Origin of the sequence: Nocardioides sp. (assembly GCF_041600255.1) — a bacterium.
GTDB lineage: Bacteria > Actinomycetota > Actinomycetes > Propionibacteriales > Nocardioidaceae > Nocardioides.
Window position 1 is genome coordinate 1 of sequence record NZ_JBFIKK010000009.1, and the last position, 45,034, is coordinate 45,034.

A 45,034-nucleotide genomic window follows, 5' to 3' on the forward strand; every position below is an offset into this window, starting at 1 on the left:
CTGCCACTTGTGGTTGCCGCACGACCGCTGACCTGCCGGTTGTGGTTGCCGCACGACCGCTGACCTGCCGGTTGTGGTTGCCGGACGACCGCTGACCTGCCGGTTGTGGTTGCCGCACGAGCAACCACAAGTGGCAGGTCAGCGAGGTTCTGGGAACCAGAAGTGGCGGGTCAACGACCTCTGGTCGCCAGGTCGGGGGCGCGTGCTGCCTGGTCGGCGGACCACTTCGTCGTACGACGTGCCGAGCCGTCACTTGTGGTGGCGAACCTGGGCCCACCTGCCAGTTGTGGTTGCCGTGAAGCAACCACAACTGGCAGGTCAGCGGCTTGGGGGCAACCAGAAGTGGCAGGTCAGCAGCTGGAGATCGTGGCGTCCTTGCGAGCGTCGTTGCCGAGCCGGCGGGCCATCTCGACATACGGCAGGACCACGCTGGCGCCACCGACGTTGCCGATGCTGCCCTGGATCACGCACGAGGTGACCTTGGCCGGATCCACCTGGGCCATGGCCTGGGCGAGGCGGAACAACTCCGCCGGCGGCAGGTCGGTGCGGAGGTTCTCCATCACCGAGACCACGCCACGCTCAATGAAGCCGGGCTCGTCCGCCCGCTCACGCACCTTGCGCTGGATGCCACGCAGCACCCGGGCCTGGTTGGCCGACCGGTCGAAGTCACCCGAGGCCAGGCCGTACCGAACCCGCGCGAACGCCATCGCGCTGTAACCGTTGAGGTGGATCCGCCCCGCCCCGAAGCCGCGCGGCTTGAGGTAGCGGTCGCTGAAGAACCGAGGGTTGTCAACGTCGATGCCGCCGATGCCCTCGACGAGCGCCTGGAAGAACTTGAACCGGGTCACGAAGACGTAGTCCGGCTGGATGCCGACCAGGTTGCCGACCGCCCCGCCGAGAGCCTGCGGCCCACCGAAGTAGAGCGCCGAGTTGATCTTGTTGTTGCCGTGGCCGGGAATGCTGACCCACGAGTCGCGCGGGATGCCGATCGAGGTCGCCGCGCCGGTGCGGGTGTTCATCCCGACCAGCTGCAGGGCGTCGCCGCGGGCACGGGTCATCTCCTCGCCCTGCCGGGCATCGGAGCCGACGGCGAGGATCCACACCACCTCGGGGTGTACGTCGACCCCGGAGGCGCGCTGCACCTTGACCAGCTCGAGCTCGGTGGGCTTCACGGCCGAGGTCGGGACCACGACGGCAGCCACGGCCAGGACACAGCCCAGCGTGATGCCCTTCAGCGTGCGGGGGAAGCGGGTGCGCAGCGTCCTCATCGGGCTGCTCCCTTCGTGATGTCGTAGCCGAAGATGCGCCAGCCGTCGGGGCGGGAGAGAAAGAGCCGCCCGCGGACCTCGAACTTCTTGGCGACCTCACCGTCGGTCCGGAACTCCAGGATCACCCGGGCGGTCGAGCCGACGGCTCGGCCGTCGACCACGAGTGCGTCCACCCGCACCCGTCGACGGGTGGCCTGGACGACGTCGACACGCCGGCCGATGTCGTGATTGCTCATCAGGTCCTTGTCGCGTCGGGCGTCGGCGCGCGCTCCCCGGGTGAAGCCGGGGAACGCGTCCGCGAAGTCCTTGCGGGGGTAGTCACCCTCGAGGTACGCCGCGTCGAGCCAGCCGTCGACCTTCGTGCCGACGGCCCGCTTGAGCTTCCGCTTCTCGGCGGTGCTGAGCTTGCCGGTGGTCTTCCCCAGCGTGATCCGGGTGGTCACCGGCGGTGGTCCGGACTCCGCGGACGGGCTCGTCGAGGGCGTCGCCGACTTCTCCGCATCGCCGCTGCAGGCGCTGCCGGCGAGGACGAGGGCGAGCAGGATCGCCACCGTTCGGGGGGTGGATCGGGGGGGTCTGAAGCTCAAGAGGAATCTCCCTGTCGTGTGGCTCGCGTAACACCCTGCCTCAAACGCCCCCCTTCCCTCGGCATTTGGTGGTGTGGGGGTCTAGCCTTGACCACTGAACTCACCACCCCCGCGCGCTCACCGGAAGAGGCGAAGCAAGTCGTGCCGCAGTCCCCAGGCAGTCAGTCTCCAGACCAGCCCTCCGCCGACTTCGGCGCCAACGAGTGGCTCGTGGAGGAGATGTACGACCAGTACAAGTCCGACCCCTCGAGTGTCGACCCGACATGGGTGACGTACTTCAAGGCCAACAAGCCCGGGTCGGGCACCAGCAACGGCTCGACCGGCGAGGCCAAGCCGGCCGCGAAGGCCGCTGAGAAGGCTCCGGCGAAGACGGCCGACACGGCACCTTCGAAGCCGGCCGCGAAGGCCGCGCCGAAGTCCGAGCCCGCGAAGTCCGAGTCGACGCCGGCCGCGGTGGCCAAGCCGCGCCCGGACGCCAAGGCGGCAGAGCCGGCGAAGGGCACGACCAACCCGGTGCCCAAGGAGTCCAAGCCCACCGCTCCTGCTGCCGCGGACGACGAGCCGACGTACACCGTGCTGCGCGGCGCCCCGGCCCGCACCGCCAAGAACATGGACGAGTCGCTCAGCGTCCCGACCGCCACCTCGGTGCGTTCGGTGCCGGTGAAGCTGCTCTGGGACAACCGCACGGTCATCAACAACCACCTCGCCCGCGCACGCGGCGGCAAGGTCTCCTTCACCCACCTCATCGGCTACGCGCTGGTGCAGGCGGTGAAGTCGATCCCCGCGATGAACGTGGGCTACGAGGTCGTCGACGGCAAGCCGAACCAGATCACCCCGGCCCACATCAACCTGGGTCTGGCCATCGACGTCCCCAAGCCGGACGGCTCGCGCCAGCTGCTGGTGCCGAGCATCAAGGCCGCCGAGACGATGGACTTCGCGGGCTTCTGGACCTCCTACGAGGAGGTCGTGCGCAAGGCCCGTGACAACAAGCTCACGGTCGCCGACTTCCAGGGCACCAGCATCTCGCTGACCAACCCCGGCGGCATCGGCACCGTCCACTCGGTGCCGCGGCTGATGAGCGGTCAGGGCGCCATCATCGGCGTGGGCGCGATGGAGTACCCGGCCGAGTACCAGGGCGCCTCCGAGGAGACCCTGACCCGCAACGCGGTCAGCAAGGTCATGACGCTGACCTCGACGTACGACCACCGGGTCATCCAGGGCGCACTCTCGGGCGAGTTCCTGCGCCGGGTGCACCAGCTGCTCCTCGGCGAGGACGGCTTCTACGACGAGATCTTCCGCTCGCTGCGGATCCCCTACGAGCCGATCCGCTGGTCCAAGGACATCGCGACGTCGCACGACGACGAGATCAGCAAGCAGGCCCGGATCCTCGAGCTGATCCACGCCTACCGGGTGCGCGGTCACATGATGGCCGACACCGACCCGCTGGAGTACCGCCAGCGCAGCCACCCCGACCTCGAGATCGAGACCCACGCGCTCACGCTGTGGGACCTCGACCGCGAGTTCGCGACCGGCTCGTTCGGTGGCGAGGGTCGTCGCTTCATGAAGTTGCGCCAGATCCTCGGCATCCTGCGTGACTCCTACTGCCGCACCACCGGCATCGAGTACATGCACATCATGGATCCCGAGCAGCGCCGCTGGATCCAGGAGCGCGTCGAGCAGCCGCACACCAAGCCGCCCCGCGAGGAGCAGTTGCGCATCCTGCTGAAGCTCAACCAGGCCGAGGCGTTCGAGACCTTCCTGCAGACCAAGTTCGTCGGCCAGAAGCGGTTCAGTCTCGAGGGTGGCGAGACCACGGTCCCCGTCCTCGACGAGATCTGCGAGGCGGCCGCCGAGGCCAACCTCGACGAGGTCACGATCGGTATGGCGCACCGCGGCCGGCTGAACGTGCTGGCCAACATCGTCGGCAAGAAGTATTCGCAGATCTTCCGCGAGTTCGAGGGCAACATCGACCCGCGCACCGTCCAGGGCTCCGGGGACGTGAAGTACCACCTCGGCGCCGAGGGCGAGTTCGAGGCCGGCTCCGGGGACAAGATCAAGGTCTCCGTCGCCGCCAACCCCTCGCACCTCGAGGCCGTGGACCCGGTGCTCGAGGGCATCGCGCGCGCCAAGCAGGACGTGCTGGACCGGGGCTCGGAGTACCCGGTCCTCCCACTGCTGGTGCACGGTGACGCCGCGTTCGCGGGCCAGGGTGTCGTCGCCGAGACCCTGAACCTCTCGCAGCTGCGCGGGTACCGCACCGGCGGCACGATCCACCTGGTCGTGAACAACCAGGTCGGCTTCACCACCTCCCCCGGCTCGTCGCGCTCCTCGCTGTACTGCACGGACGTGGCCCGGATGGTCCAGGCGCCGATCTTCCACGTGAACGGCGACGACCCCGAGGCCTGCATCCGGGTGGCCCGACTGGCCTTCGAGTACCGCCAGGCGTTCAAGAAGGACGTCGTCATCGACCTCGTCTGCTACCGCCGTCGCGGCCACAACGAGGGCGACGACCCGTCCTACACCCAGCCGTTGATGTACGACCTGATCGAGCAGAAGCGCTCGGTGCGCAAGCTCTACACCGAGTCCCTGATCGGTCGTGGCGACATCACGATCGAGGAGGCCGAGCAGGTCCTGCGTGACTACCAGCAGCAGCTGGAGCGCGTCTTCACCGAGGTCCGCGAGGCCAGCACGCAGCCCTCGGAGTGGACCACCGTCCCGGACTACCCGGACAAGCCCGTGGGCGAGACCCGGACGGCCGTGTCGAAGGAGGTCCTCAAGCGGATCTCCGACGCCTACGTCACCCCGCCCGAGGGCTTCACGGTCCACCCCAAGGTGATGCCGCAGCTGCAGCGCCGGGCCGCCGCCATCACCGCGGGCCCGATCGACTGGGGCACCGGCGAGATCCTCGCCTTCGGTTCGCTGCTGATGGAGGGCCGCCCGGTCCGCCTGGCCGGCCAGGACTCGCGTCGTGGCACGTTCGTCTCGCGGTTCGCCACGATCATCGACCGGGTGAACGCGGACGAGTGGACCCCGCTGACCTCGCTCACCGAGGACCAGGCGAAGTTCCACGTCTACGACTCGCTGCTCTCCGAGTACGCCGCTCTCGGCTTCGAGTACGGCTACTCGGTGGCCCGCCCCGAGGCGCTCGTCCTCTGGGAGGCCCAGTTCGGCGACTTCGTGAACGGCGCCCAGACGGTCATCGACGAGTTCATCTCCTCCGGCGAGACCAAGTGGCGTCAGCAGTCGGGCGTCGTCCTGCTGCTGCCGCACGGCTACGAGGGCCAGGGCCCGGACCACTCCTCGGCCCGGATCGAGCGGTTCATGACGATGTGCGCGGACGACGCGTTCGTGGTCGCCCAGCCGTCGACGCCGGCGTCGTACTTCCACCTGCTGCGTCAGCACTCGCTGGCCGAGCAGCACCGCCCGCTGATCGTCTTCACCCCGAAGTCGATGCTCAAGCGCAAGGAGGCCGCCTCGCAGCCGGCCGACTTCACCGACGGCACCTTCCGCCCCTTCATCGGGGACGCGGAGGCCGACCAGAGCAAGGTGGACACGCTGCTCATCTGCTCGGGTCGGATCACCTGGGACCTGATGGTCGAGCGGGCCGCGCGGGAGAACTCGGAGCGGTTCGCGATCGCGCGGATCGAGCAGCTCTACCCGCGTCCGATCGACGACATCAAGGCCGAGATCGCGAAGTACCCGCACCTCAGGACGGTGCGCTTCGTGCAGGACGAGCCGGAGAACATGGGCCCGTGGCCGCACTACCAGCTCAACGTGTGGCCGCACGTGGACGCCACCGTCGAGGGCATCACGCGCGAGGCCTCCTCGTCGCCGTCCGTGGGCACCGTCAAGCGTCACCAGGCCGAGCAGCGCGACCTGCTCGACCGGGCGTTCGCCTGAGGGGACGCGATGTACTTCACCGATCGCGGGATCGAGGAGCTCGAGCGGCGCCGGGGTGACGAGGAGGTCACCCTGGCGTGGGTGGGCGAGCGGTTGCAGGAGTTCACCGACACCCACCCGGAGTTCGAGACGGCGGTCGAGCGGTTCGCCACCTGGCTGGCCCGACTCGACGATCCCGAGGACTGAGAAGCGCTCGACGCACGTGCCCGCAGCCGCAAGGCTGCGGGCATGTCGCATTTCCAGGACCCCGAGCCGGCCGACCCTCGTTCGTCCGGGGAGCCGCCGGTCTACCCCGACGCACCGTGGGCGATGGTCGGCCAGCTCTGGCTCTCCCTGTTCCGGGTGCGTGGTGCCGCGGACCGCGAGGACGGCCTGTACGGCGCCGCGTTCGTCAACTACGAGCCCGGGAGCCCACTGACCTACTCCGAACTGCTGGTGGCCCGTCCCGTGCGCTCCCAGGAGTACGGACGCCGGGTCAACATCACCGACATCTGGGTGGACTCCGCGGCCTCCATGCTCGGCGGTCGCGAGCTGTGGGCGATCCCCAAGGACCTGTGCGACTTCGCGCTGGACACCAGCCACACCGGCCCACTGTCCAGGACCGAGTGGTCGGCATCGCTGGAGCGACGTCCGATCGCCCGCGCCACCTTCTCCGACGTCTCGCGGGCGGCACTTCGCCTGCCGTTCCGGGGCGGCACCTGGCAGCCCTCGCTTACGCCGGGGGGTGAGGACCGCACCGCCTCGATCACGGGATCCACCAAGACGCTGCCGTGTCGCGGGTCGTGGGAGTTCGACGCAGCCGGACCGCTCGCCTGGCTTCGCGGCCAGCGGCAGGTGGCGTCGTTCCGGATGGCCGACTTCCGGATGTCGTTCGGCTGAGGCTCAGCCCGCGCGTCGCTGGGCGGCAGCCCGGACGATCGTGCCGGGGTAGTTGCAGCTGCACAGGTGGACGAGTCGGCCCACCTGGTCCACCGGTACGCCGTCAGCGCGGGTCAGGTCGACAGTGAGCTGGCACGCGGTACGCCGGAACGCGCGGTCGAGCTCCTCCGGAACGTGAGCCCAGGCATCCTGGTCGAAGGTGCCACGCAGTTCGAGCGTGCTCGTGCCGGGGTCGTAGTAGGAGGCGAACTGCTCGTGCATGGTCCCTCGCTTCGGTCGACACCTGGACGGTTGGCCCTGAGAGACCTCCGAATACCCGGGTGTCCGTGACCCGAAGCACTGGTCTGGACCAGTGCGGACTCCGCTACTCCTCCTGGTCGCCCGCGGCCTTCCGCGCGGCGTCGCGGATCTCGAACACCTCGGTGGCCAGACCGCCGACGGCACCGGCGATCTGCTTGACCGCCGAGGTCACGATCGTGGTCACCTCTCCGACGGTGGTGGCGGCCGCCTCGACAGCGCCCTGCAGCGCGTCCTTGCGGATCTCGGCTCGGCTCAGGTGGTCCTTCATGACAGTGATTGTCGCCCCTTCGACTCAGGCCGCCAACACGGTCTCGGAGACGGACCCTCGCGATGACGTACGACGCCAGCGGTCCGGCAGGGCGAGTCGGCAGATCTTCCGGGCCACGCTGCCGAGCTGGCGGCCCAACGGGCCGGAGTTGTAGGCGAGGCCGTAGCGCTCGCAGATCTCCTGGACCTCCGCGGCGATCTGCGGGTAGCGGCGCGCCGGCAGGTCGGGGAAGAGGTGGTGCTCGATCTGGTGCGAGAGGTTGCCGGTCATCACGTGGAAGAGCCGCCCGCCGGTGATGTTGGCCGAGCCGAGGAGCTGTCGGCGGTACCAGTGGCCGCGCGACTCGTTCTCGCACTCCGCCTCGCTGAAGGTCGCCACCCCGGCCGGGAAGTGCCCACAGAAGATGATGTTGAACGCCCAGACGTTGCGGACCAGGTTCGCTGTCGCGTTGCCGACCAGGGTGAGCGGGAACAGCGGGCCGGTGAGCGCCGGGAAGAGCAGGTAGTCCTTGAGGGTCTGGTTGCGGACCTTGCGCAGCATGCCGCGGTGCAGGTGCGTGGTCTCCGCCCAGGTCCGCTCGCCGGCCACGATCCGCTCGATCTCGAGGTCGTGGAGCAGCACGCCCCACTCGAAACCGAGCATCAGCAGCGTGGCGTAGACCGGGTTGCCCAAGTAGTACGGACGCCACGGCTGGTCCTCGTCCATCCGCAGGATCCCGTAGCCGATGTCGCGGTCCTTGCCGAGGATGTTCGTGAAGGTGTGGTGCAGGTAGTTGTGCGAGTACTTCCACTGCGAGCTGGGGCAGACGTTGTCCCACTCGTACATCCGCGAGTTCAGGCCGGGGTCCCCCATCCAGTCGTACTGGCCGTGCATCACGTTGTGGCCGATCTCCATGTTGTCGAGGATCTTGGAGACGCTCAGGGCCGCCACAGCCAGCGGCCAGGCCGGGGGCAGGTAGAACAGCGCGCGGCCGGCGATCTCGAAGCCGCGCTGGGCCTTCACGACGCTGCGGATGTAGGCGGCGTCCTCGTCCCCGAGCTGGGCGATCACGCGCTGGCGGATGGCGTCCATCTCGTTGCCGAAGGCCTCGAGCTGTTCGGAACCGAGGTGCGTGGCGGTCTGGTCGTGTGTGGTCATGGGGTTCCTCTCGTCGGTGGTCACAGGTCGACCGCGCAGCTGCCGAGCGGGGCGGAGACGCAGAGGCGGATCTCCTCGTCCGGCAGCGAGGACTCCTCGCCGGTCAGGACGTTGCGCACGGTGCCGTGGGTCTTGGTCGAGGTGCAGGAGAAGCAGATGCCCATTCGGCACCCGTGGGCCGGGGTGAGGCCGGCTGCCTCGGCCTGCTCGAGCAGGGAGGCTCCGGTGTTGGGCCGGGTCAGCCCGGAGCGGGAGAAGGCGACGTTGCCCTCGGCACTCGTCGACCGCGCGACGGGAGCCTGGAAGAGCTCCAGTCGCAGGCGCGGACTGCCGTCGTACGCCGCCCGGACCCCGTCGACGAGCCCGGCAGGACCGCAGACCCAGGTGTCGACACCGGCGAACCCGGGCTGCAGCCTCGCCAGCGCCTCGGCGGAGAACCGAGTCCCTCCAGCACCGGTGTGCACGAGGTGCACCTCCACGTCGTTGTCGGCCGCGGCGATCCGCTCCAGCTCCGCGGCGAAGATCTGGTCCTCGGGCCGCCGGGCGTAGTGCAGGAACGTGACCGGACGGTTCGCCCGACCGTCGTACCCGTCGCGGAGCAGGGTGCGCAGCATCGACATCACCGGGGTGATCCCCGAGCCCCCGCTGATCATCAGCAGCGGCTCGTTGCTCGGGGTCGCCGGGCTCCCGGCGAGGGTGAACTCCCCCTGCGCCTGGGCGAGGTGCAGCACCTGGCCGGGGCGCGCCTCGAGCGCCAGGAAGCGGGAGACGCTGCGCCGGGTCCGGGCGTCGTCGTGGGCCCGCACCGTGATCGTGAACGGCTCCCCCGGCGCGGAGGCGGCCGAGGAGATCGAGAAGCAGCGCGTGGTGCGCCGGGCGCCGTCGATCTCCACGCCCACCTGGACGTACTGCCCGGCCCGGTGGCCACGCCAGGTCGACGTCGGCTGCAGGGACAGCGTGGCAACCGGGTGAGTGCCGTCGGTCTCGCGGTGGACGGTGACCAGACGGGCGCGCACCTCGTGGGCGGCCCACATCGGGTTCACCTGCTCGAGGTAGCGGTCGACACCGTGCGGCGAGGTCAGGGCGGCCAGTGCGCGCGAGCGCAGGATCCGATGCCCGATGGAGGTGGGGGCGATCGTCATGGCTGCCTCCCTTCAGTTTCGGTGAACACGCGTTCACTGAAACTATGCAGGCATACCCCGGGTACGGTCAAGGGAGCCCCACGTGACCCCGCCCACGCAGACGCACGGAGTGGACGCATGTTCACCCGTCGCTACGATGACGGTCATGCCCGACCCCAGCACCGCACCCCCGGAGAGCCGCGGGGAGCGCAAGGAGCGCACCCGGCGCGCGATCCTCGACGCCGCACTCGCGCTCTGCGAGGAGAGCAGCATGGCGGCGCTGTCCCTGCGTCAGGTCGCCAAGGAGGTCGGCATCGTGCCGACCGCGTTCTACCGTCACTTCGAGTCGCTGGAGTCCCTCGGTCTGGCCCTCGTGGACGAGTCGTTCGTGTCACTGCGAGCGATGCTGCGCGACGTACGACGCAGCGACCCCAGCCACGAGGACATCATCGACGGCTCGATCCAGACCCTGGTCGACCACGTGCACGCCCAGCGATCGCACTTCGCCTTCATCGCCCGCGAGCGCGCAGCCGGTCCCCCACTGGTCCGTCGGGCGATCCGGCACGAGATCGAGCTCTGCGAGCGGGAGCTCGCCACCGACCTGGCCCGCCTGCCCGGCAACGAGTCGTGGTCCAGCGAGGACCTGCAGGTGCTCGCCAACCTGATGGTGATGGCGATGGTGGCCACGGCCGAGGCGATCCTCGCCGCCTCGCCGCGCCCCGAGATCGAGCAGCAGATCATCGAGACCGCTCGGACCCAGCTGAGGATGGTGCTGGTGGGCGCCGTGAACTGGCGCTCGAGCTAGCGGGACCCGGTCAGCCCCGAGGGCCGGGCCGGACGGTCACGTCGGGGATCGTCGCGTCCCGCGGCAGGTCCAGCACGTGCAAAACGGTCGAGGCGACCGACTCCGGAGTGATCCACTGCGAGGGGTCGTACTCCTTCCCCTCCTGCGCGTGCACCTTCTCCTGCATCGGGGTCGCGGTCCGACCGGGGTAGACGGTGGTGACCCGCACCCCCGCGTCGCCCTCCTCACCGCGCAGGGCATCGGCCAGCGCGCGCAGCCCGAACTTGGACGCGGCGTAGCCCGACCATGTGGGGTGCGCGGTCAGACCGGCGCCCGAGTTCACGAAGACCACCAGACCGCGGGCGGCGCGCAGGGCCGGCAGCAGCGTCCGGGTGAGCAGCGCCGGCGAGGTCAGGTTCACGTCGAGCTGGCGCTGCCAGTCGGTCAGGTCGAGCTCCGCCACGGGGGCGAGATCGACGACCCCGGCGACGTGCAGCAGGCTGTCCAGCCGCTGCGGCAGGGCGGCGCCGGCCAGCGCGCGTTCGACGCCGACGGGGTCGGCCAGGTTCGCCACCAGCGTCGTGGCGCCGGCGTACTGCGCCCGCAGCTCCTCGGCGCGAGCCGCACTCCGCGCGAGCAGCACCACGGCGTCGCCGCGCCCGAGCAGCTCGCGGGCCAGCACGGCCCCCATCCCGGAGCCGGCGCCGGTCACCAGGTGCGTCCTCATCGGGTGAAGACCACCTTGCCGAAGACGTCCCCGGCCGCCATCGCGGCGAAGCCCTCGCGGGCGTCCGTCATCGGGATCGCCCGATCGATCAGCGGCCGGGTGCCGGTGGCGTCGAGCATCGTGACGAGCGAGGCGAGCTCGCCGCGGGTGCCCATCGTCGAGCCGATCACCCGCAGCTGGAGGAAGAAGATCCGGGTCAGCTCGGCATCGTCGAGCTTCGGCCCCGAGGTGGTGCCCGAGATGACGATGGCACCACCGGGGCGCAGCGAACGGATCGAGTGCGACCAGGTGGCGCGGCCGACGGTCTCCATCACCGCGTCGACCTTGACCGGCAGCCGGGCGCCGGACTCGTAGACCTCGTGGGCGCCGATCTCCAGCGCCCGGGCGCGCTTGGCCTCGTCCCGGCTGGTGGCGAGGACCCGCAGGCCCCCGGCCCGCGCCAGCACGATCAGGGCCGTGGCCACACCGCCACCGGCCCCCTGCACCAGCACCGTGTCGCCGGCCTTGAGGTCCCCCTGCGTGAACAGCATCCGGTAGGCGGTCAGCCAGGCGGTCGGCAGGCAGGCGGCCTCCTCGAACGACATCGAGGCGGGTTTGGGCACCACGTTGCGACGCGGTACGACGACCCGGTCGGCGAAGGTGCCCTGGTGCTTCTCCGAGAGCAGCGACCGGCGAGGGTCGAACGTCTCGTCACCGGTCCAGTCGGGGTCCGAGACGACGGCGTGCACCACGACCTCGTTGCCGTCCTCGTCGAGACCCGCGGCGTCGCACCCGAGGATCATCGGCAGGGACTCCTCGCGGAGCCCGACACCGCGCAGCGACCACAGGTCGTGGTGGTTCAGCGAAGCGGCCTTGACGGTGACCGTGGTCCACCCGTCGGGGGCGACCGGATCGGGGCGCTCCCCGATCACGAGTCCCGAGAACGGGTCGTCGGCGTCAGCAGGGGCGAAGGAGTCGGCATAGACGGCAAACATGCCCAGAACCTATCCGCCCGGACCAGCAGCGCGAGCTAGCGTCTCGCCACGCCGTCGCGACGGGCCGCCTCGGCCACGGCGGCGCTGACCGCCGGCCCCACCCGCGGATCGAACGGCGACGGGATCACCATGTCCTCGGCGAGGTCGTCGCCGACCAGGTCGGCCAGGGCGTTGGCGGCCGCCAGCTTCATGCCCTCGGTGATCGCGGTCGCGTGCACGTCGAAGGCGCCGCGGAAGATGCCGGGGAACGCGAGCACGTTGTTGATCTGGTTCGGGAAGTCCGAGCGGCCGGTGGCCACCACGCGGGCGTGCCGGTGCGCCACGTCCGGGTGCACCTCGGGGGTCGGGTTCGCCAGACCGAAGATGATCGCGTCCGGGGCCATCGTGGCGACGTACTCCTCGGGCACGGTTCCGCCGGAGACCCCGATGTAGACGTCGGCGCCGTCCAGCACGTCGGCCAGGGAGCCCGAACGGCCGTAGTGGTCGGCGGTGTCCTCCGCGAGGGAGCGCTTCACCGGGGTCAGGTCACCGCGCTCGGAGTTGAGCACACCTTTGCGGTCGACCACGGCGAGGTCCTTGATCCCGGCCTCGAGCAGGATCCGGGCAACGGCCACGCCGGCGGCTCCGGCGCCGGAGATGACGACCCGGGTCGACTCCGGGTTGCGACCGGTGAGCCGCAGGGCGTTCTGCAGGGCGGCCAGCGCCACCACGGCGGTGCCGTGCTGGTCGTCGTGGAAGACCGGAATGTCGAGGAGCTCCTTGAGCCGCGCCTCGATCTCGAAGCAGCGCGGGGCCGAGATGTCCTCGAGGTTGATCCCGCCGAAGCTCGGCGCGAGCCGGACCACGGTCTCGATGATCTCCTCCACGTCGGTGGTGGCCAGGCAGATCGGGATGGCGTCGACGTTGCCGAACTGCTTGAACAGCACGGCCTTGCCCTCCATCACCGGCATCGCGGCCGCGGGGCCGATGTCACCGAGCCCGAGCACCGCCGTGCCGTCGCTGACCACGGCCACGGTGTTGGGCACCCACGTGTAGTGCTGGGTCATCGCGGGGTCGGCGGCGATCGCCTCGCAGACGAGGGCAACGCCGGGCGTGTAGGCCAAGGAGAGGTCGTCGCGACCCGACAGCGAGACGGTGGACCGGATCTCCATCTTGCCGCCGACGTGCAGATCGAAGACGGGGTCCCCGGCGTGCGGGTGATCTGGTGCAACCATGACCTTGTGTGAACTTTCCGGTCTCGGGGCTGTGGACGAGCGTGCATCGAGGTCCAGCTCGACGCGAGAAAGGGTGGTTCGCGGAACTCGTGGACCAGGGGATTGCCCTGGGCTCAGTCTGTCACAGCGGGCCGAACCCTCCGGCGCAGAGGTCCACCGAGCAGGCGAGGCCAGGGCCACACCCGCCCCAGCACCACACCGTGCACCCGCTCGTCGGGCACCGGGCCACGATGGCGCGAGTCCACTCCTCGGCTCGGCTCGTCGCTGACCAGCCACCAGCCGGGCGCTCCCGAGGCCGTCGTACGCCGCTCGACGGCCCGCTTCACCGCGACCGTCCCGTCGGCGAAGGTCGCGACCACGACGCGTCCCGGGGCCACCGGACGACGGTGGGAGAGCAGCAGTCGGTCACCGGGTCGCAGCAGCGGAAGCATCGACTCCCCACGCACCACGGCGACGCGCCAGCGGGGTACCCCGTCACGCGAAAAAGGAACGCCTCGAAGTTGCAGCGGCACGCGGAGTAGTCTCGCAGGCGACAACGACCCCCAACACGTGAGGACTCGCATGTTTGCGCGACTGTTCGCTCCCACCATCGCCGTCTCCGCCCACTGCGATCTGCCGTGTGGCGTCTACGACCCCGCCCAGGCCCGGATCGAGGCCGAGTCGATCAAGGGGATCATCGCCAAGGTCGCCGACAACGACGACCCGGACTTCCGTACCCGCGCGATCGTGATCAAGGAGCAGCGCTCCGAGCTCGTCAAGCACCACCTGTGGGTGCTGTGGACCGACTACTTCAAGCCCCCGCACTTCGAGAAGTACCCGCAGCTGCACCAGCTGTTCAACGAGGCGACCAAGCTGGCCGGCGCCTCGGGCACCAAGGGCGAGCTCGACGCCGATGTGGTGGACAACCTGCTGGCGAAGATCGACGAGATCGCCGAGATCTTCTGGGAGACCAAGAAGGCCTGACGGCGTTCGTGTGGTGGTCGGGCCCGATTCTGGGTACGGGACCGGCCACCACGCTCCACCCCCACTAGCTCTGACAAAGGAATTCGCCTCATGTCCATCACCGGGCCCGCGCCCACCCAGCAGGACCGTGCCGATGTCGAACTGCGCCTTCCCGTCGACAGCGCCTACGTCTCGGTGCTGCGTACGACGACCGCCGGTCTGGCGGCGAGGCTGGACTTCCCGATCGACGACATCGAGGACCTGCGGATCGCGGTCGGCGAGGCGAGCGCCATGGTGATCCCGGAGGCGGACGAGGCCGGCGACCTGGTGTGCCGCTACTACATGCGGCCGGGCGAGCTGACGGTGCGCGTCAGTGTCACCTCCTCGCGAGCCACCGCGCAGCCGGACGTCGACAGCTTCGGGTGGCAGGTGCTCACCACGCTCGCCTCCAGCGCCCGCGCCGACTCCCGGGACGGCTACTTCACGATCGAGTTGACGTTGGTCCCCGGTCAGCCGGGAACCGGCCTCTGACATGGCGTCCGCCACGATCGACGACGACGAACCCGCCGACAGCCTCACCCGGGTCGAGATCACCCGGCTCCGCAGCGCTGAGTTCTTCACGGTCCTGCACCGCACCGACTCCAGCGAGGCGGAGCGCGCCACCGCTCGGGAGAGCCTCGTCCACCTGCACCTGCCGCTGGTCGAGCACTGCGCGCGCCGCTTCCGCAACCGGGGCGAGCCCTTCGAGGATCTCGTGCAGGTCGGCACCATCGGGCTGATCAAGGCCGTCGACCGCTTCGACACCGACCGCGGCGTCGAGTTCTCGACCTACGCGACGCCGACGATCATCGGCGAGATCAAGCGCTACTTCCGCGACAAGGGCTGGGCGATCCGGGTGCCCCGCCGGCTGCAGGAGTTGCGGATGCAGATCGGCGCGGTCAGCGCCGAGCTCACCCAGAGCCTCGGCCGCTCCCCCACGCCGAGCGAGCTCGCCGAACGCCTCTCCTGCACGGTCGAGGAGATCGTCGAGGGCATCGAGTCCGGCAACGCCTACTCCACCCTGAGCCTCGACGCCGGCAGCGAGAACGACGAGGGCTCGACGACGATGCTCGACGCCATCGGCATCGAGGACGTCAACCTCGAGCACGTCGAGATCCGCGAGTCGATCAAACCCCTGCTCGACAGGCTCGAACCCCGGGAGAAGAAGATCCTGCTGCTGAGGTTCTTCAAGAACATGACGCAGTCGCAGATCGCCGAGGAGATCGGCGTCTCGCAGATGCACGTCTCACGGCTGCTGAACCGCACCCTCGAGGGGCTGCGGGCCTCGATGGAGGAGTCCCAGCGCTGAGGGCGGCCCGGGGGACCGGTCAGGCGTCGCCGGGGTCCAGGGCGTCGGCATCGTCGAGGCGCGGGTCGTCGCTGAGCGCCAGGACGCTCGCGGGGTGCAGGATGCCGGCCACCACGACGACCGCGACCAGGGCGAGGGTGATGCCGATCAGCGTCGTCTCGCCGCCCCGGAAGCTCCAGGCGAGCCCCAGCTGGATCAGCTGGGCGAGGATCACCGGGCTCCGACCCCAGGAGTGACGGCGCTGGAGACCGGCGGCACAGACCAGCAGCCCGAGCCCGTAGGCGGCGAAGAAGGCGGTGGTGGTCAGCCCCATCGCGAGGCGCTCGGAGGAGAGGTTGACGACCTCCAGCACGGCCAGGAGCAGGATGACCAGACCCTCCACCGCGGCCAGCGAAGCGGCCACGACCAGGGGCGCTGGAGTCGTTCGGGAGCGAGGAGTCACGATGAAACCCTAGGATGGTGTGACGCTCCTGACGAAAACGACCTGCCCGCAGGGGTTGTTTAACGCTCCAAACGTTGTCACGCTTGGCGTTGCGCTTCGTGAGCACGTTCTTCTGCTCATGCGCGCCCGCAGGACTTGCCGCCCTTGGCCTGCACCCACGTTGAAGGAAAGAGGGATCCCCCAGCCATGGATTGGCGCCACCGTTCCGCATGCCTCGACGAGGACCCGGAACTGTTCTTCCCGATCGGCAACACCGGTCCGGCCATTCTCCAGATAGAAGAGGCCAAGCAGGTGTGCCGACGCTGCGAGGTGCGCGAACAGTGCCTCGCTTGGGCGCTCGAGGCTGGTCAGGACCACGGAGTCTGGGGCGGTCTCAGCGAGGACGAGCGACGCGCACTCAAGCGCCGCAACGCCCGCGCCCGGGTCCGCACCGCCTGACCCCCACCCACCGCGCCGCTCCCGGGCGGCCCCTTCTCAGTCGATCGGTACGTCGATCGACGCCCGCGTCCCTCGTCCGCTCGGCGGTCGGCTCAGTTCGAGCTGGCCGCCGAGTTCGGACTCCACGAGCGTGCGCACGATCGAGAGCCCCAGGTTCATCGACCTGTCGAGGTCGAAACCCTCGGGCAGTCCTCGTCCCCCGTCGTCGATCGTGACGTGCAGTCGCCCCACCAGGCGTCGTACCGTCACCAGGATCTCGGCACCCTCCTCGGGCACCTGACCGCCTGACTCGCCGACGCCGTACCCGTGCTCGACGGCGTTCTGCAGCACCTCGGTCAGCACCATGGCCAGGGCTGTCGCCTGCTCCGAGGCCAGCACCCCGAAGCGACCGTCCCGGGTGACGTGGACCGGGATCTCCACCGAGCTCACGTCGGTGACCATCCTGCTCAGCCGGTCGGCGATCTCGTCGAAGTCGACGTGCTCCTCCACGGCGTGACTGAGCGTCTCGTGCACGATCGCGATCGAGCCGACCCGGCGCACCGCCTCTTCCAGGGCCGAGCGCGCCGACTCGTTGTCCATCCGTCGCGCCTGCAGCCGCAGCAGGGCCGCCACGGTCTGCAGGTTGTTCTTCACCCGGTGATGGATCTCCCGGATCGTGGCGTCCTTGGTGACCAGCTCGCGATCCCGGCGGCGCAGGTCGGTCACGTCGCGGACCAGGATCAGCGCGCCGATCCGGGTGCCCTCGGGCAGCAACGGAATCGAGCGGACGATCAACGACACCTCGTCGGTCCCGATCTCGGTGTCGCGGTGGGCCCGCCCGCCGAGCACCGCACTCAGGGTCTCCTCGTCCGGGCGTCGCCGCGGCGGCACCAGGTCGCGGGTCAACCCGGTGAGCAGGAGCCCGGCCAGGTCGCCGGAGAGACCGAGGCGTCGGTAGACCGAGAGCGCGTTCGGACTGGCATAGACCACCCGTCCCTCCACGTCGACCCGCAGGAAGCCGTCCCCCACCCGGGGCGAGTCGGCGTGGTCGCTGCGCTGGCCGGAGTTCGGGAAGTGACCGTGGGCGATCATCTGGGTCAGGTCCGCCGCGGTCTGCAGGTAGGAGAGCTCCAGCCTGCTCGGGGTCCGCACGCCCAGCAGGTTGGTGTTGCGCGCCACCACCGCGATCACCCGGCCCGCCCGACGTACCGGGATGGACTCCACCCGGACCGGGACGTCGTCGCGCCACTCGGGATCGCCCTCGCGCACCAGCCGGCCCTGGGTCCAGGCCTCGTCGAGCAGCGGCTTGCGACCGAGCGGCACGAAGGTGCCCACGACGTCGTCGACCAGGGCGGTCGGCCCGGTGGTGGGCCGCATCTGGGCGCCCGCCCAGAAGCCCTTCCCGTCCCGGTCCGGCAGCCACAGCACCAAATCGGCGAAGGAGAGGTCCGCGATGATCTGCCAGTCGGCCTGCAGGAGCTGCACCCAGGCCACGTCGGCGGCGTCGAGGTCCGTGTGGTGGCGGACGAGCTCGCTGAGGGACGGCACGCGATCAGCCTAGTCAGGCCGCGTGCGGGGAAACCCGGCACGCACGGAACCGGACGGGTTTGGCAGGATGGACCCATGGCGGCGTCGTACTGGAAGCAGGTGCAGGAGCACGGTCTCGCCGTGCCCGAGGACCGCCCGCTCGACGACCTGACCGCAGAGCTGACCCGGATGCTCGGCTCGCCGGATCCCGACGACCGCGACGGCATCGCCTACCCGCTGTTGTCCACCTGGGTCGCCCGCGGCGTGTACGACGACCTGCTGATCGGCCTGGGCGACGGCATGGCTGCCGGGCTGCGGGTCGGGATCGGCGAACGCGACACCGACACGGTCTTCCGGCGCAGCTTCTCCGCGCTCGTGCTGGCCGAGTGCATCGCCCGCGACAACCAGTGCGCCCTGGTCCCCGGCGACAAGATCCTGCAGTGGGGCGACCGGCTGGCCACCTGGCTGCTCGCCGAGCGTGACCTGCGCGGGTTCGTGCCGGGCAAGGGCTGGGCGCACGCGATCGCGCACGGTGCCGACGCGATCTCGATGCTGGCCGAGTCGCCCTACGTCGCCGGACCCGAGTTGACCACGGTCCTGCTCGACGTCATCGCCGACCGCCTGCTGCTGCCCGTCGACGAGCTACTGGTCGCCGGCGAGACCGACCGACTCGCCCTGGCGACGATGAACATCCTGCGACGCGACCTGGTGCCGCTCACGGTGCTCGAGCCGTGGATCGCGCGGCTCACCGCCCACGCCGGCGCCGCGACGTACGACGACCGCACGCCCAACCTGGCCGGGCAGAACACCGAGACCTTCCTGCGCGCCCTCTACCTCCAGCTCTCGCTGGCGGGTCGGCCCCCGGCCGTCCGCGCCGACCTGCTGCTGGTGCTCGTCGACGCCCTTCGGACCGTGAACCCGCACTACCTGCGTCTGGAGTGACGCCCGCACTCACCTGCCGGGTGAGTACCCTGCGCACATGAGTGCAGCCGAGAGTTCCAGCGTCCCCGAGCCGGACACCGCCACCACCGATGCCGCCGAGGTCAGCGGGCACGCCGGGCAGCTCGCCGTGGCCGCCGCCCGAGCGCACGGAGTGGAGACCCTCTTCACGCTCTCCGGCGCCCACGTCTTCCCGATGTACGACGGCGCGGTCACCGCCGATCCGCCGATGCGCCTGCTCGACGTGCGGCACGAACAGACCGCTGCCTTCGCCGCCGAGGCGACCGGCAAGCTGACCCGGGTGCCCGGCCTGGCCGTGCTGACCGCAGGACCGGGGGTCACCAACGGGGTGAGCGCGATCGCCCAGGCCCAGTTCGCCGGCTCGCCGATGGTCGTGGTCGGCGGCCGGGCGCCCGCGAACCGCTGGGGCAGCGGCAGCCTCCAGGAGCTCGACCAGCCGCCGATCCTGGAATCCGTCTCCAAGATGGCGCGCACTCTGCACACCGCCGGCGACGTCCTCGGCGGCATGCACGACGCCTTCACCGCGGCGCGCTCCAGCCACCGCGGCCCGGTCTTCGTCGACGTCCCGATGGACGAGTTCTTCAACTCCTCCTCCGGCCCCGCCCCCGCGGTGGGCGCCACCCGCGGCGCCGAGCCGGACTCGGACAGGATCGACGAGATCGCCGGGCTGCTCGGCCGGGCCCGCCGTCCGGTGCTGATCCTCGGCACCGATGTCTGGGCCGACCACGCCGACGAGGCCGCCCTGCGCTTCGTCGAGGCCGCCGGCGTCCCGACCATCACCAACGGCATGGGCCGGGGCGTGGTCCCCGGCGGCCACCGCCTGCTGGCCACCAAGGCCCGTGGGCAGGCCCTCAACGGCGCCGACCTCGTCGTCGTGGTCGGCACCCCGCTCGACTTCCGCCTCGGCTACGGCGTCTTCGGCGGCAAGGACGGCGCCGAGCCGGCGCAGGTCGTGCATGTCGCCGACTCCCCCGGCCAGCTCTCCACCCACGCCACCCTGGCCTCGGCCGTCTCCGGCGACCTGACCTCGGTCTTCGAGGGCCTGCAGCAGGCGTTTGACCGCCAGCCGCAGCGACCGGACTGGGACACCTGGGTGGCCGAGCTCGCCGACACCGTCCGGGTCGCCACCCAGCGGGACCTGGGCCTGCTGAGCGCGGAGGCCGACCCGATCCACCCGGCCCGGATCTACGGCGAGCTGGTCCCCCGGCTGGCCGACGACGCCGTCGTGATCGGCGACGGTGGCGACTTCGTCAGTTTCGCCGGCAAGTTCGTGGAACCGAAGCGACCTGGCGGGTGGCTCGACCCCGGCCCGTACGGCTGCCTGGGCGCCGGCCTCGGCGGCGCCATCGCGGCCCGGATCGCCCGGCCCTCGGCGCAGGTCGTGCTCCTGCTCGGCGACGGTGCCGCCGGCTTCTCGCTGATGGACGTCGACACCCTGGTGCGCCACAACCTGCCGGTGGTGATGGTGATGGGCAACAACTCCGCCTGGGGCCTGGAGAAGGGCCCGATGCAGATGCTCTACGGCTACGACGTGGTCGCCGACCTCGCCCCGAGGACCCGGTACGACGACGTGGTCCGTGCGCTCGGCGGCGCCGGCGAGACGGTGACGGACCCGAAGCAGATCGGTGCCGCGCTCGACCGGGCGTTCGCGGCCAACGTGCCCTACCTGGTCAACGTGATCACCGACGTCGAGGCGGCCTACCCGCGCAACACCTTCGGCATCTGAGCCCGCGTGCTGCTGCGACGAGCGAGCGCCGACGACCTGGCCGTGGCCGGCGCGATCACCGAGGCGGCGTACGAGCCGTACCTGAACGGACCCGAGGACGACTACCGGGAGCGTCTGCGCGACGCGGCCGCCCGGGCCCGGGAGGCCGAACTCTGGGTGGCCACCGACGAGGAGACCGGCGACCTGCTCGGCAACGTCACGGTCTGCCCGCCGGGCTCCCCGTGGCGGGAACTGGCCGGCCCCGGGGAGGGCGAGTTCCGGATGCTGGCGGTCTCCCCCACCGCCCAGGGTCGTGGCGTGGGTGAGGCGCTCGTCCGGCTCAGCGTCGACCGCGCCCGGGAGCAGGGCGCCCGGACGGTGGTGCTGTCCAGCCTGGAGCAGATGGCCGCCGCGCACCGGCTCTACCGCAGGCTCGGCTTCGACCGGATCCCCGAGCGCGACTGGGAGCCCGTCCCCGGCGTCCGCCTGATCGCCTTCCGCACCACCCTGGAGGACCGATGACCGACCCCACCCAGTCCTTGGCCGCGACCCTGACCTTCACGGTCACCGAGGACGACACCGCCGCCGCGCTCGGCTCGGGCAGCCTGCCGGTGCTGGCGACGCCACGGCTGCTGGCCTGGTGCGAGGCCGCCACCTGCGCCGCCATCGAACCCGCGCTGAGCGAGGGGTCAACGAGCGTGGGCACGCGGGTCTCCCTGGAGCACCTGGCGGCCAGCGGGATCGGCCAGCAGGTCGAGGTCACCGCCTCGGCGACGTACGTCGACGGTCGGCTGCACCGGTTCACCGTGGGAGCCCGGCATCTGAGCGGCAACGGCAAGGTCGTCGGGACCGGAGAGGTGACCCGGGTGATCGTGGACGGGGAGCGTTTCCTCGCCCGGCTCTGAACGCCGTGCCGCCGGCGGGCCGATTTCCTGGGACTGAGTGTCCCGGGCCGATTTCCCGGGGCCGATTTCCTCTGGGGCGCGGCATTTGAGAGGATGGGCCGATGTCCCCTCGTGGGGCGAGAACACTTTCAGCGGTTCCACCAGGAGGACACCATGGGCAAGACCGGACGCAAGCGCCGCGCGCGCAAGAAGAACAAGGCGAACCACGGCAAGCGCCCCAACGCCTGATTCGAACCTCGCAGCAACGCACGAGCCCCCAGCCGATCGGCTGGGGGCTCGTGTCGTCTCCGGGCGAACGCGTGGGTCCGCTTGCCGGCAGTCGTCAGTCGGTCTCGCTGATCCGGGCCTGGACCGCGCGCAGGCGCAGCACCACCCGCTCGCGCAGGTCGTTGGGCGCCGTCTCCGAGCAGGAGCGGGCGACCACGGACTTCACCGTGCTCTGCAGCTGGTACTTCTCCAGGCAGGGGTTGCAGGAGTCCAGGTGTTCGCGCACCACCGAGCAGTCGGCCTCGTCGAGCTCGTTGTCGATGAAGTAGACGATCCGCTCGAGGTAGTCGGCGCAGTCGCTGTCCGAGGGCTCGTCGTGCGAGTGATCGTGGCTCTGGGTCATTTCTTCCCTCCGTCGCGGCTGACCGGGAGCAGGTCGTTGGTGCGGACGTAGTCGGAGAGCATGTCGCGCAGCTGGCGACGTCCGCGGTGCAGACGCGACATGACGGTGCCGATGGGGGTGTCCATGATCTCGGCGATCTCCTTGTAGGCGAAGCCCTCGACGTCGGCGAGGTAGACGGCGAGCCGGAACTCCTCCGGCAGCCGCTGCAGGGCGTCCTTCACCTGGGAGTCGGGGAGGTGCTCCAGCGCCTCCATCTCGGCGGACTTCAGTCCCGTCGAGGTGTGCGACTCCGCGCGCGCCAACTGCCAGTCCTCGACGTCCTCGGACATCGACTGCTGCGGCTGACGCTGCTTCTTGCGGTAGGTGTTGATGAAGGTGTTGGTCAGGATCCGGTACAGCCACGCCTTGAGGTTCGTGCCGGGCCGGAACTGGTGGAAGGCCGAGTAGGCCTTCGCGAACGTCTCCTGGACCAGGTCCTCGGCGTCCGAGGGGTTGCGGGTCATCCGCATCGCGGCGGAGTACAACTGGTCGAGGAACGGCAGGGCATCGCGCTCGAACCGGGCGTTGCGCTCGTCGGCGGTCTCGGTGGCCACGTCGACGACAGGGTCGGCGTCGAACGGGTCGAGGGGGGCATCGGATACGTCAGTCATCGTCGACCAGCGTAGCCGGGCGGGCGGGGGTTCGAGTACTGCGAGCACACGGGGAGAACCAGCCGTCCCCGCAGATCATTCCCGACTGTCCCCGGACCCCACGACCTCCCGCACGATCCACTCCAGCGTCGCCTCCACCACGATCCCCATCGCCTCCTCGGCGGAGACCGTTGCCCGCGCGGGTACGGCGAACCCGTGGTCGCCGCCCGGCACCACGGCCAGGTCCAGGTCGTCGGGGAACTCCTCGGGTCGCCCCATCGGGTCGCGCTCCCCCTGCACCACCAGCGTGGGCACCCCGGCCCCGGTCAGCTCGGCGAGCCGGGACTTCTCGGGCCGGCCGGGCGGGTGCAACGGGAAGGCCAGCGCCAGGCAGCCGACCGCCCCCAGCCGGCGGGCGCAGCGGGCTGCGGAGCGCGCACCGGCGGAGCGGCCGCCGAGAACGAGCGGGGTACGTACCCGGAGCTGGTCGGCGGCGGCCACCAGCGCCTCGTCGAGGGTGGCCGGCGGCGTGGCGATCTTCCGACCGGCCACCCGCCAGGGCTGCTCGAGGCGGACCACGGTGATCCCGTGCCGGGGCAGCGACTGCGCCAGCGCGACGAGGTCGCGGCTCTCGATGCCGTTGCCGGCGCCGTGCCCCAGCAGCAGGGTGGCGATCGGGCGCCGGGCGCGGTCGGTGACCAGACGGGCCTCTCCGCGAGGGGTGTCCACCCGTCGTTCGGTGCTCACGGCTCCGCCAGGGGCAGCGGCTCGACCAGCTCGGGCCCGTTGTTGCGCACGTTGCCGACCGCGGTCGAGACGGGGTACGCCTCGAGCCGCCCCGGGGCGGCCGGCTCGAGCAGGTCGAGCAACGAGGCCTGGTCGGCCGGCGTGGGGTCCAGCCACTGCGCCCAACGCTCGCGTTCGACCATCAGCGGCATCCGGTCGTGGATGTGGCCCAGCGAGTCCTCGGCGTCGGTGGTGATCACCGTGCAGGTCCACCGGAACCGTTCCGGGTCGTCGTCGGCCTTGGTGGGGTCGCGCCAGATCTCGTAGAGGCCCGCCATCGCCAGGGTCCCGTGGTCCTTGGGCCGGATGAAGAAGGGCTGCTTGCGCGGCTTGCCGGACGCGGTGAGCTCCTCGGTGGGGTACCACTCGAAGTAGCCGTCGGCCGGCAGCAGGCAGCGGCGCGTCGCGAAGGCCCGGCGGTAGGCCGGCTTCTCGGCCACCGTCTCCATCCGGGCGTTGATCATCCGGTTGCCGATCGAGGGATCCTTCGCCCACGACGGCACCAGCCCCCAGGTCAGCACCCGGAGCTGACGCTGCGCCGGCTCCTCGGACTCGCGCGACGGCGGGCGCACGACGACGGCGTAGACCTCCTTGGTGGGGGCGACGTTCCAGTCGGCCGGCAGGGGCGTGGGCACGCGGTTCTCGACGATCTCGAACTCCTCGACGAGATCCTCCGGACGTCGGCTCGACGCGTAGCGACCACACACGCGACAAACCCTACGGCCGCGTGTGCCCCGGGACCGATCGGGTATGAAGGACTCATGACCGTCAGCAGACTGATCGCCCGTCCCATGCTCGCGTCCATCTTCGTCGTCGGGGGTGTCAGCGCCCTCAGGAACGCCAAGGACCTCGCCGACAGGTCCACTCCCCTGACCGACCGTCTCGTGCCGCTGGTCAAGAAGGCGGCCCCTTCGGCGCCGGTGCCCGAGGACCCGACCACGCTGGTCCGGATCAACGCCGGACTGCAGCTCGTCGCCGCCGCAGGTCTCGCGACCGGGAAGGCGCCGCGCACCTCGGCGGCCGTGCTGGCCGCCTCGCTGGTGCCCACCACGATGGCCGGTCACCGGTTCTGGGAGCAGTCCGAGGAGAGCGCCCGTACCCAGCAGAAGCTGCACTTCTTCAAGAACGTCTCGGTGCTCGGCGGACTGCTGATCGCCGCGGGCGACACCGACGGCAAGCCCGGCGTCGCCTGGCGCGCGCGGCACGCCGCGAAGGACGCCCGACGCCAGGGCCGCCACCTCGCCGCCTCGGCGCGACGGGAGGCCAAGCTGGCCAAGGCGCAGGTCGGCTGAGCCGCCGATAGTCTGCGTGGGTGACGACACCAGGATCTGCGCCCACCGACCTCTGGCCGGCGCCCCGCGCCCGCCGGCCCGTCGAGGCCACGGTGTCGTTGCCCGGCAGCAAGTCGCTGACCAACCGGGCCCTGGTGCTGGCGGCCATCGCCGACGGACCCAGCGTCGTACGCCGCGCCCTGCGCTCGCGCGACACCCTGCTGATGGCCGGCGCCCTCTCCGCGCTGGGCTCGCGGGTCGACACCTCGGGCGACGACTGGACGGTCACGCCGGGTCCCTTCGTCGCCGACGCCGAGGTCGACTGCGGCCTGGCCGGGACCGTGATGCGGTTCGTGCCGCCGATCGCCGGGCTCTCCACCGGGGCCGTGGCCTTCGACGGCGATCCCCACATGCGCACCCGTCCGATCGGTGAGGTGCTGTCGGCGCTGCGCACCCTGGGCGTGGGGATCGAGGACGGGGGGCGCGGCACCCTGCCCTTCACGGTCCGCGGCGCCGGGTCGGTCACCGGCGGCCGGGTGGTGGTGGATGCCTCGGCGTCGTCGCAGTTCATCTCCGCCCTGCTGCTGGCCGGCGCGCGGTACGAGCAGGGCATCGAGGTCCGGCACGAGGGCCCGCCGGTTCCGTCGCTCCCCCACATCGAGATGACCGTGGCGATGCTTCGCGAGCACGGCGTCGCCGTCGACGACGGCGTCACCGACCGCTGGGCGGTCGCACCCGGCCCGGTCCGGGCCACCGACCACGTGATCGAGCCCGACCTGTCCAACGCGGCGCCGTTCCTCGCCCTGGCCGCCGTGTCGAACGGCACCGTGGTCGTCCGCGACTGGCCGCGCCGGACCACCCAGGCCGGGGACGCGCTGCGCGAGATCCTGGCCCGGATGGGCTGCGAGGTGGACTTCGTGGAGGCCGGGCTCCGGGTCCGTGGCACCGGAACCCTCGAGGGCATCGACGTCGACCTGCACGACGTCGGGGAGCTCGCGCCCGCCGTCGCCGCGCTCTGCGCCCTGGCCGACTCGCCCTCGCACCTGCGCGGCATCGCCCACATCCGCGGGCACGAGACCGATCGCCTGGCGGCGTTGGCCACCGAGCTGACCGCGCTGGGCTCCGACGTCACCGAGCACGACGACGGGCTGAGCATCGCGCCGGCCCCCCTGCACGGCGGCGACTTCCACACCTACGCCGACCACCGGATGGCGCACGCGGGCGTGATCGTCGGTGCCGCCGTGGACGACGTCCGGGTGGAGAACATCGACACCACCTCCAAGACCTTCCCCGGCTTCGCGGCGTTCTGGTCAGGTCTGTGGTGAGCCGCTACTCCGAGCACGACCAGGAGCACTACGACCGGCCGCGGCGTCGTACCCGGCCGCGCACCAAGGAGCGCCCGACGTACGACGACGCCGTGGACGGCGTGGTGGTGACCGTCGACCGCGGCCGGTTCACGCTCTGGGTCGGCGAGGGCGACGAGGCCGTCAAGGTGATGGCGATGAAGGCCCGCCCGCTGGGCCGCAAGGGCGTGGTGGTCGGCGACCGGGTACGGGTTGTCGGGGACACCTCGGGGGCCGACGGCTCCCTGGCCCGGATCGTCGAGGTGCACGAGCGCACGGCGATGCTGCGCCGGACCGCCGACGACGACGACCCCGTCGAGCGGGTGATCGTGGCCAACGCCTCGCAGCTGGTGATCGTCACGGCGCTGGCCGACCCCGAGCCGCGCCCGCGCCTGATCGACCGGGCCCTGGTGGCGGCGTACGACGCCCGCATGCAGCCGCTGCTCTGCCTGACCAAGGCCGACCTGGCCGACCCGGAGATCCTGCTCAGCACCTACCGGTCGTTGGGCGTGCCGTGGGTGGTCACCCAGCGCGGCGGCGACCTCTCCGAGCTCCGCGACCGGCTGCGGGGGCGCACCAGCGTGATGATCGGCCACAGCGGGGTCGGCAAGTCCACCCTGGTCAACGCGCTCGTGCCCGACGCCCACCGTGAGGTGGGCGTCGTCAACACCGTCACCGGGCGTGGTCGGCACACCTCCACCTCGGCCTTCATGCTGGAGCTGCCCGACGGGGGCGGCTGGATCGTGGACACCCCCGGCATCCGTTCCTTCGGGCTGGCCCACGTCCAGCCCGAACAGCTGATCGGCGCCTTCCCGGACCTCGACGAGATGACCGAGGAGTGCCCGCGCGGCTGCACCCACGGCACCGACGAACCCGAGTGCGGTCTCGACGTGGCGGTCACCGCCGGCGAGGCCGACCCGGAGCGGGTGGAGTCGTTCCGTCGGCTGCTGGCCGCCCGCAGCGACTCGAGCTACTGACCGCCCCAGGCGGAGCGGGCGCCCGCGTCGCCGGTGAGCACGACCAGCCCGAGCACGGCGATCGCCACCACCGGCAGCCCGAGCACCATCGGCAGCACCAGCACCGGGACGCGTGAGGCACGCTCGGGCCGCCCGGGCAGGGGGCTGGTGAACGGCAGCAGCCACCAGCCGGCCGCCGTCAGCGCAGCCAGCACCCACATCGCGATCACCAGACGGTCCCCCCACATCTGGTGGGTGTCGACCAGTTCGGTGTGGGCGCTTAGCCGGTGCATGAAGTCCTCGCCGCTGAAGGCGGCGAGCTGCGCCGAGAGGGCAGCGACGACGGCGAGCACGAGGGTCGGGGTCCGCACTGCCCAGCGCCACCGGGGCACCAGCGCCAGGACCAGGGCACCGAGCGCCGCCAGCGGGACGAAGACCACGGCCGCGTGGACGACCAGGGGGTGCAGCGGCACCCCGTTCAACTCCATGCACCGACCCTAGACGCCACGTGGCCGCGGCGTTGCGCCCCTCGAGGAATAGCCTGTGCCCATGCCGACCCCGGGTTCCCGCGACTACACCGACGACCTGCGCCTGGCGCACCTCCTCGCCGACGACGCCGACTCGCTCACCCAGGACCGCTTCAAGTCACTGGACCTGCACGTGATGAGCAAGCCCGACCTGACCCCGGTGACCGACGCCGACCAGGGCGTCGAGGAGGGCATCCGCCGCACCCTCGCCCGGGTCCGCTCTCGCGACGCCGTGGTCGGTGAGGAGCAGGGCAGCACCGGTCACAGCCAGCGCCGCTGGGTGGTCGACCCCATCGACGGCACGAAGAACTTCGTCCGGGGGGTGCCGGTCTGGGCCACCCTGATCTCCCTGATCGTCGACGACGAGGTGGTGCTGGGCGTGGTCTCCGCACCCCAGCTGCAGCGGCGCTGGTGGGCTTCGGCGGGCAACGGCGCCTGGACCGGCAAGTCCCTGCTCAAGGCGACCCGGTGCCAGGTCTCCGACGTACGCCGCCTGGAGGACGCCTCGTTCTCCTACTCGTCGCTGTCGGGCTGGGACGAGCGGGGCCGGCTCGACGACTTCCTGTCGCTGACCCGGCGCTGCTGGCGCACGCGTGCGTACGGCGACTTCTGGTCCTACATGCTGCTGGCCGAGGGAGCGGTGGACCTGGCCGCCGAGCCCGAGCTGGAGCTCTACGACATGGCCGCGCTGGACGTGATCGTGCGGGAGGCCGGTGGTCGGTTCACCTCGCTGGACGGCACCGACGGCCCGTTCGGGGGCAACGCGCTCGCGTCCAACGGTCACCTGCACGAGGCCGCGCTCTCCTTCCTCGGCACCGCCTCGGGCGACGACGACGACCCCGACGCGCGCCGTGCCGGGCCGGGATCGGTCAGCGACCTGCGCTCCCACCGCGAGCGCAGCCAGGCCTCCCGCGACGACGCCGAGGACCCCTCCTCCCCCTGACGTCTCACGACCTGGCGCGTTTCGCTGTACGACGACGCCCGGGCTGAGTAGCGTCGGAAGCACCACTGGATCCACTGAAAGGGGCCCCGATGCGCATCCGCGACGTGCTCCAGGCCAAGGCGAGTCACGACGTCATCACCATCAACCCCGGCGCCAGCGTGCGCGAGCTGATCGGGCTGCTCGCCCAGCACAACGTGGGGGCCCTCATCGTCAGCAGTGACGGGGTGAAGGTCGACGGCATCGTGAGCGAACGCGACGTCGTCCGACGCCTGCACGACTCCGAGGCGGTCCTCGACCACGCGGTGGCCACGATCATGACGACCGAGGTCCACACCACCGGGTCGGACACCCTGCTCGACGACCTGATGAAGACGATGACCGAACGTCGGATCCGGCACGTGCCGGTCCTGGCCGACGACCGGATCACCGGGATCATCAGCATCGGCGACGTCGTGAAGCACCGCATCGACCAGCTCGAGTTCGAACGCGACCAGCTGGACAGTTACGTCCACCAGACCTGATCGGCATAGGGTCCTGGGCATGGACAAGCCTGAGATCGACTTCTTCGACCCTGAGCCCCCGACCGATCTGGTCGTCACCGATGTCACCGTCGGTGACGGCGCCGAGGCGGTCGAGGGCAACACCGTCTCCGTGCACTACGTGGGCGTCGCGCACTCCAGCGGCGAGGAGTTCGACGCGTCGTACAACCGCGGCACGCCGCTGCAGTTCCGTCTCGGCGTCGGCCAGGTCATCTCCGGCTGGGACCAGGGCGTGCAGGGCATGAAGGTCGGCGGCCGCCGCCAGCTCGTGATCCCGCCGCACCTGGGCTACGGCGACCGTGGCGCCGGTGGCGTGATCAAGCCGGGCGAGACGCTGATCTTCGTGGTGGACCTGCTCGGCGTCAGCTGAGCCCCACCACTCCTTCACCAGGGCAGATCGTCGACCGCTTGGTCGGAGACCCGGGCGGACACCCCACCGAGGGTGACCACGTCGCCCAGGACGAGCTGGCGTCCGCGCCGGGTCTCCACCTCACCGTTGACCTGCACCTCTCCCGAGGTGACCACGGGCTTGGCCTCGGCTCCGCTCTCGATCAGGTTGGCGAGCTTGAGGAACTGGCCCAGTCGGATGGACCGGTCGGAGATGGCAACGTCGATCGGCTCGCTCATGGGTCCAGTCTGGCAGTCAGCCGACGAGGACGGCGACCGTGTGGATCGCCACCCCGACCAGCCCACCCACGATGGTGCCGTTGATCCGGATGAACTGCAGGTCGCGACCGACGTGCAGCTCGATCCGCTCGGCCGCCTCGTTGCCGTCCCAGCGCTCGATCGTGTGAGTGATCACCGCGGTCAGCTCGGCGCCGTAGCGGCCCACCGCGAAGACGGCGGCGTCCGCGGCCGTCTCGTCGAGCTTGGCGCGCAGCTCCTCCTCGGCCAGCAGCCGCTCGGCGAACCGGCAGACCTCGGTCAGCATCCGAGTGCGGACGGCGCCCTCGGGGTCGGCCAGCGAGCTGAGCAGCATCCGGCGCAGCGAGTTCCACAGCGAGACGCTCGTCTCGAGCACCTGCGGGTGGTCGAGGATCCGTTCCTTGAGCGCCTCGGTGCGCGCCTGGGTGTCCGGGTCCTCCAGCAGGTCGCGGGCGAGCTGGGCCAGCATCGAGTCGAGGGCCTCCCGCGCGTGGTGCCGCGGGTCGTCGCGGATGTCGGCCACCCAACGCACGAGCTCGACGTTGATCCGCGACGTGACCACGTCGTTGAGCCGCGGCGGGGTCCACCAGGGCGCCCGCTCCCCCAGGATCTCGGCGACTGTGTCCGGGTTGTCGACCAGCCAGCCGTGCAGCTCCTGGAGCACCAGGTCGACCAGTCCGTGGTGCAGGTCGTCGGCGACCGTCTCGTGCAGCAGTCCACCGAGCAGCGGCGAGATCGGCTCCTCGCGGAACCGCGGCACCAACGCCTCGCTGACCAGGTCGGAGATGTGCTCGTCACGCACCTTGCCCAGCCCGATCGCGGCCACCTCGGCGACCTCGTCGACCACCCGGCGCGCGTTGGCGGGCTCGGCGAGCCACTGGCCCACCCGCAGCGAGATGGTGGCGAGCCGGATCCGGTCGCGGATGATCCCCTCCTGGAGGAAGTTCTCGCCGAAGAACTCCTCCAACCCCTTGCCCAGCTCGTTCTTGCGTTCGGGGATCAGCGCGGTGTGCGGGATCTTCAGGCCCAGCGGGTGCCGGAAGAGCGCGGTCACCGCGAACCAGTCCGCGATCGCCCCCACCATCGAGGCCTCGGCGCCGGCGTTGACGAAGCCCAGCACGCCGTCGCGCCCGATCGTGACGACGTAGACCGCGGCCGCGAAGAGCAGCAGGGCGAGCGCGAGCGTGCGCATCCGCCGCAGCGCGGTACGGCGTACCTGGTCGGCGGCGGGGTCCGAGGTGATCATTGCGGTGGCCATCGGGCCCGATTGTCCACCACGGCCCCGCCGCCCCCTCGCCGAGCCCGCTGAGGTTTCGGGCCAGCGCCTGCGCGCGTGCCACAATTCCCGGCATGTCGCGCACCGTCATCACCTTCGGCACGTTCGACGTGTTCCACGTCGGCCACCTCCGGGTGATCCAGCGGGCAGCCGAGCTGGGCGACCGACTGGTCGTCGGGGTCTCCGCCGACGCCCTGAACCTGCGCAAGAAGGGCCGGGAGCCGGTCTTCAGCGAGGGCGAGCGGATGGCGATCGTGGCGGCACTCAAGCCCGTCGACGAGGTCTTCGTCGAGGAGAGCCTCGAGCTCAAGCGGGAGTACATCACCCGGTTCGGCGCCGACGTGCTGGTGATGGGCGATGACTGGGCCGGTCGCTTCGACGAGTTCGAGGACATCTGCGAGGTCGTCTACCTGCCCCGCACGCCCGCCATCTCGACCACCGCGCTGATCGAGAAGATCTCCTCCACCAGCTGATCCCGGCAAGCGCCAGGAGGGAACACCCATGCGTCGCACTCTCGCGGCAGCCGTGGCCGCGGGCCTCGCCCTGTCGATCGCGCCCGCGTCGGTCCTGCACGCCTCGTCGTCGAGCGCCGAGGACCGCGCCGCCACCTCCGGCCGGGAGGCCGGCCAGGCTGCCCGCCCGGAGGCGGCGCTGGCGGCACTGACCCGGGCCGAGCAACTGCTGGGCACCGGGCCGTCGTTGACCGCGCGTCGCCGTACACCCCTCGACCCCGACGAGGTGACGCTGGCGCTGCGGGACCTCTTCGTCGCGCTGCCCGCCCTCGAGGGCGAGGAGCGCAAGCGGGCGAACGGCGTGCTCGCCCGGCCCACCGACAACGCCGACGACCCGTACGGCGACGGGTACCCCGCGAAGGCGAAGACCCGCCGGCAGTGCGAGGGCCACTTCTGCCTGCACTGGGTGCGCGAGGGCAAGGACGCCCCGCCGGGAGCCGGCTGGCGGAAGAAGACCCTGCAGACGATGAACCAGGTCTGGAAGCGCGAGGTCGACCAGCTGGGCTACCGGCCACCACTCAAGGACGGACGCCGCGGCGGCGACTCCACCTTCGACGTCTACCTCAAGGACCTCGGTTCGCGCGGCTTCTACGGCTACTGCGCCCCGGAGCGGCGCAAGCCGGGCAGCAAGTGGCGGGCCTCGGGCTACTGCGTGCTCGACAACGACTTCTCCCGTGAGCAGTACCACGCCCGGCCGATCGAGGCGCTGCGCGTCACGGCCGCCCACGAGTTCTTCCACGCCATCCAGTTCGGCTACGACTACGGCGAGGACCCGTGGTTCATGGAGGCCACCGCCACCTGGATCGAGGAGCGCTTCGCCGACGGCGTCAACGACAACCGCCAGTATTTGCCCTTCGGTCAGCTGGCGGACCCCGCGACCCCGTTGGACACGCACCGCGAGTCCGGGTTCAACCAGTACGGCAACTGGCCGTTCTTCGAGTTCCTCAGCAGCCACTTCGGGCCGAAGATCGTGCGCACGATCTGGAACAAGGCCGCGACCTTCCCCGGCGCTCCGGACCACTACTCGGTCGACGCGGTCGCCGCGGCGCTGGGTCGGTACGGCGGACTGCCGGGCGTCCTGGCGGCGTACTCCGGCGCCAACACCGCGCCGGCCCTGAGCTACGCCGAGGGCCGGCACTGGCCGAAGGCACCGCCGGCCCGGCGCTGGACCCTGGGGTCCGGCAACGCCCGCCGCGCAGCACGGGTGACGATCGACCACCTGGCCGCGCGCAGCGCCCTGGTCCTGCCCGGCGAGACACTGGGCGGTCGGCGCTGGCGGCTGCGCATCGACGTCGACGTGCCGGTGGCTCGCACCGGCCCCGCGGTCTACGTGCTGGTGCAGCGCCGCAATGCCGCGCCGATCCGGCGCCTGGTCCGGCTCGAGGGTCGTCAGGGCCGCACCACCGTCGGCTTCAGTGCCCGCGAGGTGCGCAGCGTCACCGTCACCCTGGTCAACGCCTCGACGCGCTACCGCTGCTGGGTGAAGGCTCGGTTCTCCTGCCAGGGCGAGCCGCGCGACGACGGGCGGCCGTTCCGGCTGCGGGTGCGCGCCTTCAAGCGCTGAGGTCGTCCGTCCTCAGTTCGCCGGGGTTGGCGAGGAGGACCGGGCACTCGGCCCGGCGCAGCACGGCCCGCACCACGGGCCCGAGGTGCGAGCCCATCGCGATCAGCGGGTCGTGACGCCCCACGACCACGAGCCGCGAGTGCCGGGAGGCCTCGATCAGGGCCGCCGCTGGATCGGCGTGCCGGGTGGTCACGGTGACGTCCACGCCGGCCGCCTCCTTGTCGAACTCGAGGAGGATGTCCTCGATCTCGTGCCGCGTGGTCAGCGTCCAGCTGTCCTGGGCGATCCGATCGGTCACGACGTCGTCGTACAGGCTGGGGAACCACCAGGTGTGCAGGATCTCCAGCTCCGCGCCGCGGCCGCGGGCCTCGCTCAGCGCCGCCGCCAGCAGCGGGCGGCAGCGGTCCGGGATGTCCACGCCCAGGGTGACGCGGCCGGGGCCGTCGCTCGGTTCGGACCTCTCGTGCCACCCGTCGGGCACCGACACCACCGGCACCTGGGCATGCCGCGCCACTCCGTGCGCGACCGAGCGTCGTACCGCGCGCATCAGCCAGTTCACGTCGGTGCGCTGGACCACGATCATCCGCGCATTCCGCCCGGCGTCGACGACCGTGCGCACCGGCGGCCCGTCGTCGACCTCGCTGGTGAGCCGAGTCTCGTCACCCACCATGCCCTCGGCCGTGGCCACGGCGGCGCGCAGGGTCTCGCGACCCATCCGCTCGATGTCGCCGAAGTCGAGAAGCACCATCTCGGGTCCGGTCGGCACCACGTGCACGGCGTGGACCAGGTGCACCCCGCAGCCGATCCGGGCCGCCTCCGCGGCAGCGAACTCCAGCGCGCTGTCGACGGGGTCGTTGCCGACCGCGACCACGATGGGACGGGTGTTGTCGGACTCCATGGCGGCCTCCCAGCGCTGGAATCTGCGATGGCTTCCAGCATCGCGCCGGGCTGCTCGGCGTCGGAAGGGACGAACGTCCCGTCCTGGGGTGCCCTCAGCCCACGCGCCAGACCCTGAGGCTGAGGAAGAAGAACGATCCCGACACCTGCCGGATCCGGAAGTGGTGGCCGCCCGGGCCGAGGTCGGCCAGGTGCGGTTGGTCGATCAGGCCGTCGACCGGCAGGTTGCCGAACGACGAGTCGTCGATCAGGCACTCGACCACCGCAGGCCCGCCGTGGCTCTGCAGCCGCACGTGGCAGTTGTAGCGCCCCTCGTCCGGCGCCTCGAAGTAGCAGTTGATCCGACCGGTCTTCGTGGTCGCCGACCCCCAGAAGGCGTGCTCGGACGAGGAGAACCAGGCGCGGTCCGCGTCGAGGCAGCTCTGCATGTCGGTGAAGTCGTCGAAGTGGTCGGCGTCCCAGATGTCGAGGTACTTCGCCCGGCCGTACTTGGCGCCGACCGTGAAGGTCGCCATCGGGAACCACAGGTCGAGATCGAGGATCCCCGGGAACTTCTTCAGGACCTTGTCGGCCCCCTTGGTCGCCTTCAGGGCGGACAACGACTCCTCCGCCTCGGGCACGAGGGAGCCGCGCAGGACGCGTTCCGGCTCGAAGCGGGCCGGGCGGGCCTCCCGGGACTCGATGACGTCGAGCACGAACTCGCGGTTCTTCCTGGGCATGAGGACCTCACTGAGTTGGGTGGACAGTCATCCCCGAGGAGAGCCACCCCACCGGTCCAGATACCTGGCCAGCAGGCGGGCGGCCTTCTTGACGACTCCCACCGCCGTTCATACATTCATACACGTTCTGGATGAATGTATGAACAGGAGCACATGATGACCCTTGCCACGACCGCTGTGGTCCTCGGCGGGAGCGTGGCCGGCCTCTGTGCCGCCGGCGCACTCGCTCCCCATGTCGAGGAGGTGGTGGTCCTCGAGCGTGACGTGCTGCCGGCCGATGCCGAGCACCGCCGAGGGGTGCCCCAGAGCAAGCACCCGCACTTCCTGCTCAACGCCGGCCGCCGATCGATCGGCACCCTGTTCCCCGGCTTCGAGGACGACCTGATCGCCGCGGGCGGGATGCCCCTGATGCCGTCACTGGACGCGGCGTACCTGGAGGAGACCGGGTGGGCTCCCCGCAAACGGTCCACGATGACGATGATCTACTCCTCGCGGATCCTGATCGAGCGGGTGCTGCGCGACCGGGTGCGGGCGCTGCCCAACGTGACGATCCGCGAGGGAGTCGCGGTCCAGGGCCTGGAGTTCTCCGCACCCAGCGGGCCGGGCAGCGCCGTGACCGGCGTCCGTCTCCAGGCCGGCGACGGCCCGTCGGAGGTCCTCGCCGCCGACCTGGTCGTCGACGCCCTGGGTCGAGGCTCCTCGGTGGCGGACTGGATCGAGAGCGCCGGCTGGCCGGCGGTGCCGGTCAAGACGCTCGACGCCAAGGTCACCTACATCTCCCGCTGGTACGACCTGCCCCCCGAAAGCGAACGCCCGGACTCCTGGTGGTGGCGCCACCTGATCGTGATGCCGACCCAGGACGACGCCCGCGACCGCCCCGCGGAGCACTCGTTCCTGTCGAACTTCTTCCCCCTCGAGAACGGCCGCGCGATCGCATGCATGGGCTCGTGGGGCCTGGAGATGCCGCGCACCGTCGAGGACTTCACCGCCTCCGCCGAGCGCCTGCGCACTCCGGTCTTCGCGGACGCGATGAAGCGGAGCACGCCCACCTCTGAGGTGCACCTCACCCGCTCGACGGGCAACAAGTGGCGCCGCTACGACCAGCTCCCCACCCCACCGCGCGGGCTGGTCTTCATCGGCGACTCGATCTGCGCGTTCAACCCGTTCTACGGCCAGGGGATGAGCTCGGCCGCACGCTCGGCCGTCCAGTTGCAGGGCGCCCTCGAGGACGCGACCTCCCTCGACGGCTCGTTCGCCGGCGACTTCCTGCGCGAACAGGTCGCGACGCTCGACGTGCCGTGGAAGCTCGCCATGGCTCGCGACCAGGGCTTCGAGTGCGCCACCGGCACCGAGTCGCTGCCGAGCTGGCAGCGACGCATCGTGGCAGCGATGACCTGGCCGGTCTTCAACACCATCACCGGCGCTGCCCGTGAGGATCAGGTGATCGACGAGCACTTCGCGCGCGTGTTCAACCTCGACGAGACCCTCGGGGAGATGTTCCGCAGTCCCCGGGTGCTGTTCGGGCTGGCGCGTCACCAGGTGAAGGCCGCTCTGGGCAGGACCACGGTGCCCTTCGGGTTCGATCCTTTGCTCGACCCGCCCGCGACCGACTACTCCGAGGCGGCCCCCACGGAGAAGGCCGAGGCGCTCGCATGAGCGTCACCTGCGACCCCGCGGCCGAGGCCCTCACCCGCGAGCTCGGGTTCGACTGCCATCAGGTCGACCCGGTGGTCTCGTTCACCCACCCGGCCGACCTCGCCAACTGGACCCAGCCGGTGCTCGAGGTACTGATCATCGGTGGAGCCGTCTTCGCGCTGGTGCACGCCGTACGTCGGCTCCGGCGCGAGGGCGACCCGACCAACCTGGCCCTCTGGTTCGCCTCGCTGGTCTACCTGGCCGTCACCGAGCCTCCGCTGTACTTCCCGGAGTGGTTCGGTCTGGACGAGATCTACGGCTTCATCTTCGCCCACAACGAGTTCACCGTGCAGTTCATGTACGGCCGGCTGCCGCTCTACATCGTGGCGTTCTACCCGGCGATCAGCGCCCTGGCCTACGAGCTCGTCCGCACCCTGGGGATCTTCGCGCGCCGCGGCGCGCTGGTCGGCGCCATCGCCGTGGCCTTCGTCTGCCAGGTCTTCTACGAGGTCTTCGACCACCTGGGTCCGCAGCTGAAGTGGTGGGCGTGGAACACCGACAACGTGCAGGTGAACCACCCGATGCTCGCCTCGGTGCCGATGACCAGCATGGTCCTCTTCGCCTCGGTCTCCCTCGGCGTGCTGACCTACCTCGTCGTCCGCTGGGTGGGCGTGGACGCCGACGCACGCCCCCCTCGTTCGGGCGTGTCGATCGCGCTGCGCACCGTCGCTGCGGGCGCCCTGACCCCGCTCGGCATGCTGATCGCCGGGATCCCCTTCAGCCTCCTGGGTGGTGACTCGCCCCACGTCACCGCCCAGGCGTGGGTCCTGGGCGTGGAGCTGGGTCTGATCTGGCTGGCCGGCGCCTGGATCCTGCTGCGTGAGTGGCGCTCGCCCGGCCCAGTGGAGCCGCCCCCGCTCAACGCGTTCGTCGCGGTCTTCCCGCTCGCCTTCGTGGTGGTGCACAGCGTGCTCTGGCTCGCCGCGCTGCCGGCGTACCTCGCGGCGGAGAACGGGATCACCGAGGCGGGCACCCCGATCGGCAGCGGCCCGTACGTGATCGCCTGCTTCCTGGCCATCGACGTCCTGCTGATGATGCTCTACCGGCGCCGCCGGCGGCCGGCCACGGTCGGGGCCTGACCCGTGGGCCACCACGGCTGGCAGGGCGACCCGCCGCGCACTGAGGAGCTCGCCCGCGAGCGGATCATCGCGGCCACGACCCGCTGCATCGAACGCCTGGGCGTGCCCCGGACGACGCTGTCCAGCGTGGCCGAGGAGGTGGGCGTCACCCGGCAGACCGTCTACCGCTACTTCGCGAACATGGGCGAACTGTTGTCCGCGGTGGCCGAGGCCGGCGCCACCGACTTCATCGAGCGGATGACGGCCCACCTGTCCGCGGCCACGACCCCGCTCGAGGCGGTGACGGAGTCGATCGTCTTCGCGGTCCAGGAGATCCCGCGCGAGCCCAGCATCGGGCTGCTGCTCCAGGCCGACGACCGCGAGCTGTTCGGTCGCGGCGTCACCTCCGCCGCCGCGCTCGGTCTCGGCGGTCAGGTGTTGCGCGACCTCGCGATCGACTGGGAGTCCGTCGGCGTGCGGGACGAGGAGCTCGACTCGCTGGCCGAGATCACGATGCGGCTGATGCTCTCGCTGTTGCTGGACCCCTCGGCGACCCCGCGCTCGGCCGACGACCTGCGCGCCTTCGTCGGCCGCTGGCTCGGACCTGCCCTGTCTCCTCGTCGGTAGCCCGCCCGGCAGGCCAGCACGGCTCAGCCGACGTACGCCGCCAGGTGCTCGCCGGTGAGCGTCGACCGGGCCGCCACCAGGTCGGCCGGTGTGCCCTCGAAGACGATCCGGCCGCCGTCGTGGCCGGCGCCCGGGCCGAGGTCGATGATCCAGTCCGCGTGCGCCATCACCGCCTGGTGGTGCTCGACGACGATCACCGACCTGCCTGAGTCGACGAGCCGGTCGAGCAGACCGAGCAGCTGCTCCACGTCGGCCAGGTGCAGACCCGAGGTGGGCTCGTCGAGGACGTGGACGTCGCCCTTCCCCCCGAGGTGGGTGGCCAGCTTGAGCCGCTGGCGCTCGCCGCCGGAGAGCGTGGTGAGGGGCTGACCGAGGCTGAGGTAGCCCAGCCCGACGTCCACGAGCCGGTGCAGGATCGCGTGCGCCGCCGGGGTCCGGGCCTCCCCTTCGCCGAAGAACGCCTCGGCCTCGGTCACCGACATCGCGAGCACCTCGCTGATGTTCCTGCCGCCGAACGTGTACTCCAGCACCTCGGCCTGGAAACGCCTGCCCTCGCACTCCTCGCACGTCGACTCGACCGTGGCCATCACCCCGAGCTCGGTGAAGATCACCCCGGCGCCGTTGCACGAGCCGCAGGCGCCCTCGGAGTTGGAGCTGAACAGGGCGGGCTTCACGCCGTTCGCCTTCGCGAAGGCCTTGCGGATCGGGTCGAGCAGGCCGGTGTACGTCGCCGGGTTGCTGCGTCGTGAGCCCTTGATCGCCGACTGGTCCACCATGATCACGCCGTCGCGACCGGCGATCGAGCCCTGCACCAGCGAGCTCTTGCCCGAGCCGGCCACGCCGGTGATCACGCAGAGCACGCCCAGTGGCACGTCGACGTCGACGTCCCTCAGGTTGTGGGTGTCGGCACCGCGGATCTCCAGCGTCGATGCCGCCGTGCGCACCGCCTGCTTGAGCGACGCCCGGTCATCGAGGTGACGGCCGGTGACGGTGTCGCTGGCCCGCAGCTCCTCCACGGTGCCCTCGAAGCAGACCGTGCCGCCCTCGGAGCCGGCCCCGGGCCCGAGGTCGACGGCGTGGTCGGCGATCGCGATCGTCTCCGGCTTGTGCTCCACGACCAGGACCGTGTTGCCCTTGTCGCGCAGTTGGAGCAGCAGGGCGTTCATCCGCTCGATGTCGTGCGGGTGCAGCCCGATCGTGGGCTCGTCGAAGACGTAGGTGACGTCGGTCAGCGAGGAGCCGAGGTGGCGGATCATCTTGGTGCGCTGCGCTTCGCCGCCGGACAGGGTGCCCGAGGGCCGGTCCAGCGACAGGTAGCCGAGCCCGATCTCCACGAACGCGCCGAGCAGGTCCGCCAGCGCCGTCGTCAGCGGCGCCACCGAGGGCTCGTCGAGGTCGCGCACCCAGCCGGCGAGGTCGCTGATCTGCATCGCACAGAGCTCGGCGATGTTCCGTCCGTGGACCTTCGCGGACCTGGCCTCGGCGCTCAGTCGGGTGCCGTCGCAGTCCGGGCAGTCGGCGAAGGTGACCGCCCGCTCCACGAAGGCACGAATGTGCGGCTGCATCGCCTCGAGGTCCTTGGAGAGCATCGACTTCTGGATCTTGGGGATCAGGCCCTCGTAGGTCAGGTTGACGCCCGCCACCTTGATCTTCGTCGGCTCCCCGTGGAGCAGCTGCTCGAGCTCCTTCTTGGTGAACTTCGCGATCGGCTTGTCCATGTCGAAGTGGCCGGAGCCGGCGAAGATCCGGCCGTACCAGCCGTCCATGCTGAAGCCGGGCACCTTCAGGGCGCCGCCGTTGAGCGAGAGGCTGTCGTCGTACAGGGCCGTCCGGTCGAACTCCTTGACCGAGCCGGTGCCCTCGCAACGCGGACACATGCCGCCGAGGTAGACGGCGTTGCGGACCACCTCCTTCTGGACCCGGCCGCCCTTCTCGGTGCTCATCACGCCGCTGGCCGTCCGGGTGGGCACGTTGAACGAGAACGCGGTGGGCGGGCCGACGTACGGCTTCCCGAGCCGGGAGAACAGGATGCGCAGCAGGGCGTTGGCGTCGGTCGCCGTGCCCACCGTGGAGCGCGGGTGGGCGCCGAGCCGCTCCTGGTCGACGATGATCGCGGTGGTCAGGCCGTCGAGGACGTCGACCTCGGGGCGCGCCAGCATCGGCATGAAGCCCTGCACGAAGGAGCTGTAGGTCTCGTTGATCATCCGCTGGGACTCCGCGGCGATCGTGGCGAAGAGCAACGAACTCTTGCCCGACCCGGAGACCCCGGTGAAGACCGTCAGCCGCCGCTTCGGCAGGTCGAGGTCGACGCCGCGGAGGTTGTTCGCGCGGGCGCCCCGGACCCGGATCAGGTCGTGGGTGTCGGCCGGGTGCGGCGCGCGCGTCATGAGGTCTCCTCCGAGTTCGGGTGCACGCCGCAAGGTACCGAGAGCAGGGCCGGGTGAACAGGCTCGCCCGGTGGGACGACCACGGCAGATGACCACGGCAGATGGCTCGAAGTGCCCATTCCCAACCCGGTGTGGACACGGAAGGGTCGAGAGGTCCGGGTTCCGATGAAAGGAAGAGACCGATGGGCCTGAATCGAGCAGTCGGCGTGGTCGCCGCAGCCGCCGTCCTGATCGGCGGCGCCAATCTCGCCGCCTACGCCGCCAACGGCAAGCCGCTGCTGCTGGGCAAGACCAACAAGGAGACCCGCACCGCCGTCGTGAAGAACACCGGCTCCGGTCCGGCGCTCAAGCTCACGACCAAGCGCTCCGCCCCACCGCTGGCCGTCAACTCCCGACAGCGGGTCGCCCGGCTCAACGCCGACCAGGTGGACGGTCTGCACGCGACCGACCTGCAGACGCACAGTCAGATCTTCCGGATCCCCCCGCAGGCCGGCGTCGGGAGCTTCGTGCTCGACCTCGGTCTCGAGCCGGGCGTCTATCAGGTGAGTTACTCGGTGATCTCGCTGATGTCGGCCGCGGACACCGCCATCAACTGCCACTTCTGGGCCGAGAGCGGGTTCTACGAACTGCTGGGCTACGGATCGAAGTACTCCTCCTACTCGACCGCGAACGGATCAGGCATCCTGGACACCCGGAGCCTGGACAAGACCTTCCGGTGTTTCACCAGTGGTGGAACCGCCACCGTCGATGCCGACTTCCCGGAGCAGTCACAGATCGTCGTGACGCCCATCGACGGGCTCAGCGTGGGCACCGCGGTACCCGTGGCGCCCATCGCACCCAAGCACCGGGGGCTGGGCCGCTGACTCAGCCGCGGCGTGCGGAGCGCCGGAGCACCCGGGTCAGGTTGGTCCACACCAGTCGGGCGTCCACCGAGAAGAGGATCGGCAGGGTGACGCCCTCGCGCCAGGTCGGGTTGAGCGCCTCGTAGCGCTCGGCCAGGCGGCGGGCGCTGCCCGACAGCGGCAGCGACTCGCCGTCGGCGACGTTGGCTCCGCGCACCACGCCCTCGGCGGCGTCGAAGGAGGTCGGGTAGAACGCCTGCGCGAAGGCGACCAGCGCTTGGCGCGCCCACGCCGGGGTGGCCTCGTCGCGCAGCGACCAGGTGCGCCCGGAGGTCCGGGTCAGCGAGACATAGCTCTGCGGGAAGGCCGTCGTCACGAAGTGCAGGCTGCGCGGGCCGAAGGTCCGCAGCGCGATCGGCACCAGTCGCCACGGCGCGAGGATCGTTCTGGGGTGTCCGCGGTAGGCGCGGCGGAAGTAGAAGAACTTGGAGAACATCAGCAGCAGTCGGCGTCGCTCGACGTCGACCGGGAGCATCGCGATGGTGAAGAAGCCCTGCGCGGTGTCGCTGGGGTCGACGAAGACGAAGACGTATCGGTCCGGTCCGACGACGGCGGCTCGGAACTCCTGCCAGTCCTGCTCCTCCGAGCGCGTCAGCGTGAGCATCTCCAGCCGCAGGCGCCAGATCTCGCGCAGGCGCTCCTCGGTGATCTCGGCGCTCGGGAGGAGCAGGGCACGCAGGGGACGGCTCATGGGTCGGGCTCCGGGGAGTGACGACGGACGGGGCCGTCGGAGACTAGCGGTCGCCGACCGGCCGGAGGTGCTCCGGCCGGTCAGCGACCCTGGTGTCGGTCCGGATCCCGTGCCCGCCCTCGATCAGTGCCGGTCGGAGGTGTTGCGGCCCGTCACGGTCGAGGCGATCACGACCAGGACGGCCGCGGTGACGATGGCGACGATCCAGCGCACCCAGTCGACTCCGGAGGTGTCCCCGCTGCCGCCGAAGGCGCTGTAGATGTACCAGCCCAGGATGACGCCGCCGATGCCGCACAGCAGCGTGAGCCAGATAGGAATGTTGTCCTTGTCGCCCGGGGCGACGAACTTGCCGAGCAGGCCGATGATGATGCCCGCGATGATCACTCCGATGATGCTCACAGCGCTCCCTCGTTTCTCTCCGGCGGATGTGCCTCCCCCCTCGTACCCCCGGGGCCCGTGTCGCAACCGCGAGCACCAGGTGCTGGTCCCTCAGGGCTGACGTGCTCCGGGACGCACGTCGGCGAGTGCGGACCCGTCGCCCGCGTTCTCCCGCGCGATGACGCTGAGGCTGCCGTCGCTCTCCAGCACGACCGCGGCGATCGCGGCGACGTCACCGGCGCCTGTCCCCCGGATCGCCTGCCGCACCTCCCCCTCGGTGAGTCGCTGGTCGCGCAGCGCGTCGGTCAACATCCGGCCGTCGCGCAGCACCAGCGTGGGCCGCGCCGTGACCAGGGCACGCCCGCCGGGCACCCGGGAGGCCACGACGGCGGCGAGGAACTGGAGCAGTGCCAGCATCCCCAGCGCCACCACCCCCTCGACCCAGGAGACGTCGGTGCTCAGGAAGATCGTCGCCAGCGTCGAACCGAACGCGACGGTGATCACGAAGTCGAACGCGTTCAGTTTCGCCAACGTGCGTTTGCCGGAGAGGCGCAGGAGCAGGACGAGCGCGGCATAGGAGGCAGGGCCCACCAGGAGCACCCGCAGGACATCGGACCAGGTGTCGAACCACATGGTCTCGGTGTACCCCGTGACGCCCCGACCAGACCCGGATCTCAGCAGACCTCGGCGCTCACCGCGTCACCCGCGCGGCGGCGGCCAGCAGCCGAGGCAGGACGTCGGCCGCGAGCAGGCCCTGGAAGCCGTCCCCGAGGTCGGTCGCCCGAGCCAGACCGAGCGACCGCAACGAGGCGGCAGCCAGCGTCGAGCTGTAGCCCTGGCTGCAGACCACGACCACCCGGCTCTCCGCGGTCACCGCAGCCAGCCGGTACGGCGAGGTGGGGTCCAGCCGCCACTCCAGCACGTTGCGGTCGACGACGATCGAGCCCGGCAGCTCCCCGCCGCGTCGGCGCTGCTGCTGCGGTCCATGGGTGCGACAGCCTCCCTGGTGGGCAGAGGGGCTCGGGCCCCCACCGACGAGGCTAGGCCTCGCGGACGGCGCGCACCGGGAAAGCGTCGACGTCAGTCGGCGGTGAGGAAGACTCGCAGAGCGGAGACGAACGCGTCCGGCTGCTCGGAGTGCACCCAGTGGCCGGCCCCCTTGACGGTGACCAGCCGGGTGGTCGGGAAGAGCTCACGCATCCGCGGCGCGTGGTCGGGCTGTACGTAGGGCGAGTGCTCGCCCGCCATCCAGAGCACCGGGCGCTCGAACGAGCCGGAGACCTCGGGCATGCCCGCGATCGTGGCGAGCTCGGCGCGCAGCAGGTCCAGGTTGGCCTGCCAGCCGAACCCCTCCTTGCCGCTGCGCAGGTTCTGCAGCAGGAAGCCTCGCACCCGCTCGTCGTCGATGTACGGCGCGAGCGCCTCGTCGGCGTCGCTGCGCCGCTCGAGGCTGTCGAGGTCCAGGCGCGCCAGACTGTCCAGCAGGTGCTCGAACTCGCCCGCGCCGCCGCTGGGGACCGGCGAGATGTCGACGACCACGAGCCGCTCGACGAGCTCAGGGTGGCGCAGGGCCAGCACCATCGCGACCTTGCCGCCCATCGAGTGCCCCACCAGGTGCAGCGGGCCGTCGTCGGCGTACCGCTCGCGCAGGTGGTCGGCGACCGTGTCGGCGAGGTCGGGGTAGTCGGTGGTGTCCAGCCACGGCGACCGCCCGTGGTTGGGCAGGTCGACCAGGGTCGAGCGCAGGTCGGGCACGAGCGCCTTGGCGATCTGGGTGAAGTTGCGTCCCTGCCCGAAGAGCCCGTGCAGGAACACCACCCGCGCTCCGGTGTCGCCGATCTCGGTCGTGTGCAGCGAGGACGCGGTGGAGGGACTCACGGGGTCACCCTAATCAGCCCACTGGAGGTCGATCCCGGCGGGAGCACGAGCACTCGGGCTCCGGCGTTCAGCACTTTCCGAACCCGGCCTTCAGCGCCATCCCAAGGCGGGTGCGACGTCGGTGAGGACGGACTCCAGCAGGTGGGCGTTGTAGTCGACCCCCAGCTGGTTGGGCACCGTCAGCAGCAGCGTGTCGGCCGCCGCGATCCCCTCGTCCTCGGCGAGCTGGGCGACCAGCCGGTCCGGCTCGGCGGCGTACGTGCGACCGAAGACGGCGCGCAGGTCGGCCTCGATCTGACCGACCTGGTCGGTACTCCTGCCCTCGTGGCCGAAGTAGGCGCGGTCGAGGTCGGTGGTGATCGGCATGATCGAGCGGCTGACCGAGACCCGGGGTTCGTGTGCGTGCCCGGCCTCCTTCCACGCGTCCCGGAAGGCCTCGATCTGCTTGCGCTGCTGGACGTGGAACGGCTCCCCGGTCTCGTCGGCCTTGAGCGTCGAGCTCATCAGGTGCATGCCCTTCTCGGCCGCCCAGCGGGCGGTGGCGTCCGAGACCGCTCCCCACCAGATCCGGTTGCGCAGACCCTCGGAGTGCGGCTCGACGCGGAGCAGACCGGGCGGGTTGGGGAACATCGGGCGCGGGTTCGGCTCGGCGAAGCCCTCACCCCGGAGCACCTCCAGGAACACGTCGGCATGGCGACGCGCCATCTCGGCGTGCCCCTCGCCCTCGGCGGGCTGGTAGCCGAAGTAGCGCCACCCGTCGACGACCTGCTCCGGTGACCCCCGGCTGATGCCGAGC

Annotated in this window: 53 protein-coding genes; 25 read left to right on the top strand and 28 right to left on the bottom strand. The window is 70.8% G+C overall.

Going from position 1 to position 45,034, the window contains the following annotated elements:
• Window positions 1–350: 350 nt before the first annotated feature.
• The gene (locus ABZE72_RS02010) at window positions 351–1,268 is read right to left on the bottom strand and encodes an LCP family protein (protein WP_372727343.1); all 918 of its coding nucleotides are present in this window, start codon (window positions 1,266–1,268) and stop codon (window positions 351–353) included.
• Window positions 1,265–1,819 carry a hypothetical protein gene (locus ABZE72_RS02015; protein ID WP_372727344.1) on the bottom strand — a complete coding sequence of 185 codons (555 nt, stop codon included), beginning with the start codon at window positions 1,817–1,819 and terminating at the stop codon, window positions 1,265–1,267. Before ABZE72_RS02015 ends, ABZE72_RS02010 begins: the two co-directional genes overlap by 4 nt.
• A gap of 177 nt (window positions 1,820–1,996) precedes the next feature.
• Here ABZE72_RS02015 and ABZE72_RS02020 point away from each other — a divergent pair, with 177 nt between their 5' ends.
• The 3 genes from ABZE72_RS02020 to ABZE72_RS02030 are packed head-to-tail and all read left to right on the top strand — an operon-like array spanning window position 1,997 to window position 6,634.
• The gene (locus tag ABZE72_RS02020) at window positions 1,997–5,755 is read left to right on the top strand and encodes a multifunctional oxoglutarate decarboxylase/oxoglutarate dehydrogenase thiamine pyrophosphate-binding subunit/dihydrolipoyllysine-residue succinyltransferase subunit (protein ID WP_372727345.1); all 3,759 of its coding nucleotides are present in this window, start codon (window positions 1,997–1,999) and stop codon (window positions 5,753–5,755) included.
• A 9-nt stretch (window positions 5,756–5,764) separates the two neighbouring features.
• Window positions 5,765–5,941 carry a DUF6104 family protein gene (locus ABZE72_RS02025; protein WP_372727346.1) on the top strand — a complete coding sequence of 59 codons (177 nt, stop codon included), beginning with the start codon at window positions 5,765–5,767 and terminating at the stop codon, window positions 5,939–5,941.
• A gap of 42 nt (window positions 5,942–5,983) precedes the next feature.
• Window positions 5,984–6,634: an acetoacetate decarboxylase family protein gene (locus tag ABZE72_RS02030; RefSeq protein ID WP_372727347.1), complete on the top strand. Its 651-nt coding sequence runs from the start codon at window positions 5,984–5,986 to the stop codon at window positions 6,632–6,634.
• Window positions 6,635–6,637: 3 nt separating this feature from the next.
• On the opposite strand, the gene ABZE72_RS02035 is transcribed toward ABZE72_RS02030, so the two are convergent.
• From ABZE72_RS02035 to ABZE72_RS02050, 4 genes are all read right to left on the bottom strand, one after another.
• Window positions 6,638–6,895 (bottom strand): hypothetical protein, encoded by a 258-nt coding sequence (locus tag ABZE72_RS02035; RefSeq protein ID WP_372727348.1) that lies wholly within the window; start codon window positions 6,893–6,895, stop codon window positions 6,638–6,640.
• 103 nt (window positions 6,896–6,998) lie between these two features.
• Window positions 6,999–7,202 carry a hypothetical protein gene (locus ABZE72_RS02040; protein WP_372727349.1) on the bottom strand — a complete coding sequence of 68 codons (204 nt, stop codon included), beginning with the start codon at window positions 7,200–7,202 and terminating at the stop codon, window positions 6,999–7,001.
• Window positions 7,203–7,226: 24 nt separating this feature from the next.
• The gene (locus ABZE72_RS02045) at window positions 7,227–8,339 is read right to left on the bottom strand and encodes a fatty acid desaturase (RefSeq protein ID WP_372727350.1); all 1,113 of its coding nucleotides are present in this window, start codon (window positions 8,337–8,339) and stop codon (window positions 7,227–7,229) included.
• Between the two features lie 20 nt (window positions 8,340–8,359).
• Window positions 8,360–9,481, bottom strand: coding sequence for a ferredoxin reductase (locus tag ABZE72_RS02050; protein ID WP_372727351.1), 1,122 nt, complete (start codon window positions 9,479–9,481; stop codon window positions 8,360–8,362).
• A gap of 145 nt (window positions 9,482–9,626) precedes the next feature.
• Here ABZE72_RS02050 and ABZE72_RS02055 point away from each other — a divergent pair, with 145 nt between their 5' ends.
• Window positions 9,627–10,265, top strand: a complete 639-nt coding sequence (locus ABZE72_RS02055; protein WP_372727352.1) for a TetR family transcriptional regulator — start codon at window positions 9,627–9,629, stop codon at window positions 10,263–10,265.
• Between the two features lie 10 nt (window positions 10,266–10,275).
• Here the strand turns inward: ABZE72_RS02055 and ABZE72_RS02060 are convergent, their stop codons facing one another.
• From ABZE72_RS02060 to ABZE72_RS02075, 4 genes are all read right to left on the bottom strand, one after another.
• Window positions 10,276–10,971, bottom strand: a complete 696-nt coding sequence (locus tag ABZE72_RS02060; protein WP_372727353.1) for an SDR family oxidoreductase — start codon at window positions 10,969–10,971, stop codon at window positions 10,276–10,278.
• On the bottom strand, window positions 10,968–11,945 hold the full coding sequence (locus tag ABZE72_RS02065; protein WP_372727354.1) for a zinc-binding dehydrogenase: 978 nt from the start codon (window positions 11,943–11,945) through the stop codon (window positions 10,968–10,970). Before ABZE72_RS02065 ends, ABZE72_RS02060 begins: the two co-directional genes overlap by 4 nt.
• A gap of 35 nt (window positions 11,946–11,980) precedes the next feature.
• Window positions 11,981–13,159 (bottom strand): NADP-dependent malic enzyme, encoded by a 1,179-nt coding sequence (locus tag ABZE72_RS02070; RefSeq protein WP_372727355.1) that lies wholly within the window; start codon window positions 13,157–13,159, stop codon window positions 11,981–11,983.
• 113 nt (window positions 13,160–13,272) lie between these two features.
• The gene (locus ABZE72_RS02075; protein ID WP_372727356.1) at window positions 13,273–13,671 is read right to left on the bottom strand and encodes a S24/S26 family peptidase; all 399 of its coding nucleotides are present in this window, start codon (window positions 13,669–13,671) and stop codon (window positions 13,273–13,275) included.
• A gap of 49 nt (window positions 13,672–13,720) precedes the next feature.
• On the opposite strand from ABZE72_RS02075, the gene sodN reads away from it, so the two are divergent.
• The 3 genes from sodN (at window position 13,721) to ABZE72_RS02090 (ending at window position 15,449) form a co-directional block, all read left to right on the top strand.
• Entirely contained in the window at window positions 13,721–14,122 is a 402-nt protein-coding gene (sodN, locus tag ABZE72_RS02080; protein WP_372727357.1) for a superoxide dismutase, Ni, read from the top strand.
• 90 nt (window positions 14,123–14,212) lie between these two features.
• Window positions 14,213–14,632: an anti-sigma factor gene (locus ABZE72_RS02085; RefSeq protein WP_372727358.1), complete on the top strand. Its 420-nt coding sequence runs from the start codon at window positions 14,213–14,215 to the stop codon at window positions 14,630–14,632.
• A 1-nt stretch (window position 14,633) separates the two neighbouring features.
• Complete coding sequence (locus ABZE72_RS02090) at window positions 14,634–15,449, top strand: RNA polymerase sigma factor SigF (protein WP_372727359.1); 816 nt, start codon at window positions 14,634–14,636, stop codon at window positions 15,447–15,449.
• Window positions 15,450–15,468: 19 nt separating this feature from the next.
• Here the strand turns inward: ABZE72_RS02090 and ABZE72_RS02095 are convergent, their stop codons facing one another.
• Entirely contained in the window at window positions 15,469–15,891 is a 423-nt protein-coding gene (locus ABZE72_RS02095) for a hypothetical protein (protein ID WP_372727360.1), read from the bottom strand.
• 186 nt (window positions 15,892–16,077) lie between these two features.
• On the opposite strand from ABZE72_RS02095, the gene ABZE72_RS02100 reads away from it, so the two are divergent.
• Complete coding sequence (locus ABZE72_RS02100; RefSeq protein ID WP_011755173.1) at window positions 16,078–16,329, top strand: WhiB family transcriptional regulator; 252 nt, start codon at window positions 16,078–16,080, stop codon at window positions 16,327–16,329.
• Window positions 16,330–16,365: 36 nt separating this feature from the next.
• Here ABZE72_RS02100 and ABZE72_RS02105 read toward each other — a convergent pair whose 3' ends face one another.
• Complete coding sequence (locus ABZE72_RS02105) at window positions 16,366–17,856, bottom strand: histidine kinase N-terminal domain-containing protein (protein ID WP_372727361.1); 1,491 nt, start codon at window positions 17,854–17,856, stop codon at window positions 16,366–16,368.
• 75 nt (window positions 17,857–17,931) lie between these two features.
• Here ABZE72_RS02105 and ABZE72_RS02110 point away from each other — a divergent pair, with 75 nt between their 5' ends.
• From ABZE72_RS02110 to ABZE72_RS02130, 5 genes are all read left to right on the top strand, one after another.
• Window positions 17,932–18,777 carry a DUF2785 domain-containing protein gene (locus tag ABZE72_RS02110; RefSeq protein WP_372727362.1) on the top strand — a complete coding sequence of 282 codons (846 nt, stop codon included), beginning with the start codon at window positions 17,932–17,934 and terminating at the stop codon, window positions 18,775–18,777.
• A 37-nt stretch (window positions 18,778–18,814) separates the two neighbouring features.
• Window positions 18,815–20,521 (top strand): acetolactate synthase, encoded by a 1,707-nt coding sequence (locus ABZE72_RS02115; RefSeq protein WP_372727363.1) that lies wholly within the window; start codon window positions 18,815–18,817, stop codon window positions 20,519–20,521.
• A gap of 6 nt (window positions 20,522–20,527) precedes the next feature.
• A complete protein-coding gene (locus ABZE72_RS02120) occupies window positions 20,528–21,022 on the top strand; it encodes a GNAT family N-acetyltransferase (protein WP_372727364.1) in 495 nt (164 codons plus the stop codon).
• Window positions 21,019–21,405: a thioesterase family protein gene (locus ABZE72_RS02125; protein WP_372727365.1), complete on the top strand. Its 387-nt coding sequence runs from the start codon at window positions 21,019–21,021 to the stop codon at window positions 21,403–21,405. Before ABZE72_RS02120 ends, ABZE72_RS02125 begins: the two co-directional genes overlap by 4 nt.
• A gap of 153 nt (window positions 21,406–21,558) precedes the next feature.
• Window positions 21,559–21,633: a 50S ribosomal protein bL37 gene (locus ABZE72_RS02130; RefSeq protein ID WP_372727394.1), complete on the top strand. Its 75-nt coding sequence runs from the start codon at window positions 21,559–21,561 to the stop codon at window positions 21,631–21,633.
• Between the two features lie 94 nt (window positions 21,634–21,727).
• Here ABZE72_RS02130 and rsrA read toward each other — a convergent pair whose 3' ends face one another.
• From rsrA to ABZE72_RS02150, 4 genes are all read right to left on the bottom strand, one after another.
• Window positions 21,728–22,015: a mycothiol system anti-sigma-R factor gene (rsrA, locus tag ABZE72_RS02135; RefSeq protein WP_372727366.1), complete on the bottom strand. Its 288-nt coding sequence runs from the start codon at window positions 22,013–22,015 to the stop codon at window positions 21,728–21,730.
• The gene (locus tag ABZE72_RS02140; protein WP_372727367.1) at window positions 22,012–22,665 is read right to left on the bottom strand and encodes a sigma-70 family RNA polymerase sigma factor; all 654 of its coding nucleotides are present in this window, start codon (window positions 22,663–22,665) and stop codon (window positions 22,012–22,014) included. Before ABZE72_RS02140 ends, rsrA begins: the two co-directional genes overlap by 4 nt.
• A 75-nt stretch (window positions 22,666–22,740) precedes the next feature.
• On the bottom strand, window positions 22,741–23,391 hold the full coding sequence (locus ABZE72_RS02145; protein ID WP_372727368.1) for an alpha/beta family hydrolase: 651 nt from the start codon (window positions 23,389–23,391) through the stop codon (window positions 22,741–22,743).
• Window positions 23,388–24,137 carry an SOS response-associated peptidase gene (locus ABZE72_RS02150; RefSeq protein ID WP_372727369.1) on the bottom strand — a complete coding sequence of 250 codons (750 nt, stop codon included), beginning with the start codon at window positions 24,135–24,137 and terminating at the stop codon, window positions 23,388–23,390. Before ABZE72_RS02150 ends, ABZE72_RS02145 begins: the two co-directional genes overlap by 4 nt.
• A 54-nt stretch (window positions 24,138–24,191) precedes the next feature.
• On the opposite strand from ABZE72_RS02150, the gene ABZE72_RS02155 reads away from it, so the two are divergent.
• Genes ABZE72_RS02155 through rsgA form a run of 3 tightly spaced genes read left to right on the top strand, consistent with a single transcriptional unit; the run spans window position 24,192 to window position 27,021 of the window.
• Complete coding sequence (locus tag ABZE72_RS02155) at window positions 24,192–24,722, top strand: DoxX family protein (RefSeq protein ID WP_372727370.1); 531 nt, start codon at window positions 24,192–24,194, stop codon at window positions 24,720–24,722.
• 20 nt (window positions 24,723–24,742) lie between these two features.
• Complete coding sequence (aroA, locus tag ABZE72_RS02160; protein ID WP_372727371.1) at window positions 24,743–26,026, top strand: 3-phosphoshikimate 1-carboxyvinyltransferase; 1,284 nt, start codon at window positions 24,743–24,745, stop codon at window positions 26,024–26,026.
• Entirely contained in the window at window positions 26,023–27,021 is a 999-nt protein-coding gene (gene rsgA, locus ABZE72_RS02165) for a ribosome small subunit-dependent GTPase A (protein ID WP_372727372.1), read from the top strand. The genes aroA and rsgA overlap by 4 nt, the downstream gene beginning before the upstream one ends.
• Here the strand turns inward: rsgA and ABZE72_RS02170 are convergent.
• Window positions 27,015–27,488: a DUF2231 domain-containing protein gene (locus tag ABZE72_RS02170; protein ID WP_372727373.1), complete on the bottom strand. Its 474-nt coding sequence runs from the start codon at window positions 27,486–27,488 to the stop codon at window positions 27,015–27,017. The genes rsgA and ABZE72_RS02170 overlap by 7 nt on opposite strands.
• A 61-nt stretch (window positions 27,489–27,549) precedes the next feature.
• Between ABZE72_RS02170 and ABZE72_RS02175 the strand changes: the two genes are divergently transcribed.
• The 3 genes from ABZE72_RS02175 to ABZE72_RS02185 all read left to right on the top strand — a co-directional run bounded on the left by ABZE72_RS02175 (window position 27,550) and on the right by ABZE72_RS02185 (window position 29,379).
• A complete protein-coding gene (locus ABZE72_RS02175; protein ID WP_372727374.1) occupies window positions 27,550–28,470 on the top strand; it encodes an inositol monophosphatase in 921 nt (306 codons plus the stop codon).
• Window positions 28,471–28,559: 89 nt separating this feature from the next.
• On the top strand, window positions 28,560–28,991 hold the full coding sequence (locus ABZE72_RS02180; protein WP_372727375.1) for a CBS domain-containing protein: 432 nt from the start codon (window positions 28,560–28,562) through the stop codon (window positions 28,989–28,991).
• Between the two features lie 19 nt (window positions 28,992–29,010).
• Window positions 29,011–29,379 carry an FKBP-type peptidyl-prolyl cis-trans isomerase gene (locus ABZE72_RS02185; protein ID WP_372727376.1) on the top strand — a complete coding sequence of 123 codons (369 nt, stop codon included), beginning with the start codon at window positions 29,011–29,013 and terminating at the stop codon, window positions 29,377–29,379.
• A 14-nt stretch (window positions 29,380–29,393) separates the two neighbouring features.
• On the opposite strand, the gene ABZE72_RS02190 is transcribed toward ABZE72_RS02185, so the two are convergent.
• Together ABZE72_RS02190 and ABZE72_RS02195 are read right to left on the bottom strand one after the other, a co-directional pair.
• Window positions 29,394–29,636: an RNA-binding S4 domain-containing protein gene (locus ABZE72_RS02190; RefSeq protein WP_372727377.1), complete on the bottom strand. Its 243-nt coding sequence runs from the start codon at window positions 29,634–29,636 to the stop codon at window positions 29,394–29,396.
• Window positions 29,637–29,652: 16 nt separating this feature from the next.
• On the bottom strand, window positions 29,653–30,912 hold the full coding sequence (locus ABZE72_RS02195; protein WP_372727378.1) for a DUF445 domain-containing protein: 1,260 nt from the start codon (window positions 30,910–30,912) through the stop codon (window positions 29,653–29,655).
• 92 nt (window positions 30,913–31,004) lie between these two features.
• On the opposite strand from ABZE72_RS02195, the gene ABZE72_RS02200 reads away from it, so the two are divergent.
• Together ABZE72_RS02200 and ABZE72_RS02205 are read left to right on the top strand one after the other, a co-directional pair.
• On the top strand, window positions 31,005–31,403 hold the full coding sequence (locus ABZE72_RS02200; protein WP_372727379.1) for an adenylyltransferase/cytidyltransferase family protein: 399 nt from the start codon (window positions 31,005–31,007) through the stop codon (window positions 31,401–31,403).
• A 28-nt stretch (window positions 31,404–31,431) separates the two neighbouring features.
• Window positions 31,432–33,006 (top strand): MXAN_6640 family putative metalloprotease, encoded by a 1,575-nt coding sequence (locus ABZE72_RS02205; protein WP_372727380.1) that lies wholly within the window; start codon window positions 31,432–31,434, stop codon window positions 33,004–33,006.
• Here ABZE72_RS02205 and ABZE72_RS02210 read toward each other — a convergent pair.
• Complete coding sequence (locus tag ABZE72_RS02210) at window positions 32,996–33,904, bottom strand: universal stress protein (protein ID WP_372727381.1); 909 nt, start codon at window positions 33,902–33,904, stop codon at window positions 32,996–32,998. The genes ABZE72_RS02205 and ABZE72_RS02210 overlap by 11 nt on opposite strands.
• Window positions 33,905–33,998: 94 nt before the next feature.
• On the bottom strand, window positions 33,999–34,622 hold the full coding sequence (locus tag ABZE72_RS02215) for a hypothetical protein (protein ID WP_372727382.1): 624 nt from the start codon (window positions 34,620–34,622) through the stop codon (window positions 33,999–34,001).
• A 156-nt stretch (window positions 34,623–34,778) separates the two neighbouring features.
• On the opposite strand from ABZE72_RS02215, the gene ABZE72_RS02220 reads away from it, so the two are divergent.
• From ABZE72_RS02220 to ABZE72_RS02230, 3 genes are read left to right on the top strand one after another with little or no spacing between them, the layout of a single operon-like run.
• Window positions 34,779–36,278: an FAD-dependent oxidoreductase gene (locus tag ABZE72_RS02220; RefSeq protein ID WP_372727383.1), complete on the top strand. Its 1,500-nt coding sequence runs from the start codon at window positions 34,779–34,781 to the stop codon at window positions 36,276–36,278.
• Window positions 36,275–37,396: a hypothetical protein gene (locus tag ABZE72_RS02225; RefSeq protein ID WP_372727384.1), complete on the top strand. Its 1,122-nt coding sequence runs from the start codon at window positions 36,275–36,277 to the stop codon at window positions 37,394–37,396. Before ABZE72_RS02220 ends, ABZE72_RS02225 begins: the two co-directional genes overlap by 4 nt.
• Window positions 37,397–37,399: 3 nt before the next feature.
• Window positions 37,400–38,002, top strand: coding sequence for a TetR/AcrR family transcriptional regulator (locus tag ABZE72_RS02230; RefSeq protein WP_372727385.1), 603 nt, complete (start codon window positions 37,400–37,402; stop codon window positions 38,000–38,002).
• A gap of 23 nt (window positions 38,003–38,025) precedes the next feature.
• On the opposite strand, the gene ABZE72_RS02235 is transcribed toward ABZE72_RS02230, so the two are convergent.
• The gene (locus tag ABZE72_RS02235) at window positions 38,026–40,389 is read right to left on the bottom strand and encodes an ATP-binding cassette domain-containing protein (protein ID WP_372727386.1); all 2,364 of its coding nucleotides are present in this window, start codon (window positions 40,387–40,389) and stop codon (window positions 38,026–38,028) included.
• Between the two features lie 182 nt (window positions 40,390–40,571).
• Between ABZE72_RS02235 and ABZE72_RS02240 the strand changes: the two genes are divergently transcribed.
• Entirely contained in the window at window positions 40,572–41,252 is a 681-nt protein-coding gene (locus tag ABZE72_RS02240) for a hypothetical protein (protein ID WP_372727387.1), read from the top strand.
• A 1-nt stretch (window position 41,253) separates the two neighbouring features.
• Here ABZE72_RS02240 and ABZE72_RS02245 read toward each other — a convergent pair whose 3' ends face one another.
• The 6 genes from ABZE72_RS02245 to ABZE72_RS02270 form a co-directional block, all read right to left on the bottom strand.
• Complete coding sequence (locus ABZE72_RS02245; RefSeq protein WP_372727388.1) at window positions 41,254–41,982, bottom strand: hypothetical protein; 729 nt, start codon at window positions 41,980–41,982, stop codon at window positions 41,254–41,256.
• A gap of 123 nt (window positions 41,983–42,105) precedes the next feature.
• Complete coding sequence (locus ABZE72_RS02250; protein WP_372727389.1) at window positions 42,106–42,381, bottom strand: GlsB/YeaQ/YmgE family stress response membrane protein; 276 nt, start codon at window positions 42,379–42,381, stop codon at window positions 42,106–42,108.
• A 90-nt stretch (window positions 42,382–42,471) separates the two neighbouring features.
• Window positions 42,472–42,993 (bottom strand): DUF421 domain-containing protein, encoded by a 522-nt coding sequence (locus ABZE72_RS02255; RefSeq protein ID WP_372727390.1) that lies wholly within the window; start codon window positions 42,991–42,993, stop codon window positions 42,472–42,474.
• Between the two features lie 58 nt (window positions 42,994–43,051).
• The gene (locus tag ABZE72_RS02260; RefSeq protein WP_372727391.1) at window positions 43,052–43,282 is read right to left on the bottom strand and encodes a hypothetical protein; all 231 of its coding nucleotides are present in this window, start codon (window positions 43,280–43,282) and stop codon (window positions 43,052–43,054) included.
• A 158-nt stretch (window positions 43,283–43,440) separates the two neighbouring features.
• Entirely contained in the window at window positions 43,441–44,238 is a 798-nt protein-coding gene (locus ABZE72_RS02265; RefSeq protein ID WP_372727392.1) for an alpha/beta fold hydrolase, read from the bottom strand.
• Window positions 44,239–44,328: 90 nt separating this feature from the next.
• Window positions 44,329–45,034 (bottom strand): LLM class flavin-dependent oxidoreductase (locus tag ABZE72_RS02270; RefSeq protein WP_372727393.1); only part of this gene is annotated, 706 nt, incomplete at its 5' end.

Coding starts and splice junctions, on each gene's coding strand:
- ABZE72_RS02010 (WP_372727343.1), bottom strand. CDS start 1,268: ATGAGGACGCTGCGCACCCGCTTCCCCCGCACGCTGAAGGGCATCACG.
- ABZE72_RS02025 (WP_372727346.1), top strand. CDS start 5,765: ATGTACTTCACCGATCGCGGGATCGAGGAGCTCGAGCGGCGCCGGGGT.
- ABZE72_RS02030 (WP_372727347.1), top strand. CDS start 5,984: ATGTCGCATTTCCAGGACCCCGAGCCGGCCGACCCTCGTTCGTCCGGG.
- ABZE72_RS02035 (WP_372727348.1), bottom strand. CDS start 6,895: ATGCACGAGCAGTTCGCCTCCTACTACGACCCCGGCACGAGCACGCTC.
- ABZE72_RS02040 (WP_372727349.1), bottom strand. CDS start 7,202: ATGAAGGACCACCTGAGCCGAGCCGAGATCCGCAAGGACGCGCTGCAG.
- ABZE72_RS02045 (WP_372727350.1), bottom strand. CDS start 8,339: ATGACCACACACGACCAGACCGCCACGCACCTCGGTTCCGAACAGCTC.
- ABZE72_RS02050 (WP_372727351.1), bottom strand. CDS start 9,481: ATGACGATCGCCCCCACCTCCATCGGGCATCGGATCCTGCGCTCGCGC.
- ABZE72_RS02055 (WP_372727352.1), top strand. CDS start 9,627: ATGCCCGACCCCAGCACCGCACCCCCGGAGAGCCGCGGGGAGCGCAAG.
- ABZE72_RS02060 (WP_372727353.1), bottom strand. CDS start 10,971: ATGAGGACGCACCTGGTGACCGGCGCCGGCTCCGGGATGGGGGCCGTG.
- ABZE72_RS02065 (WP_372727354.1), bottom strand. CDS start 11,945: ATGTTTGCCGTCTATGCCGACTCCTTCGCCCCTGCTGACGCCGACGAC.
- ABZE72_RS02070 (WP_372727355.1), bottom strand. CDS start 13,159: ATGGTTGCACCAGATCACCCGCACGCCGGGGACCCCGTCTTCGATCTG.
- sodN (WP_372727357.1), top strand. CDS start 13,721: ATGTTTGCGCGACTGTTCGCTCCCACCATCGCCGTCTCCGCCCACTGC.
- ABZE72_RS02085 (WP_372727358.1), top strand. CDS start 14,213: ATGTCCATCACCGGGCCCGCGCCCACCCAGCAGGACCGTGCCGATGTC.
- ABZE72_RS02090 (WP_372727359.1), top strand. CDS start 14,634: ATGGCGTCCGCCACGATCGACGACGACGAACCCGCCGACAGCCTCACC.
- ABZE72_RS02100 (WP_011755173.1), top strand. CDS start 16,078: ATGGATTGGCGCCACCGTTCCGCATGCCTCGACGAGGACCCGGAACTG.
- ABZE72_RS02110 (WP_372727362.1), top strand. CDS start 17,932: ATGGCGGCGTCGTACTGGAAGCAGGTGCAGGAGCACGGTCTCGCCGTG.
- ABZE72_RS02115 (WP_372727363.1), top strand. CDS start 18,815: ATGAGTGCAGCCGAGAGTTCCAGCGTCCCCGAGCCGGACACCGCCACC.
- ABZE72_RS02125 (WP_372727365.1), top strand. CDS start 21,019: ATGACCGACCCCACCCAGTCCTTGGCCGCGACCCTGACCTTCACGGTC.
- rsrA (WP_372727366.1), bottom strand. CDS start 22,015: ATGACCCAGAGCCACGATCACTCGCACGACGAGCCCTCGGACAGCGAC.
- ABZE72_RS02140 (WP_372727367.1), bottom strand. CDS start 22,665: ATGACTGACGTATCCGATGCCCCCCTCGACCCGTTCGACGCCGACCCT.
- ABZE72_RS02155 (WP_372727370.1), top strand. CDS start 24,192: ATGACCGTCAGCAGACTGATCGCCCGTCCCATGCTCGCGTCCATCTTC.
- ABZE72_RS02170 (WP_372727373.1), bottom strand. CDS start 27,488: ATGGAGTTGAACGGGGTGCCGCTGCACCCCCTGGTCGTCCACGCGGCC.
- ABZE72_RS02175 (WP_372727374.1), top strand. CDS start 27,550: ATGCCGACCCCGGGTTCCCGCGACTACACCGACGACCTGCGCCTGGCG.
- ABZE72_RS02180 (WP_372727375.1), top strand. CDS start 28,560: ATGCGCATCCGCGACGTGCTCCAGGCCAAGGCGAGTCACGACGTCATC.
- ABZE72_RS02185 (WP_372727376.1), top strand. CDS start 29,011: ATGGACAAGCCTGAGATCGACTTCTTCGACCCTGAGCCCCCGACCGAT.
- ABZE72_RS02190 (WP_372727377.1), bottom strand. CDS start 29,636: ATGAGCGAGCCGATCGACGTTGCCATCTCCGACCGGTCCATCCGACTG.
- ABZE72_RS02195 (WP_372727378.1), bottom strand. CDS start 30,912: ATGGCCACCGCAATGATCACCTCGGACCCCGCCGCCGACCAGGTACGC.
- ABZE72_RS02200 (WP_372727379.1), top strand. CDS start 31,005: ATGTCGCGCACCGTCATCACCTTCGGCACGTTCGACGTGTTCCACGTC.
- ABZE72_RS02205 (WP_372727380.1), top strand. CDS start 31,432: ATGCGTCGCACTCTCGCGGCAGCCGTGGCCGCGGGCCTCGCCCTGTCG.
- ABZE72_RS02210 (WP_372727381.1), bottom strand. CDS start 33,904: ATGGAGTCCGACAACACCCGTCCCATCGTGGTCGCGGTCGGCAACGAC.
- ABZE72_RS02215 (WP_372727382.1), bottom strand. CDS start 34,622: ATGCCCAGGAAGAACCGCGAGTTCGTGCTCGACGTCATCGAGTCCCGG.
- ABZE72_RS02220 (WP_372727383.1), top strand. CDS start 34,779: ATGACCCTTGCCACGACCGCTGTGGTCCTCGGCGGGAGCGTGGCCGGC.
- ABZE72_RS02225 (WP_372727384.1), top strand. CDS start 36,275: ATGAGCGTCACCTGCGACCCCGCGGCCGAGGCCCTCACCCGCGAGCTC.
- ABZE72_RS02235 (WP_372727386.1), bottom strand. CDS start 40,389: ATGACGCGCGCGCCGCACCCGGCCGACACCCACGACCTGATCCGGGTC.
- ABZE72_RS02240 (WP_372727387.1), top strand. CDS start 40,572: ATGGGCCTGAATCGAGCAGTCGGCGTGGTCGCCGCAGCCGCCGTCCTG.
- ABZE72_RS02245 (WP_372727388.1), bottom strand. CDS start 41,982: ATGAGCCGTCCCCTGCGTGCCCTGCTCCTCCCGAGCGCCGAGATCACC.
- ABZE72_RS02255 (WP_372727390.1), bottom strand. CDS start 42,993: ATGTGGTTCGACACCTGGTCCGATGTCCTGCGGGTGCTCCTGGTGGGC.